This window comes from Paenibacillus sp. 1781tsa1, assembly GCF_024159265.1.
In the GTDB taxonomy this organism is placed as follows: domain Bacteria; phylum Bacillota; class Bacilli; order Paenibacillales; family Paenibacillaceae; genus Paenibacillus.
Genome location: NZ_JAMYWY010000001.1, coordinates 3748644 through 3806314, shown reverse-complemented (window position 1 = coordinate 3806314; position 57671 = coordinate 3748644). Strand labels below are relative to the sequence as shown.

Below are 57671 nucleotides of genomic sequence, written 5' to 3'. Positions count from 1 at the left end.
ATCCCGGCAACACGGGGTTGCGAAATGTTTTCACGTCAAGTTCTCCTTTATTCAAATGTTATGGATTATTAATCAGCGCTCTCTTGCACGAGTGAAAGTTCTGCGGCCGGATTCCAATTATCCGCTCCGGCAAAGAGCTGGGCAGGCAAATATTTCTCTGCCTCTTCCGTCGTCAACTGAGTCGTCCAGTTAAAACGTGCTTTGGGATTCGCTCCAGGCCCATAACTGGCGAATTCGGTAAAACGTGCTGTACGTTCATTATCCGGGTTACTCCAGTTATTCCATCCAGATGCACTAATGTGATTATCCATATAGCTGTTGATATAGACTACATTGGCATAAGGTCTCCACGGTCTGCCAAGAGGTATAGTTCCAGCAAGACTTGAATCGCCAGTAATGCGGCTATTCAGGAATACATAACCAGACTTCTCCTCCGCGGTGGATGCTGCAGTAACGTAACCATTGCTTAAACTGTGAATGACGCTGTTCTCAAACAATGCCGTTGCATTGCCAAAGATAAAGTCGACATCACCTTCAATATAACTGTCCACATAATATTGCCTTCCATCATTCACATAAAGCGTGTCCTGCCACCCCTTCAGGCTAACGTCCCGGAATACCAGACGATCACCACGAGCGAGCAGAGCAACCGCTTGACCTGCATTGTCGCCCGCATCATTTTGTATGGTCAGATGCTCAGCCGTAAAATCGTTTGTCTGCACCCGGAAGCTATAGCTACCTGAGGTACCGAGTGCATTGCCGGATGAATCCAATGTGCTGGCAGAATCACCAAAGATCAGCACAGTGCCCTCCCGGCTCTCTCCAATCACTCGCAGATGTTTTTTGGTGGACGGTACGTCCAGCTTCTCACGGTAAGTTCCATCTTTGATTCGTATGATGGTAGGAAGCGTGCTATTGTCCGGAACAGCATCTATAGCTTCCTGAACCTGTTCATATTGTGCACTTCCATAAGGTGACACGGTTAGAACTGGTGCAGGAATTTCAGATATTGGAGCGGACGACATACTCTCGCCAACTTCATTCAATGCCGTAATGACATAATAATAGGCAGTGCCATTGATTAACTGTGTATCAGAGAATGAAGTATCATTTGTATTGGAAGCTACAGTAACGAATGGCCCTTCGGGTGATTCACTTCGTTTCACTGAATATTCCTTAGCCCCCTCGGCTTCTTGCCAAGTAAGAGTGATTGTACTTTCACCTGGCTCAGCACGAATCTCTGACGGGGTCTGAGGTCTACCATCATCCACTGCTGGCCGTGTACCAACGGCTGCGGAGTCAAGGCTTCGTGTACCTTGAGCAATTGCGGATACCTTATAATAATATGGCTTACCGTTCACGAGTCCTGTATCCACATAGGAAGTTCCTGATTCTTGATCAGCAATGACATCATAAGTTCCAGTCACGGACATTGCACGCTTGATCACATAAGTCGAAGCGCCTTCTATCGCTTCCCACGTAATAGAAACGGATTTGGGAAGAGACTCTGCCGTGACTTGGGGAGTAGTTAGAGCCATGGTTGGTGTTATAGCAACCGGGGAAGAATCCGCTCCCTCTCCTCCAATACCAGTCGCAGATACGACGTAATAGTAGGTCGTTCCATTATCCAGTCCTCCATCCCGAAACGTAGGAACAGCTGCACGAGACGACACAGCTGTATACGGGCCTTCAGCCTGCAAACTACGTTTTAAAGTGTAGTAGTTAGCTGCTTCGACTTCATCCCACGTTAAATCTGCTTGTGCGTTTCTCGCAACAGCTTTCAGATTCTCAGGCATGTCTGGTCGTACAGCATCCTCCGAGGGTGTCACTGAAGACGTGTTGGAATTGCCGCTCTCGCCCAATGGACCAACGGCCGTGACGACATATGTGTAAGTCGTTCCATTGGTGACCTCTTCGTCAATGTAAGTTGTCTCAGTTAACTCAGAAGCAATCAACTCGTAGTCGTTCGCGGACTGAATACTACGCTTTACATTGTACGTAGAAGCCCCGTCCGCTTCCTCCCAATGTAATCTCACCATACCATTGCCTGGTTCGGTACGAAGCCCTTTAGGAGAACTAACCGGTTCAACATAAAGTTTGACATTGTCATAGAACAACGTGCCTTTACCCGTGCCTGGTGTTCTGGCAAACAAACGTCCAACACCATCGGCAGTCACATCGGCCTGGAACGGGACATCATCTGCGACGCGCACGTCATCAATGTATATGTCCGCTTTTTGCGAGGCTACATTGCCAACGATTTTGAAGTTGTACCATTGATTATTGACCGGTGCATTCATTAATTTGTGATCTTTGCCGTCTTTTTTGTATATTAGCGTATACTGATCCTCTGCTACCGGAGCAGAAGGTTTGCGTAGCTCAATGGAAAGTGCGGTGCGACTGCCGGTTCCATTTTGCAATTGCAGAACGGTTGAGGTGCCAGGCCAGCCTTGAGACATGATATCAGCCTCAAATACAAAACTTCCCCGTTGTGGTGGAAATGATCTTACGAATTGGGCGATCCCAGCCCCATTGTCATATAGCATGAGCGCTTTAGTAGACGCGTTTCCTGTTGTTCCTGTGGGGATCTGGTTAACAACAACTTTAAGATCGTTCGTCTGTGGGTCAGGTAGTCCAGTGTAACTTGCTGGTGTCGTATTGATCTCGGTATCCTCAAAGTCATCATTCATGTAAAAGATGGTCTCGGGCTCTCCTTCCGCTGCTGCACTAGCCTCATTGGAATAGAAGCTTGTGCCATGATCATTCGTAGCCTTCACTGCATAATAATAGGCTTTACCTACAGTAAGATTGGGATCTGTGTAGGTGATGGTCGTAATCCCCTCTTGCTGCAACGTGTATGGCCCACCAGGTATATCTGCTCTATACATTGAATAAGAGTCAGCGCTTTGCACTTCATCCCAATGTAAGTGAATGGACTTGAGGTCCGGCTCAGCTACAAGTTCAGTAGGTGCTGTCGGGAAATCAGCAGGCAACTCCTGAACGGATGCATTGGAGAAAACAGATGCATTGAGCTTATCAACTTCATCATCCGGTTTGGAAGCATCGGCTGCCAATCCGATGTAGACCGTTTCGTCTGCTGGGAATGATTGTGAATCGATAACAAACCAATTGTTACCGTCTTTGGATACAAGTGAAGTCACTTGATCCCCAAGTCGCACAAGCTTAACCCAATACGGGAGTGTGACCATGCTGCCTTTTTCCTGATGCACAACTTCGGTGCCCGCTCCATCACGAACAAGGCTAACGGCTTGTTGTCCACCCTTCACATAAGTGACCATGGCGGCAATAAACGGGGATGACGCATCCAGACTTTTACGAATCATGACACCTGCTTCGGCTCCATCGTCGGTAGCTGTCACCTGATCAACTCTAGCTACAATCTCACCATTTCCTTCTAAGATTTGGTAAGCATAGTGGAAATGATCCGTCTCTCCATGGATATCTCCAGCTGATTTTACCGTAACGTCAGTATCACTAGCTCCCAATTGGGCATGACCCGTAATGCCCGGTTCTCCAATATCGGTTGATGACCAAGGGGCAATACTGTTCTGCTTGTGAACATGTACCGTGACATTGTTGGACTGCGTTGAAGTACCTGAGTCATCAATCGCTCGGACGGTGAGATAATGAGTGCCATCCTGCACATCTTCCCATGTAAACGTGTAAGGCGCTGTCTCATCTTCCCCCAGTTTCACATCATTTTGATAAAATTCCACTTTGGCAATGCTGCCGTCTATATCTGACGCAGAAGCCGTGATCTCAACGGAAGACCCTTCAGTCTGAACGGTATGATTGGCTGGTGACTGAAGGGTAACCGTGGGATTCATAGATCCGTTGCCAGCAATGCTGTTCAGGTATGTCTCCAGATAGGTATAACCTGATTCATGTATCTCGTTACGGTCAGCAGGATCATTCGGATTGAGTCCCATACTGATCTCCCATTCGTCGGGCATACCGTCATGATCCGAGTCAACCAGAGCTGAAGCCATCTCCTCAAACTCAAGGTAACCGCCAACTTCCTTTTGTGAATTAATATGTTGTCCCGTGCGGTTTTTCACATCATTTACAATTCGAGCATCGATGGCGTCCCGTCTAGGCAGACTTGCACCTGCTTTTGCAAGAACTTGCTCATAGGCTGTTTCTGCATCGTCCATGGATGTGGGATTAGCCATCTGCACAGGAGCGAGTAGTTTGGAATCTGGATTCGCAAGTTCTCCCACACCTAACCAGTTGTCCGCTGTGACATCGGGATAACTGTCCACGACATTGCCACTCACATGTAATCGTGTATCAGGTGCAACATCAAGGAAAATCTGATCCCGGGCATTTCGATACGTATTCGGTCCGTATTTATAGTAGTTATTCATGAGGTTATAGTTGCCCTCCTCACCGCCATAAGCAGAGAAGAACCCCCAATTGTAGACAATATTGTTGTAAGACTCGGTATTAAAACCAGGAGCCCCTGCAAATCTCGGGTTACGGCTCACGTTATGAGCAATGATGTTGTGATGGAAGGAGGTGTTGTTCCCTCCCCAGATACCTGCATATCCATGCCGCCCCTTCTGATGCGTAGTCATCAGCATGCTCTCAGCAATGACAGACCACTGCACAGTTGTATTCTCGTTGGCGTACATACTCAGTACTTCGTCAACAGACCAGGTAAACGACGAGTGGTCGATCATAATGTTTTTGTGGTATCGTCCACCAAATACGTCATCCTCACTAGGATGCTTATCCCCAAGCCGGAAGCGCATATGCCTGACGATAATGTTGTCCGCTTGGAATGTGGTCCAATAATCGGATACAGTGATTCCTTCTCCTGGAGCTGTCTGTCCAGCAATCGTGATATTAGAACCGGTAATCGCCAGAGGGGATTCTAGATGGATCGTTCCTCCCACTCTGAATACTACGGTGGTATCACTCTGACTAACAGCATCTCGAAGGGATCCAGGGCCGGAATCGGCGAGGGTGGTCACTTCATACACTGACCCTCCCCTACCACCTGTCACGTACTTACCGCCGCCTTCAGCACCGGGAAATGCGGACAATAATGGAGTAGCTTCATCTTCTGCAGCAACCATACCTGGTAGCAAACTGAACAACATCGCAACGACCAATACGAATGATACCATTCTTTTCAACGAATCTTCCTCCTCCGGTTTACATGTAATTGTACAGAATGTTACCTCACTGAGAGCCAGATGCTCATGCGATAAACATTTCTCTGATCTGGCATCACCTCCACAATATAATGTAAGTGTTATCAGTAAAAGGATGCGAAAACCCGTTGTAATCTGAAACCTATCCGTACTCTTTCTGCGATCACGTTCTAGATTTCCTATCCAACGGGTCTCGTCATAGATTGTTAAACTTTGGCATGCAGCAAGTACTCGTATTCGGTACATGCGAGCAAGAAAGCTCCCATTCCTTTTTGATCATTCGTTATAATCGGTTCACTTATATAATACGCGTAACTTCCGTCACGCCTTGCATCTCCACCGAGCCCTGCAACCTGGCAGTTTTTGTAGAGATTCACCCAACCCTGATTGGTCTCCATTACGAATTCAGAGATTAATCCTGCATAAGCATGGTTCAATATCAGTTCCCATTCCCACGGTAACCATCCTAGCCGAATCCCTTTGGCCATGGCGTAGACAATCATGCTGGATGCTGAAGCCTCCAGATAATTTCCTTTGCGATCTCCCTCATTTACCACTTGATACCATACCCCGCTAGCTGTATCCTGATAGGTGCGCAGCGCAGTCATCGTATCTGTGAAAATATCAACCAACTTGCTATAATCGGGATGATGGCTTGGTAATAACTCCAGGACATCGACTAAAGCCATAACAAACCAGCCGATAGATCTGCCCCAGAAGTTTGGTGATTGTCCTGTTACCGGATGGCTCCAAGACTGATTGCGCTGTTCATCCCAAGCATGATATAGCAATCCTGTAGCATCGTCTCGGGTATGATGGGCACACAGTATAAATTGTCTAGTCACATCGTTCAACAAGCCCTCTTCGGGCTCCCAACGAAGCAAGTATTCCAGATAGAACGGCGCACCCATATAGAGACCGTCCAACCAGATCTGATAGGGATATACTTGCTTGTGCCAGAAAGCTCCCTCAGACGTGCGCGGGTGAGTCTCAAATTGTTCACGTAACAGACCTGCCGCAAGCTTATATTTTATTTTCCCTGTCCTGTCATACAGGCCGAACATCAGCTTGCCGTTATTCAAATGATCAATATTATGTTCTTCCATCCGGTATCCCCGAATCGATCCATCACCTTGAATAAAATAATCCATATTATCCTGGATGTATTGTGCATATTGCTCATATCCAGTCGCTTGCCATAACCGTTCAAATCCTTTTAACACCACGCCATAATCATAAGACCACTTGCCGTGATGCCCGTTCTCTTCATACAGCTTAGGGGTTCGCTCCATGATGGATGCGGCTGTTTTGGCTGCCCATAGATCTTTAGCAGATTTTGTTTCAAGCATCTGTAGATTTCCTCCTCCGCACGTATTTGCTGTTTATTTATTGTTTAAAACGGTTTGATGAGCTGCCTCATATTCGGAAATGATTTTGTCTCCACCTGATTTTCTCCAAGTATCAATAGCATTCTGGAAACCAGGCCGATCCATCTTGCCCAGGATATACTTGTATGTTGCATCCGTGATGATCTTCTGCAACTCAGAGCCTTGTTCTGAGAACGTTGGTGATTCCAGCGAATACACTGGGTTCAGCACGGCAAAGGTTGTATTTTCTTCAATTAATCGTGTCGATTCAATACGTAGTGGGTCAGCATCCACAATGGCATACCCGTTCTCGTTAGGGCGCGAGGAAGAAAATGGCTGTACCTCTTGCTCCCATAACTTGGTATTAATTATGGTGGCACCATTGTTCTCGTCGAGGCTATAGTGCACATCTTTGATTCCATATGTCATCAAGGTAAATACCTCTTCACTCATCAGATCATCCATAAACTTCAGAATACGTTTTAATTCAGCTTCGTCCTTAACCTCCGATTTAGGAAAAGCAAGCAACCCACCTACGCCATTGGATGTCGACCAGATTGCTCGATCACTTTCATTTCCTGTGGACGTAATATCATTGACCATGACAAGCTCCATATCATCTTGAACACCTTGGGCAAGATTAAACAGACCCTTGCTATCAAATAGAGCTCCCACATAGATCCCTGCCTTGCCCTGAGCGAAGCCTTCCTGCTGATCCTTCTTGGCTGTTACTGCAAAATCCTGATTAATGTATCCATTGGTATACAACTCTTTCATATAATCCATAGCTTGAATGTAACCTTCCGACTCAAACTCAGGTGTCACTTTGCCATCCTCACTAATCGCCCAACCACTTGGTGTACCAAAGTAAGATCCCAGGGTCTTAAAAGCACCAAACACCAAATCACTGCGATCAATGAATCCGGTTGTGTCTTTCACGCCATTGCCATCGGGATCTTGTTCTGTAAATGCCTTTGCCACTTCCATGAGTTCTGCCGTTGTTTTGGGAACAGGTAAACCAACCTTGTCGAGCCAGTCTTTACGTAAAATAACACCATTGCGCGCTACCTGCTTTTGCATCGGAATACCGTATAACTTTCCTTCAATGGATGCCGAATTGCGCATATCCTGAGATATGCCTTTCAGGTTCGGGAATTCGTCGAGATACGGCCCAACCTCCCAGAAGACGCCTGCTTTGAGCGCATTGCGAACCGAAGAATTCTCCAGAATCGTCAAGGATACGATGTCAGCGAGAGAACCGGAAGCAAGTGAAGTATTAAGCCGTTCTTCCTTAGAAGCATCCGGAATCCAGGAAAACTGTATATCCACATCCGTAATCTCTTCAATTTTGTTAAGCACGGTATCCGTAGGCGGTGAAGCGGTATGCATAATATTCAACCAACTAATCGTTGTTTTGCCATCAGCATTGGTTCCTGAGTCCCCACTTCCTCCCGCACAGGCAGATAACAGTAAGGCTCCACTTAACGTAAGCGCTAACAATTTGGAAGTTCTATATTTCATCGTTCAATCCCCTTTTCACCAATATTAGATTCTACCAGTACATCCTTGTTGTCATTCGGGATTGCTACTAGTATACGCCGTCTTCTCCTAATTTTTTGGCGAGACGATTAGCCATCATAACCAGCGCCAAACCTACCAGACCTTTGAACAACCCAACCGTTGTACTAAAGCTCAATTGTCCATTCTTCAAACCTGCCGTGAAGATATACGTATCAAATATCTCACCGACCTCCCGGTTAAGCGAATTCAGTAACAAGTACATATGTTCAAAGCCTAGTTCCAGCGTGTTTCCGATTTTGAGAATCAACAATGTAATAATGACCGGGCGAATTGCGGGTAAAGTTACGTGCCACATTTTGCGCAATCTAGACGCACCGTCCATCTCGGCAGCTTCATACAGCTGGGTATCTACAACGGTAATAGCTGCGAGGTAGATGATCGTTGACCAACCGGCTTCCTTCCATATAATCTGCAAAATATACATCGGACGAAGCCATTCAGGTGAGGTTAAGAAGCTGATCTTGCTACCACCCAATGCAGCTATAATTTCATTCACGACGCCCCCATCCACACTAAGAAACACGTACGTAATGGAGACGATAATCACCCATGACATGAAATGTGGGATATATACGATCGTTTGGATGGAGTTTCGGAATAATCTGTGTCGTACTTCATTCATCATGAGTGCAAGGATGATCGGAATCGGGAAGAAAATCACTAATTCAAGCGCGAACAAGATCAATGTATTACTAAGTAGCATGACGAAGGTTGGTTCCGTGAACAGACGGACAAAATGTTTGAAGCCCACCCATGGACTATCTCTAATTCCTAGATACGGCTGATAATCCTGAAATGAAATAATAAGTCCGCCCATCGGAAAATACTTGAAGATCACAAAGTAGATAAAACCGGGAAGAATCATTAAATAAAGAAGCTTGTTGGATGCAGCGTTTCTCAAATAGTGACCTAATCCTGTATTCCGATATGCTTTGTGTTGCAACGAAACGACTGATGGCTCAGATTCTCTCACTGCTTGCTGACCTCCTTGTTTGGGATGGTGTGTAGTTGAATGCTTCCTAAGCATATGAGATGTAAGCGATTCCGTACATAATCATTAGCTATTGTAGTTGAAGGATTCCACGTCCAGCGCGGCTTAAGGCCAGTTGAACAGGTGCAGATCGTAGATCATGATTATTATTGGTAATATGGATTATCATGGTATTTCAAAGCTTTTGCATCACTATAACGTTCCATTTCAAGTCAGTAGGTCAGGATTATGTACGTAATATTCTTCGCTTGTTATGGTAAGGGAGAATCACTACTTAACAAGGAGGAACATATCAGATGTCCAAACACAATGTTAAAAAGGAACAACTTGGTGGCGTCATATTCAATGTAATAAATTATACGTTCTTGCTTCTTTTCTCCCTGGCCTGCCTATTACCCTTCGTAAACGTCGTTGCCAGTTCCTTCGCTTCCACGCAGGAGATTGTACAGAAGAAGTTTATTCTGTTTCCGACATCCTTCTCGCTTGATGCCTATCGTTACATCTTCTCCACACCTACCATCTTCAAAGGACTCGGCGTATCCATCTTCATCACGCTGGCAGGAACCATTGTCAGTATGACGCTGACGGCACTTATGGCTTACGGGTTATCCAGAAGATATCTCTTAGGACGGAACTTTATCAATTTCTTGGTCGTCTTCTCGATGTTGTTCAGCGGGGGTATGATTCCTACCTTCCTAGTTGTGAAAGCGGTTGGATTAATCGACTCGTACTGGTCCATGATTATCCCTACTGCAATCAATGCATTCAATCTGATCATCATGCGCAATTTCTTCCAGGCCCTACCGGATAGTCTAGAGGAATCTGCCAAAATTGATGGTGCCAACGACTTTCGGATTCTGCTACAAATTATGATTCCACTGGCTCTTCCTTCCATTGCTACCTTATCCCTGTTCTATGGCGTATCCTATTGGAACACGTATATGAATGCGATCCTATATCTCAACGAGTCCACGATGTGGCCACTTCAAGTATTGCTACGCCAGATTGTAATTGTCTCCAGTGGCATGGATGGCAACAGCTCGGTTGTAGACATTGTCCCTCCATCACAGACCATTAAGATGAGTGTCATCGTTGTGGCTACTGTACCGATGCTGCTCGCGTATCCTTTCGTACAGAAGCACTTTACCAAAGGCGCTTTACTTGGTTCAGTGAAAGGTTGAGATGAGGCACATATGGAAAATAACAATCCCCTCGGGATCAACCTGAGGGGATTTACGCTTACATGGAGTGGAGTTGAATTTCGAAGGTGCTTACGGATTATCGGATACTGCTAACATATACTGGAATGCTCAGCTATCCATCCGCAACCTTCGATATGCACCAGGGGTGAGGTTCTCTTTTTTTCGAAAAGTACGTATAAAGTTCTGGGAATTCTGATATCCCAGTCGTTCGGCTATATCTTTAATGGGCATGTTCGTGTCCACCAACCATTTCCTTGCTACATCTAGTCTGATATTCATTAAGTACTCGCTAAAGGTCATATTGTACTCTTTACGGAAAATGCTACTTAGATAGTTCGGCGTATAATGCAATCGTTCACTTATGGATTCCAGTGACAAGTCCTGATCGTATTCTGTGCGTACAATAGAGGCCATACGATCTGCAAGTGTGCGAAACTGTTGGCTCGCTCTCTCCTGCATACTATCTACCATAGGATAGATGACTTCGTGAACAAGAATATGTTCAACTTCTTCCGGATTCAGCGTATGCAGCAGTCGATGATACAATGTGCCGTTACTCTGTGTAAGCAACACGTCCGTACCAATGAGCTGCTCCAACTGAATCAAATTGTTCACGAATCGAATCAATGTGATCTCCAGATTCATTGGATTAAGGTTGTGCTTCATCATATCTGCTAACAGCGGGTATAAAGTACGTGTCACCTCTTCTTTGTCACCAAGACGTATGGCATCGAACAGCCGACTCTCCAATTCTGTAGGGTAGTGAAGTAAGGTAGGTCCGCTGCTACCGCGTATGATATCCTCATAGAATATAACGGACTCTTTGCCTAGCTTAAGACGCTGGTACAATGCTTCAAGACTCATATCACAGGCTTCCCGGGTATTCATGAGGTCTTCATATTGACCACTGAAGCCCACACTGACTGAAGCGGACCAATACTCGCGAGACAATTGAATAACCCTTTTGGCATATTGCAACATCACTTCTCGATTGTCTGAAGAACTGCCAGCAAAGGATAATATCGTTGCTTGTGTCCGTTCATTTAAAACGACGGGTAACATCCGTTGGGACGGGGGAATGATCTCTTGCACTAACTGATTAACGGCCAACAGCAGTGTATCTTTATCAGCCAGCGCGCCTTTCCCGGGACGGTCAATCTGAATCAACATCGTTGCATACATCTCGTTGTGCATCTTCGTATACGCGAATCGTTCGAGATAGCTATGGATCTCTTCCCTGGTTAACCTATTCTGTAGTACATTTAGAACAAATTGTGTTTCAAGTTTGGGCTTTTCAAGATGGATAAGCTGTTCGAGATGTTGTTTCTCTGAAACAATAGAATGGATCGACTGAATGATCCAACCGACCTCGTCCCTGACCGTTCTCTCAGCACGTCCGCCAAGACTATGCTGAATTTGAAGAACGGGCTTGGCAAGCCGTAAAGCTATAATGTATGCAAGAATGATCATCAGAGCCATAATGACGGCACCCATTACAATTAAACCCAAACGGGTCGATGATAGGGCTTGGCTGACTTCTTTTTGATTCGGAAGTGTGATATAAGTCCATCCATTATAAGTAGAACGGGCGTACAAGCCCATAATTGAATCACCCGATGCAGCAGGAATTGTAATTTGTCCTGAAGGAGGCTCATTAACTATTTGTTTGCTGATTAAGTTCATTTGCTCAGCAGATATAGGGCTTTGTTCGGTTAAAGCTGCATAGAGCAATTCACCCTGTTTGTTCAAAATGTAGATAGGAGCATCGGATTGCGTCTGTAGGGATTGATTCAGTGTTCGCAAAGAGATGTCCGACATCGCAATGGCTTCTTTGTCCTTCGAATACATCGGTAACGCATGCAGCAATCGAAGACCTTCCTTAGTTTTGGTCCAATAGAGGTTATTGCCTTCCGGATCAGCGAATAAGGCTTGCATCTGTTGCTTCTCTTCATCTGTAATTCGTGATAACGATCCGTTAGACAGGCTCCAATTCTGCTTCAGACTCACAAGCGAATACTGCACGCCATCAAGCCCCATCGTTGCAATATAACCTAGCTGGGAATTCAGTTCGCGATATGCTTCATAATCTTGCCCGCTTAATGGACTGTTAATGACCTTACGAAACGATGGCGTCGTACTGTACGTGGCAAAAGCATATTCAATGGTTTGAATTTTTTGTTCCAATGTATTTCTCACCTGCAGAATTAAGCTTTGGTGCCCTTCGCTTACACGCTCTATTACAGATTTTGTAGTTGCAACATAGATATAACTCCCAAAACCTACAACGAGTCCAATGCTAAGGAGTAGGATCGAGACAAAGATATTCGTAAACGTTTTACTCTTTCGCATGTCCTGCTCCTCCATCTGTTTGAATTGGTACATCTTGAGTCCATTTGTCATGAAACCCTTCACGGCAGTCATGTAATCGCTTGCATTTTGCCATACTATAAAAATGTTGAGCCGTTGTAGATCTCGTCACACTAGAGTTTATCATGGCAATGAACAAGAATATAGACATAAAGAATATAAAACTAGCCAAAAATTGCACTGGAGGTTAAGACGGATGTTACCTTTTTATGAGATTCGTAAGGATGAATTATCGGTTATCCGGAATTTGAAGGAGATTTCTTTCCCTCCACATATGCATGGATATCTTGAAATTCTATATGTCATTTCAGGGTCTCAACGGATTGAAGTGAATGATCAAACGTATGATTTGCACGAAGGTGACGCAGCAATGATATTCCCTGATATGGTTCACCGTTACGAAACAACTGGGGATTCGTATACGAGGGAGGTGTTAATTATTATCCATCCCAAGCTCTTAGGTGGTCTGTTTCCAGATCTGACTCGCTTCCATCCTAAGAATCCAACTATCACTAAACCATATGTTCATGAAGACGTTGCAGTCGCATTTGAGAAAGTGAAACGGGATGATGATTATGCCATTAAGCTTGGTTGGATTCACATCATCATCGCGCATCTATTGCGCGAAATTGAATTTGAACAAGTACAGCAACTCCCCGTGCAGGATTTATCCAAGAAGCTGATGGAATACTTAGCAACACATTTCACCGAGCCCATCACCCTAGACACACTTGCCTCCGAGTTTAACGTAAGTAAATATTATATTTCTCGCATCTTCTCCAAGCGATTCAAGATGAATTTACGAAACTATCTATCGATGCTTCGGGTTGAGTATGCTTCCATGTTAATTCGTACCACAGATGCGTCTCTAACAACGGTGTGGATGAATGCAGGATTCGATAGCCAGCGTACGTTCAATCGGGTGTTCCAGGCTATTTACGGCATGACACCACGAGATTTTAAGAACAATGTGAGTAACTATCTAAAATGAATGAAGAACAACCAGAGTACCATTGATTAGAATGGCTCTCTGGCTTTAGGAGTGGAAATAAGTCAACTATCAATGACTCATCAATGATTAATATGGTTTACAATGTCGTCTATAACTTCCTGACAAGTCAGAATCTCGTCGATTCCTCCTGCTGATGGAGAAACGCTGATGGTTCCTTGGTCTAAGTTTCCTAATAGGAGCGCCTCTTTATATCCGTTTTTATGATAGTGTATAGCCTTTTCAGCTTTTCCTTCCTTAATGAGCTGGTATGCTTTTAGTCCTCCTGGTGTTGGAATGGTTCGCTCATGTACTCCCAGCCGCGATTACAGGTATACTAACAGCTGCGGTTACTTGAGGTAGTAAGGTAAACAGACTAACATTGTACTGACTAATATGCCCTCCTGCTTCGCTACCGGTGACAATAACAGCGTCAGCTCCATGTTTCTCCGCTTCCATGATGTTCTGAACTGTAGGTGTGATCGGTCGATACAGAACCGTTATGCTGTGCTTTTTTAACTTAACCATTTCGCTTGCAATCATCTGGTTTCCAATGGCTACTACATATTTCACCTTTTCTTCGATCAGAATGTTGAAAAGCATTGTAGAAAATGGCTGAACACCACTGTCATCAAACGAAAAGATATAAATTAGATTGATCAGTGAGAGGAAGAAATATATGACTCGGACGCTGGAAGTTTCTCATAATCTGGTTTTGAAAGATCAAGCACGACGATTTCATGAGATCAGATCATTTCTGAATGATATACCGCAAGGTTCCTTAACCAAACAATTGAGAGAGTTAGAAGAAAATGGACTTATAACAAGAGAAGTATTTCCGGAAGTTCCACCACGTGTAGAGTACGCTCTGTCAGAGATAGGGCGCGATTTCCTGCCTATCTTGGATATGATGGAGAAGTTTGGACTGAAGCATAGGGAGATTAAAGAGACGCATGCGACTGATCCGACTGAGAAGAAAATAATGATCATACGATGTAATGAGACTTAATTCGCTTTCAGTTCATAATAAGGTACAATTAACTTCAAGTTAACTTTAACTAGGAAAGGATCGTTTATTATGTATAGTATTAGTGAAATTGAGAAAATTACAGGTTTACGACCCTCCACCCTTCGCTATTATGAGCAAGAAGGAATCTTACCTCATGTTGAACGAAATGCTTCAGGTAGAAGAGAATACTCGAACGAGGTTCTAGAGTGGCTTGAATTGGTTATCGCTTTAAAAGATACGGGAATGTCCATTGAAGATATTAAGGCTTATACAGAGCTGATTCGACAAGGCGATTCTTCTCTGGATGCCAGAAAAGAATTTTTGCTTATGCATAAAACCAGAGTGGAACGTACCGTGGCTCAGACGCAGTTCCATCTGGAGAAGATTATTCGCAAGATAGCGATCTACGATGTTTTGATGTATAAGAAGATGAAATAGGCTACGGATAATCATTTTTTAAAGTTAGTGTTGACTTCAAGTTAACTTTAAGAATTAAAGTAAAGTTATTACCTTGAAGGAGTGATTACATTGTCAGAACCAAAAGTATGGCTTATCACAGGATGTTCAACAGGATTTGGGCGAAACATTGCGGAGCAAGCGATTGATGCAGGGTATAAGGTCGTAGTAACTGCCCGTAATGTTGATCAGATAACCGATCTTACAGCGGGGCATGAAGATCATGTGCTTGCTCTCCCACTCGACGTTACTAATGCGGAACAGATTCGTAGTGCGGTTGACCGTACAATAGAGAAGTTTAATCGTATTGATGTGCTCGTAAACAATGCAGGTATCGGTTATTTCAGCTCTGTTGAGGAAAGCGTAGAGGAAGAAACGCGTAAGATGTTCGAGATTAACTTCTGGGGGCTCATGCATATGACGAATGCGGTACTCCCTTACATGCGTTCTCAAAAAAGTGGTCACATTATAAACTTCTCATCCATTGGCGGCTTAACTTCCTTCCCAACTCTCGGGTATTATCATGCTACGAAATATGCTGTTGAGGGAATATCTGAGAGCCTCTCACAAGAATTAGCACCTTTTAATATTCACGTGACTTTAATGGAGCCAAGTAGCTTCCGCACGGATTGGGGTGGCCGTTCTTCTGCCAAAACAGAGACAAGCATCCCTGAGCTTAAAGAATCCATTGTTGGACAAATGCTGCAAGGTATTCAACTAGGTGCTGGTCAAGAAGCTGGAGATCCTGCAAAGGCTGCCGAATCCGTTATTAAAGTTGTAGAAACTACAGAACCACCTCTTCGTTTGTTGCTTGGTCAACAAGCCTATGATGCGGCAACTTATAAATTTAGCAACATGCTTGCCAGCATAGAACAATGGAAAGAAACAACGATAAACGCAGATTACAAATCATAAACTGGTTAAATTTCTAAGGGTGGCTGACGTATAATGTCTGCTGCCCTTTGTGATTTATAAGATGGCAGTATCTTGTTCAGATTGGAACATAATGCTACCATGCCTGATTTACATTTTGATAACTTCCCTTGTATCTCTTTCCATGTGACTGTATATTGCTTCTTTAACGCGTGATCACTAATATTTGCTGTCGATCCCTGTATATAACGATCTAATTCATCCAAAGAATGTCCGAGGACTCCCGGCCTCTCTTACTTGATAACGATCTTCAGACGTTGAACCTATTTACGTGATGTCCTATCAGGACTACTCCTCCCTCATTTAAAACTTCTTTGATTCTTTATTCACCGTCTCCTGTGTTCAAAGTGAGCTTATCACAAAAGAAAAAATAAATAAAGTTGAGTTACTTGACTTTATATTATTATCGTCTTATATTTGTCCTTGTAAGTATCTTGCGATGGAGGTTTTAACATGACTAGACTTAATGGTAAACGAGCACTTATTACGGGTGGCACCAGCGGAATTGGCTTGGAGACAGCCAAACAATTTCTGGCTGAAGGCGCTGAATTGATTGTCACCGGAGTAACTCCGGCAAATGTAGAAAAAACGCAAAAGGAACTTGGAAATCAAGTCCTTGTGCTTCAGGCAGATTCCCGAGACCTCAATGCTCAACGTCAACTGGCTGATCGAGTTGAACAACATTTTGGCAAACTGGATATTGCCTTTTTAAACGCAGGCGTATCTGACTGGCGTCCATTCGAGCAAATCGATGAAGAAGCCTTTGACCGCTTGTTTGCTATCAACGTAAAAGCTCCATTTTTCTTAATGCAGGCATTAACTCCAGTGATGGCGAACCCATCCTCTGTCGTTTTAATGGGATCGAGCAGCTCTCATGCCGGATATGCACATTCCAACGCTTATGCGGCTACTAAAGGTGCCATTTCCACCCTGACCAAAGCCTGGAATTCCGACTTATTATCGTCTCACGGAATTCGCTTCAATACGGTGAGTCCTGGACCGATTGATACCCCGCTTTACGATAAGAACAAGCTAGGCGTGTCTGACGAAATTCGTGAGATGGTTATTAACCGCATTCGTGACGGGATTCCGGCTGGACGCATGGGTACTGCCGAAGAGATTGCCAAAGCTGTTGTTTATCTGGCTTCGGATGAGTCACGCTTCACCATTGGCGTTGACTTGGTTCTGGATGGCGCTCAAACGATTCTCTAATATGTTAGCCCTATTGCTGCTTAAGCCCTCCGAGGGTGCTTAGGCAGCTTTTTCTTTTAGAACACGATCAACTGTTGTATAGTAGAGAAGAGGGTGCTATCCCTCTGATAAGACTTAAATCCAACTTTGGAGTGGAATTATGGGAACTAAATCAACTTACCATGAACGTATAAAGGAAGAAAAAAGGGCGTGCGCGATTGCCGCTGCACAAGAACTGTTTTTTGAAAAAGGGTATGCGCGGACTACTTTAGCTCAGATTTCAAAACTTGCTGGTCTCTCTACAGGTACACTTTTCAATCATTTCCCGACGAAGGAATTGATTTTTGAAACCATCGTCAAGCATTTTTGGGAGCTTGATCCCGAATGGGACTTTCCACCGGAGCTCGGCTCTCCCTTGCAAGGATTAATAAAGTTCGGACGAGACTACGCATGCGTGCTGACTCGTGATGGGATGGCTCCTTTATTCCGGGTCGTCATTGCAGAAGCCAAGCAATTCCCCGAGCTCAGTCTTTTTCATTATGAACTGGGCGAAGGCGCCGTGCATCAGAAATTGACGCAATATTTAGTAGATGAAGTTCAATTGGGTAATATTAATCTGCCGGATGCGTCAAAAACGGCCAATGAATTTATGAGTCTAATTGCCGGGCAGGTGCTATGGCCCAAAATGTTGCTGCTTGATTTCAGTATTTCACGAGAGCAGGCTTTTCAAATAGCGGATGAGGCTGCTCATACGATTATAAACAAGTATGCTGACTAAAAAGACGAATACGAGAGATCTCCCAATATGAAAATCCCTCGTATTCGTTTACGTTCTTTGGAGAAATGAAGAACCATCAGGGTTTATTGAGTATCACCGTATTTTTAGAGCGACTTTTGCTTCAGAGAACTCACCTCTATCTGTGATGCGGTTCTCCGCACTTTCTGTCATAATCCAACCTTTAGCATGGTAGCCACTCAATAGAGACTCACAATCTACTTAGATAATCATCTAATCGGCAATCGGACTATGTTCTTGTCCATTCCGGCAATCGGTACAAGTCCTTGCCTCGGGACAAGAACTTGTACCGATAAAATAAAAAAGCCGCTAAAATAGCGACTTTCAACTAGGCATATGTTCTTGTCCCCCGACAGCCGTAGTGCCATCGTCTCCCGCCTTTGCCCGCGAGCACCTTGCCATGGTAATGATCCATATTTGCCCCCGATTTCGCTGCGTCCAACCCCACTGAATAACTTGCTGCGCTCTTGTACGCCATCGAATGATTCATTGAGCTGCGTGTAACGTGCTGTCTGTTCTTCCAGTTGTTGCTGACCATATTGATTAATTCAGAAAAGGTGCAATGCTCTCCTCCAACGAAGTTATTGGTTTGCCCATCAATTGCTCAAGGTCCTTAGACGTAGATCCGGTATCAATACTGCTTAAAAAAGGATAGATCCAATGTTGTACCGACACATCCTCTATGTGCATGACAGGTCTATTCGCCAATGCTGTGAGCACTTCAGCCAGATCAGCAAAGTTCCAAGTCTTTGGCGCGGCCAACTCATATATCCTCTGCTCATGCCCTTTCTCTGCAAGCACGTTCGCAATGGCCCATGCAAGATCACTGCGTGTAACCGCATTAAACCGCCAATCTCCGGCTGAAGTTGTTAGCACGCCACTTTGTATCGCTTCCTGCAGTCCAAGGACATTCACAAAATCAATATACAGCCCATTGCGCAAAATTGTATACTTCATCCCCGAATCAAATATGACCTGCTCGGTAAGTCTATGCACGCTACTCGAACCTTTAAGACTCGTCTGTGGGAAAGCAAAACTGGTATAAAGGATATGTTCAACTCCAGCGTTCTTCGCCGTATTGATTACACTTGTATGTTGAGTTAGCCGGACTGTATCATCGGTATGTGAGCTGGAAATCAGCAGCAATTTACTCACACCGGCAAAGGCATTCTGTAGCGTTCCCGGCCTATCATAGTCAATACAGCGAACCTCTCCACCCTGATCCTTTAAAGTTTTTAAAGTTTCGGACATCCCCCCATTACGGACACCTGCGATAATTTCTGTAGCGGGGACCCGGACTAGAAGATTTGCAATAATCAGATTGCCTAATTGTCCTGTGGCTCCTGTAATCATGATCGTCATCCTGCTTTTCCCTCCTGTAAAAGAATTGCAACAAGTAGTTAAGTTATTAACTAAATGAACAGAGTGATTCACTGGACTACAACACATTCCTCGCTGAACCAATCCCATCCCTTTCCAAACATGTCCTGCCTCAGAATCGACTTGTATTAGTATCGTTTTAAAGTTTATTAAGGATCACGACCTATTCAGCTTCTGTAACAGAACAATCAACTGATGCTGCTCCTGTTCATCTAACTTGCCCATTTGTAAAGCCACAGTTTCACGGTTACCCGGCAGATGCTCCCTCAATAATGTCCGTCCTGCATCGGTAATGGAAATCACCGTCTTGCGACCATCTCGGGCATGTTCAGCCCTCGCAATGTATCCATCACGCTCCAGCGGAGTCAGAAGCAAGCTAATGTTGGCCTTGGTGACACCTATTTTTTCGGCAAGCACTGAAGGCAGCATCGTTCCCCCATCTTTTGCAATCTCTACAAGTATGCGAATTCTTGCTCCATTCAGCCCTTGGGATTGCCAGTATTTCTCCGACACGGCCACCAGATTGGCAGTCGCCTCAACCATCGTAAAAAAAGCTTCATTGGGCAGTGGCAGATTAAGCAAATATTCTTGTAGCGTATCTTGTTTATGATCAATTGGCGGTAAGTTCTCTTCTTGCAGATTATCCATGTGTTCTGTCATCTCCATTTAGTTAATAGCTTAACTATATAGGAGAAGATAACTTACCCAATAGAAAATGTCAAATCATTATTTCTTTTCTATGAAAATCAAAACGCTCGCATGCTGGACTTCGTCGATTAAAGGTAGCCGTTTCCTTAAAATGACCATAGTGCACGGCCTTTCGCTTTTTAAACATATTCATAATCAGTTCATCTACCTTCTTCGGTAAGGCATGGAATACTGTCAAAAAGAGATTGAATCCTGACTTCATCCAGATCTGCCTGTAAACGATCCACCTCAACCTGAAGCTCAAAAATATAGAATTCGAACTGAGTATTGTCTTCAATAATTTGACTCTTGTTGCCGAACATAATCGCTTTGGCCACTGTATCCGTCATGTAGATATAACCAGGAGCCGTATCCACCCCAAGAACAAAGTCTTCTGGTGTATAGATGAGATCCGCATCGATGAGCGTCAGCCCTCAAGACAAAATAGATTAAGCACGTTTGCTGGTAGTTCCGTGATAGAGGGTAATCTTTTGATTTGTTATGTTATCCATCAGGCTAAAACCTCTTAAACTCAGTCATTGCATGACTGAAATAGAGTACGATTTGAACGGAGCTGGGATGAGGAAATCGATGATTAATACACTGCTCAGTAAAATCAGAAAGCTCCCTTGTTGAAAATTGATTGATCAAATTAGAACTATCCAGATTTATGGCCATTATGTATTCGGATCCGGTATACTTCTTCACAAGCATTACTAGATGATGGGATTCATCGCCATGGTTTATTGAAACTTCAAGTGTTTAAATTTTTTGATCAACGGCATCAACAATCCATACAAACTGCCAGAAGCTCACCCTTTTCAACGAAATTAAACTGCCCGTTAGTTTAATGAATTGAAGGGCAAGTTGTCGATTAGATATATGTCTAATCGGCAATAGGAACATGTTCATGTCCAATACGGTAATCGGTACAAGTTCTTGTCCCTCGACACTTAGGTGACATTCTAATTTATTTAATCATCGCTGAGCAAATAAAAAAACGCCAGCAAAGCTGGCGGGAAAAGTAAGAAGTGAGCTATTACACTAAGAAAGCTTTAGAGATAATAACCAATAAAATAAAGAGTACGAGTATTGCACCAATGGACGTAAAACTACCATATCCTCCACTTACTCCTCCTACATTACCATTTCCATAACCTACTTCACTCATGCTCCCATCTCCTTCTTTGTGGTATGAGATAGATTATTCAGGTGCATCTATTTTGACAAGGCTTTATAAAAAAAAAGGCCCTCAACCATTCAGCTGAGGATGAGAATCCCCTTTATCATACCCGCAAGCACACAAAAATATTCTTCAAACCGACCCATCCCATCTAAACACACTATTGTTATATGACAGACAATTGCCTTTTTTCATAATGTTTACAGATTGCACGAAACTTTTGAACACCGATTCCACATCTACTCGCTTGTAAAAGATATTGACCCTTATTGCTTTATTTACTTACAAATTTAATACCGCACACCTTGCCGGCGTGAGTTTCAACACTCATACTGCGTAGAAGCTGCCGGGCTTTTTGGCGAGAAGCGGGGAAATTACAATTCTTCAGAATAAAAAGCTTTAGATACGGATTCCGTAGCTTTATCAATAAAAGCTGCAATTTTACTGGGGCTTTCCTTCAGACCACTACTCACCCACTTTTTAATAATAGCTATACTGCCATGAGCGGTGAACGTATACCAGGACTCAAATAATTGAGGATCAAAATATTTTAATTCCGTCTTCCATCGTTCAATAGTTAAATCGTGACTGATATAAAGGATTCGTTCCAATAATTCTTTATCGCCATGCTCTGAGAACAGAACCTCACATATCGTTTTATTCGCTTTTATATACTTACATAATTCATAAGATAGCGTTTGAGGGTTTGAAGAACTCACCCCAACTTGCTTAATGTCTTTGTAAAGATCATTTTCAATCGTGGAAAGAAGCTCAAACTGATTAGCATAGTGTGTATAAAAGGTGTTGCGATTAATCCCTGCTTCTCTGCAAATGTCGGTCACGGTAACTTTATTGATAGACCGTTCTGTCAAAAGCTTCAACAGGCTTTCTTTGATAACCATTTTTGTATATCTCACTCTGTGATCTGTTTTTTTCTCTGCCATAATATCCTCCCAATTTAAAATAATGAACAAATCTAAGGTGGTTTGTATGATAACTAACATATCTCAATCGAACAGACTGTTGTTTAAGTAACACAGTGAAATTATAATTTATTTGAACGTTCAATTCTATTTTTAAACTTAAATGGAGGTGAAATATGGGTGATATAACTGTAGTACCTGTATGGATAATTCAAGATATTATCGTCTTAATTGCTGCTGTTCTAATGGTTTTCTATATCCTTGATAAGGAAACACATCCCAAAACGGTTCTACTGCAGTTTATAGGTTTTGTGTTTTTTTACGCAGCCGTTTTTGAAATTACTGCTTCATCGCTTGGGGAAGGTTTTTACGCCTATGGGCGGAGTATTTTAATGTTATTTAATATACCGATTACTGTCCCTATTATTGAGTTTCTGATCATTTATTCCACTTTGCGTGTTCTAAAGTCTGTAAATATACCGTCCTGGACTAAACCATTTATTACGGGATTGAGTGCTATGGTTTTTGACTTTTCATTGGACCCGGTGGCTGTTAAACAGATATTTCAGACTACAGATGGACTCATGGCAAGATGGACTTATTATCCGCTAGCCGATGAGCCTCAAATCTATGGGGAACCTGTGATGAATTTTACAGGATGGATTTATATAGCGGGATATTGGACCATCTTTATCCTACTTGGTGAATGGTGGCATAAAAAGAAAGGCTACAGTAAATCAATTGGTTATATCTATCCGTTTCTGGCGGCCATTCTGTCATTAGCGTGTATGTTCTCACCTTTATCTAACTTCTTTAATTATATGGGGCCGTTCTTCGAAAGAACCTCTAATATGCAATGGGTGATGTTGATTACACTTTCTGTAATTACAATCGGAATTTTAGCATTAGCTTTTATAAAGTTTTGGGACCGGAAGGTTAATTATTCAATCACTCCCAAAAAAGATTTTCCTATCATGTTTACTTTCGTGGGGTTCCCCCTAGTCAATACGATATTTTGCATTATAGGAGGTTACACGGAAGTGTTGTGGCTGGTCGCTATGGCTCAGATCCTATTATTGCTAGGCTGGATTGGAATTTACATTATGGGTAAAAAAGCAAGTCCAATCACGAAATAACCATAATCCCAAGCATTGAGGCAAAGACACACTTTCATTAATATTCCTTTTCGGCATTTTTATTTTGGTGCTTCTTGCTTACATGAAAAGAAATAGACCGCCCACCCTAAGTAACAGTCTATTCCGACCACCACCTAGCGGCCGACTGCTCTTTATGTAGTTTCAATTGTATAATTTCTTGTTTCTACCACAATAAACGTATTAACAAGCTAAAGACCCGCCTGATCCGCAAGGATCCGGCAGGTCTTTTATTGGCCGAATGATATTTGAATATCTTTAAATCGCTTTGCGAGATTCGAGCTTCCGATTGCTTTGAAGACGGCCCAAAGGTCCTTAAGCTCACTTTGACATATTAATTGGACAAGCCGTACGCTTTTCGGATCAGCGAGAAATATTCGTCCGCCTTAACCACCTGGAACTCGACTCCAAGAGATTCCGTAATCGCCAGCACATCCGATGGGGTCATGCTCCATGCATTAATCCCAACTGAAATAAACGTTGGAGATTTGCCATCCCATTCGGTCTTGGTACGATTCAAAATATCTTTACCATCCTGCACCGTTGAGATGCCTCGCAAAATGGAAACCGGAAGGCTGCCATTCATGATTTGAACATTGGCTTTGTCCTCGCCTGCGAGGAACAGGCCTGGAAGTTTATAGTTCTTCTCGTACGCAGCTGCAATCGAATCACTCAGCGGAACGTCTTTTCCAAGTTCACGATTGAGTACAAAAGGGTACGACATGTTTGTTTTCTTCAGATAAGAGAAGGTTTGTTTCAGATACTCCGGGAATGTGTCTGTTGGCCAGACATTTGGATTGAAGTAACCCACTCCGGATGGGCCTGCAACAAGCTGATCATTTGGTGTCGCGGTTGAACGGTAATAGTTTAGGATGGCGGGAGCTGCATCATAGAGCAACGGACTGGAAGTCCAGTTGATAGGCACTTTACCCCGAGCGGGATCAGCCCACAGGTTGCGCATATGATTCTGATCGTATTGCAGGTTGTCACCTTCGCCAAAGGTATAGGTTACATAGATTTTGTTCTCCAGCTTGGATTTTACCGGTTTGGGAGCAGGCTGTTGTTTTACGTTTGTTCCTGAAAATACGGTCATGTTATGGAACCAGTCGGAAGGAACAACATAGACACCATGACGAGATGTGAGTTCTATGCCAGCAACTTCACCTTCAAAATCATTGTCGAACCAACCCAGATAAGGTGTCCCTGGCTTTACATCAGACAGAATCTTCTCAAATAGCGCCTTTTCCTCTGGCACACTGGTAGACAACCAGAACACCATGGCTTTGTTTGCTACAGCATAATCGCGGAGATAGCCATAAGGTTCCTTTTCTTCAGACGAGAGTGGTTGAACATTGCTCGCAGATACCTTGTATTGGTTCCACATCTCGATCGATACAGTTAGTTGCTTTGTGTCCGCTGCAGGCTTAAATTCGTATACAAAGTAGTTTCCATTATCTGCGAAGCGGTGATCGCTTCCAGGCAAAAATTTGGAGTTATGTCGGTCATAGAGAAACGCTTCTTCCTCAGAAGAACCCGTTTTGAAATCCGCAATAATCTGTCCATCTGCTTTCACCGTCACTTGATGAACGGCAGGTCCCCAGCCATCCTGAGGAAAGGCATCATTGAAGCGGAGGTAGACCGCTTCTTTTCCCAAATAGGATGACAAGTCATAGTCATAGGTCTTCCTGTTGCTTGCATCACGAATCTGTTCCTTCTCGACTCCAACCGTTTGGAATGAATCAAAATTTTCGGACGGAATCGGGATGGAGGTGTCTGGACTCAATCCGACCAACATTCGTTGAGTCGTCTGGCTCCAGAGATGCTCATACTGCCAGTTGTATGCATCCATACGATTCTTGAACTTGCCCTGCAAGTCTTCGATTACCGACAGGTGATACGGTGCAGCAGTCAATTGTTGAGCCAGTTCAGGACTGGCAACAACAGCATTTTTGAGTCCGGCAAGTGTCGTTGCCACATTAATGGAATCCGGCAGCTGCGGATCATATACGATAATGCCTTTGATCTCTTTCGCATATTTCTTGAGAACATCCATTACGTTGTCATGCTGCTTATAAGGGACGTTCAAGTCCTGCAGCCAAGGGTCTACTTTATTCTGTTGAATGTAGATTCGCGGCTTTTCTCGATTGATTACCCCTTCAAGCGTCGTCAAAAGCAATTTGATATCGCCAGATTCCTCATATACATTCGCCACATCCAAACGTTCTACTTTATTGAAAGTTGGAAGCGCTTGATTTTGAGGCCACTTCAAAGAGTTTGTATGCTTCAACTCATCTGTGGCAGCAAATGCACTAGCCGATAACACGGTTGTACAGACCAGGGCAACACACAAAACGGTTAATTTACGAATCATAAAGTTCATATCTCCTTTTAGAGGTAATTCAAAAAGTCAACTTTTGATCACGAGGTAACTCGAGAAGCAATTTCGACATCGAATCTTGAATTCAGCCGGGCCTTCCGTTGCTCACGTAGGTTTGCAAGCACATGCTTCTTAAGCCGTTTTCTCCAAAAACGTGTAGCTCCGCTACTCCGTCCCTAGCTTCATCCAACTCCAGCGTTTTGAAAAAACGCACTTCGGAAGCATAAGCTTCGGTGCTGAAAACCTGACTTTTTAAACACGCATTTTTAATGTTTTTTTTATGATTTGTTGTGATGTTGCGTCTGTGATGTTCTTCGCGTTCGTCGGATCAACCTCACCTGTCCATTAATTCCTGATGTCAGCGCTGACTTTCCATACAAATTCTCCAGTGTATTTGCGGCATGTAAGTTCATTTCATTCAATCCTTCTTGAATATATGGCGTTATGTTCCATTGGTAAGGCGGCCATAAACGGATACCTGCTTCAATATCATTCACATATAGGCTTGCTGTCTCCCTTATATCTTCGGCTACCAGCCATAGCTCCTCATTTGCAGCTAAGTTTACGTTAGACAGATCCACCTGCTGCGAGTAGACACCCGTACCTGAATAATAAGGATAGCCAGCAGTATTCCAACATCCACCCCATTGTTCCACATCGGTAGTTAACGTCGTATCGTTTTCTATCGCGAACGGACCAATCAGAAATGCTGGGAATGAAATAGCGGGCATTGGCTCCAATAACGAAACCGTCAGAATTTCCAACTCATTCTCGCAAGCCAACAAATGTGGAGTGATATCTACACTGTCATAATCACCATCCTGCCACGAAGAGCGTCTTAACGCTTCCTGACGTACCCCATTGACGAATATTTCCAGATTACGCCTACGCTGCAAAAATCCGATATGGGATGGAATGTTCTGATCTACATCATCCAGAAGCAATTCCATCCTGCCCCATGATTCTTCTCCCGCCTTACCGGAACGATCCGAACCACAGCGGTATTGAAGCCGTTCAATCAATTTTGGCGTCATGCCAAACGTCGTTCGATACGTATTTACTTGCCCGGGCATGATCGCGTTCATCCTGGAATGTCGGTCATTCAACGTGACATGCCATTGATCTAGCAGAAGAACGTTGGGGCCTGCGGTCCTGAACCCCCACTGCTCATCCAGAATGACCTCTACCACATTCGTGGAAAAAGATTTATCTCCCAGGCACGCTTGCTCTGTATACTCCGCATGATCCGTACGTTCTAGCGGAAAAGAGGAGCTCTCTTGAGGACTTACCGACAGCACACGCAGCTCTCCGGGTACGAATGAAAGGGACGATTCAGCGTCAATGCAGCATACTCTTCCACTCTCCAACTCCCACTCTTCCAAGCCACCTTTCTTTTCATCGCAAATGAACTTAATGGTCACGGAGTGCTCCGACCAATTCATCAGCCATACATACACCAGATTTCCAATTCTGCGTTCGACGCTAATCAAATCGTCAGACTGTCCTTCAATCCAATCCCATCGTATTACCGGTGGTTCTCTGATCAACTCCCCTAATCGAATACAAAACGCTTCGAGTTGATCCAGATGCTGACTCTGACCGCCTTGATGAACAGCGTCATCCATGGAATAAAAGAGGCTGTGCCCCTTGCCAACAGCACGTAATTTTCCGTGCGGCGGATCGGAACCAAACAGCTGCTGGATATCCTTCAACAACACCGAATCATGCCGCAAAAATTCACTATGCTGCGGAATCGTACCTATCGCAATTAACGTGCCGCCCTGGTTAACAAAGGATACAAGCCTGGCTGCAACATCTCTTGACATCACCTCTATTTCCGGCATAACGAGGATCGAATATCCATGGCCATCAAATTGCAAACCCTCTCCTTCAACAAGGAGCGCTTCGCGAAGCTGGCATTCATCCACATAGTCGTAGTCGATAGAGGATCGCAGCAAGCGATCTGACAAAAGCGAGAACAGCACATCTGATGAAGGATGCATATCCGCTTCGCCTGATGTGAACATGGTTTCATATACCGTATGGATAGGCGATAACAGCAGAACTTCCGGCGTTCGTTTTCCTTTTGCTCCAAGCAGACTCAATCGCCCTATATAATCGGCAAAAGCACGATAATGCAGCCAATGGGGTGCATGTTTGAATTCAGTCGGTGGAAAGTCGGTCTTCCGATACCCGGCAAACGAATAATAGAATGCATGCGGAATAAACAGATTAACTCCCAAGAAAGCCATAAAATTGGCATCAAGTCGCCGCTGGCGCATGGAATAACCATGACCACTTGCACCAAAGGCTTCACAGATCACCCGTTCCTTCCTGTTCAGCTGCGCGACAGAAGCCGCCGTCTTGACGGACACAATGCGATGCGGATTCGCCTTTGACCCGATGCCGGGAGTGAGATAATCCACGCCTGCATAGTGGAATTGCTGCAATACCCGGGTCTGATTGCCTTGAGATCGAGCCTGCCCCCAGACAGGCTCCTCCAGCGTATGACCGATATAGAGCAGACCGGATTGTCCACACCATGTACGAATCGCTGCATGATATCCATCCACGTACCAGCGGGTGATCGTATCATAATATTGCTGTCTTGCGGATCGGCTGCCGTTTGCCATGGGATACAACAATGCCCCCAACCGCGGGATTAAATCATACCCGTTCTCTTGCTGATATCGTTCGACCATCCCCTCAGTCCAAGCGAAGACGAGCCCAGGCAAAGTAGCCTCCACATCATGAACGGCGGTTCGGATGGCCTCCACCCCAAAGAAGCCATCGTGAATCATAAGACCCGGCTCGTCAGTAAACACCCCTTGAATGGTTGATCCGTAATAGGGCTTTAATGCCAGAAACGGTTCATAAGACATCCGAATGAAAGACTGAACCGCTTCCGGATTCAATGTATCCAGGTAATACCCTTTAGCGAAGGTGATTCCCTCGGCAATCTCACATGACCAGCAAGCGAGAACAATATAAGAATTATGGGCGTGACCCGGACTCCACTCCTCTCCCCAACAATGCGTGATATTTTCCGGTTCATCATAAAGCAACCACTCTCCATTGCGGTTAACCGCGCGATAGGCCAGGATGGCAATCAGCTCATTGTGATCATGGGAGGCAAAATCCAGCTTCAAGCTTTCCTGCGGCGCATCTCGCACATATCGCTTTTCCTCTATTCTCAAATAACGCATGCGATATTCCGGTTGTTCCCGTGTCAGTTTTCCACCCAATGTTCCGCTCGGCCAATTCTCCTCATCGTACAGCCAAACAACCATATTTCGTTTCTCGCATTCTGCTGTGCAGAACTCCAGCACATCCATAAATTCCGGCGAGAGATATGGGATTAGCATCCCATGCCGAGCATGCAGAACCACACCGCCGACACCCGCTTCATACATGGATTGAATCTGGCTCTCCAGTTCCGTCTTCTCCAGCTCATGATTCAGAAACCAAAAAGGCTGTGGACGATATGTTTCATCCGGATTCGCAAATTGTTGTTTGAGTTGTATGGAAGGGTTACAGATTTCTTCTGCGTCTGCCTTCATACTCACCACCTGCCTTCACACCCATTAGTCTGTAGACTGTTGCATGAGTAATTGGATAAAGAAGCCGCCGACCACAGAACGATTCTGAAAATTCATCTGCTTAGCGGTGATCGTGTCATACCAATCCGTTACGGGAACACGAGATGAGGTTTCGTTCATGAAATCCCACAGCGGTGAAATGAACGATTCAAACTGCGCTTTCGTTGTACTCATGGAGGCACACCAGACCAGCCAATCGGATTTGGTATACGTTTCACGGCTATCCAGCGGCAGGCCATAGCGGTTTTGTTTGTGCATGTAATATTCAAGTTCTTTGGCGGCGATCTCTTTCGGGAACAGGTGCAGGTCGAGCAGATGATCCCACACCAGATTGTACTTCATGCTCCATGACTCGGTTGGACTGTCAAACGTCAGCTTATAATGGTCCCCGGCATCTGCCATGGACACCCACTCCTGAGCCATGTTCCGAGCTTCCTCCAGGTACTTCGCCCCTTCCTGCAAACCGAGCTTTTCACACAGGTAGGAATACGCAGCGATACCCAATATGGCCTTGATCGATAAATTGGTATTGTGTGCCAAATGTCCCGCAAAGTCATCTGTGCACAGTTGGTTTACAGGATCGAGTCCATTGTGCAGCAAATAATCTGCCCATCGCGTAAGAGGTTTCCAATGCTGCCGAGCAAATTCGATATCTCCCTCGTATTTGCTGACCGCCGCAGCCATCAGCAGCATATTGCCGCATTCCTCAATCGGCATCTGGTATTCCAGCTTATTCTCTCCATATACCTGACCGTTGGCCCTAGGGTAGGTTCCTACATCATGAGGAGCAAAATCAAACGTCCAATCCGGGCTCATCGCATACTGGTAAATTGGACGCATCATGCCCTTGATCAGTTCAGGGTTGTATCTCAGGAATAATGGGATCGAAGGGTAACTGACATCCACCGTAGCGATACATCCGTTGCTGAAATTCTCTTTGGAGAAAAATAGAACATTCCCCTCCTCATCGGCAACCAGCTTATGCGCCGCAATCGCCTGTCTGTACGTTAGCGCCACCATATCCCGATATTTATCGCCGCCTGCGTCTTGGCTCTCTTCCAGGAGCTCCAGGTTAAAACGATCACAGCGCTGCTGAATCTCTTCGTATTGTTGAGCTGCCATCAACAGCATTTCATGAAATGTTAATCCACTTCGCTTCCAATATGCAGGCAGCGGTTGTTGAAAATATTCAATCGCATGGATATCGTCATACGCAAGCATGAGAAATTCGGATATCGGTTCGTCCCGGACAGCCCCCAGATCGATCTCGGCGGCCATAACCGGCATGTTGTCCGATACAGCTCGCGGCTGAGGATGATCATCTTCGATCGGCAATTGTCCAGTGCGTGCATACTGCTCACGGCCCGTTACTGAATGAATGGCCGTCTGGATATCGGAAGATTGGGGAACAGCCAGAACCATATATCCCCAATCGATTCGTGTATCATCACCGGCAAGCTGTAATACGGGCTGATCCACAGTGCCCATGGACATGACATTCCATTGCCCCTCAATCACATGGCGTTCCCATGTAATGTGTTGGTCGGATGTGTTTACACACCATTCACCTGTCACATCAAAATATATTTTGACTTGATGGGAGGCCCCATCGATGGATTTGGCCTGAAAAGTCAAATACGTCACCGGCCTGGATAACAGGTCCAGATCATCCAGCAATAAAGGTGTATTGAACTGAACATGAAGTTCAATTCCTTCCCCTTGAAACGTATATCGAGTCGTTACGGGCTGGACAGTCAGGCTGGTCTGCACAAGCACTTCAGGTTCCTGGACAGCTGTACGCTCCTGCGATCCCACTTTCCCCATAAATCGTCGTACCTTTCCATCGATCACCGCCAAGCCCACCATGCCATTCGTTTTGTTGGTCCAATGCCGGGTATGATCTTCATACAGATGGTCCGCGGCCGACCATACGCTAAAATAAGGGTCCACAGTAACCAGAGGTACGGAAGGCGGTCTGAACTCGGTCGTCATATGAATGCAACTCCTTCAAATTAAAAGTAAGAATATGGAGGTGATCAGTTCGGCATCTGAACGGTAACTACGTCTTTCCCTTTCAAGTTTTCGTTCGTAAACTGCATGGCTTGATCATATCCGGTCTTTCGAAGCTGCTCGCGAAGCTCGTTGATAATGCCCAACGCCGCTTCATCCGATTTCGCAAAGATTGCTTCCTTCCAGGCATCACCCATCCGGTCCATGGAAGGCTTCAGCATCTCCCATTCCGGTGCTTTGGTCATCACATCGCCCGGGTTATAGGCTGTAATGACATGAATGCCATTAGGACGCAGAATTTTTCTGGCTTGTTCCATGGCATCAAGCCGTTTCTGATCGGCCCAGATATCTCCGCCTGCGACCGAATTGATTCGATCAGGCCCCGTGATGGATTCCAGACCAATGGAAATGCCTTCGTTCTTGCGAACTTTACCCGATTGATCTGCCGTAAATTTATCGAACCACTCCTTATTGGCAACAGGTTTACCCTCCTTCATATCCCAATGAACGCCCTGCACTCCGTATCTTGCCAGCATAAATCCTTCATCGGAAGCCATGTAATCGAGGAACTTCAGCGCCGCATCTACACATGCGCCCTTGCAGTTTTTGGTGATCGCTGTTACGTTGTTGCCCTGAATGCCCAGATCCGCAGGCCGATTCGGTTCAACATCTGCACGCTCCAAAGGGCCGATCGGGATGTAATCGCTTCCAGGATGTGAAGTAACATATTCTTTGGAGGCATCCAGAATGGCCGGATAGTGTGCGGCCAGAATGGCGATGCGGCCCTGATTGATTTTCTCCTTGGCGATCGGGTCAGTCTGGGTGAATGCTTCCGGGTCCATTAACCCTTCTTCAACCAGTTTCCGATAGAACAGGGTGTATTCTTCATAACCTTTGGTGAAAAAGTTATGCTCTACCGTTCCGTCACCTTTGTCAACATAACTGCCACCCGAATTGAACATGGTATTGCCGATGCCGACGGACCAGCCGTTGCTGAAGCCACCCAGTGGAAAGACCGGCTGCCCGTTCTCTTGCAGATTGGCATCCTTGATTGCTTTGAGGAAGTTATAGAATTCCTCCTTTGTCACGACCGATTGAGGGTCTATACCCACCTTATCCGCGATATCCTTGCGAACATAGAAGCCGTACAGCCAATCCATGCCATCTTCATTCTGGGCAGGCTGGTTTTGCAGGAGTAGATATTTTTTGCCGTCATAGGCATTAATCGCTTTTTCGTAGAGCGCTGGCGGTACATTTTCTTCAGCAATGGATTTCGCGAGGTTAGGATAGTCCCCCAATTTGTCGGAAATATCGACGAGCTGCCCTTCTTTGGCCGCCTTGATAATGCCATCCAGCTCACCTCCCCATGCGGGTCCGGTATAGATATCCGGCAGATCCTGCGTGGCAAATATCTGGTTTACCTTCTCGGTCTCACTGCCTTTGGTATACTCCCAATCCAGCGTGACGCCAGTCTTCTCCTTGATGACTTCTTCCACAGGCGTTATTCCGTTATCCGAACCACCCGAACCGTTCCAGTTGTGCAATATTTTGAGCTTGTATGAACCATCAGCTGCTTCTCCGCTATTCCCGTTTCCTGATGAATCCGTGCATCCGCTCAACGATCCTCCAACCAGGATGGACACGAGTAATACGGATACGCCTTTCGACCAAATTCGGTTCAAACCAATCGCCTCCTGAAATATGATGATGAATGATCTGGGTCAAGCCTGGTAAAAACTCAGCTAATTCCGGGTCAGGATCACCTAACCTTTCACCGAACCGATCATCACTCCTTTTACGAAATATCGTTGCAGGAACGGGTAGATACACAGGATCGGGAAGACCGTAATGACAAGCAAAGCCATACGCAGGGATTCGGGTGTCGCACCCGCTCCGCCTGAACTGCCAATCGTCTGCCCGCCCTGTTGTGCTGCGCGCTGCATCGAATTGGACAGCGACTCCGCTTCGGTCAGCATCTCCTGCAAGAGGGTTTGCACCGGAATCAGATCCTTGTTGGATACATAGTAGGCACCCGAGAACCAGTCATTCCAGTGGGCGACCCCAATAAAAAGAGAGATCGTTGCCAGCACGGGTCCCGAGAGAGGCAGAATGATGCGAATGAAGATTTGAAAATCCCCATACCCGTCAATGTGGGCTGATTCCTCAAGCTCTTCCGGAATACCTTGCAGAAAGGTCCGGATAATGATGATATGCATGAAGTTGAATAACAGCGGTAAGACGTACACCCAGAAGGTATTGATCAGATGCAGCTTCTGAAGCGTAATGAAGAACGGGATGAATCCGGCACTGAAAATCGTAGGCAAAAAGATGTAAAAGGTGAAAAATGAACGGCCCGGCAATGATTTCTTCGAGAGCGCGTAAGCCATCAATGTACACAGAATCACATGAAGGAACGTACCCAGCACGGTTCGCATGATGGTGATCTGGTACGCCTTCCAGATGCGTGTGTTATCAAATACCTGGGCATAGTTCTCCAGTGTAAATTGTCGTGGAAGGAAATAGATCGCGCCCTGCATGGAATCCTTGCCGTCATTCAGCGAGTACGCCAGGATGTAAATAAACGGGTAGATCATGGAGAATCCGACCAAAGCGAGAATGGTATAGTTTATAACGGAAAATAAGGACCATTTACGTGTCATCACATCACCTCCTTAGAACAGGGATACATCACTGACTTTGCGGGCAATCCGGTTGACCGTTAGCACCAAAATCAGCCCAATTACACTCTGGAACAGCCCCACAGCTGCCGCGTAACTCAGACGCCCTTCCCGGATACCCGAGTTAATGGCGTGCACGTCGAGTACACTGCCCATGCCAGCGGTCGCAGGTCCATTCAGGAGAAGCAGTTGCTCATAACCCGCGCTCATCAAGTTACCCACGGCGAGAATAAATAATATAATGGCGACATTACGGATGCCCGGCAGGGTCACATGCCACATCTGTTGGAAACGCCCTGCACCATCGATCTTGGCAGCTTCATATTGCTGCTGGTCAATTCCGGCAATGGCAGCCATGAATATGATGGAGTTCCAGCCGATGTTCTTCCAAATATCCGATCCAACAATCATCTGATAGAACCAGGTGGGATTGTTCAGGAATTGGATTGGATCAGTTCCGAACGACCCCAACAAATCATTAACGGGCCCGCCGTATGGCGTGAGCAATCTCTGCATCAGGGTGACAACCACAATCCAGGATACAAAGTAGGGTAAATAGGAAAGTGTCTGAACGGTTTTCTTGAACCTAATCATGCGTATTTCGTTTAAAAGAATGGCAAGAATGATTGGCATCGGAAAGCCGATTAACAGCTTCATCAGACTGATAATCACCGTGTTGCGGATGATATCACCGGATTGATAATAGTTAAAGAACTGTTGAAAATACTTGAAGCCTGCCCAGGGACTTCCGGTAAAACCGCCAACAAAGGTATAGTCCCTGAAGGCAACCTGAATTCCATATAAGGGAACATAAGAGAATAGGAAGAACCAGATGATGCCAGGTAACATGAACAAGTAAAAGAGCTTATGCTTCCAGATTCGCTTCATTAACACACTGTTCTTAATCACATTCCCAACGCTCCTTTCCCTTAAACTACCCTTTCAATCGCAGCGAGATGATCTCGAATGGTGTGAAGGATACAACTACGTCAGATTGATTGTGCAGCTCCAGGGATGAAATGTTATTTTCCATGAGATCCACCTCCCAAACTTCAGCAGCATCCCATCCGATAGACAGCTTCGTTTTAACCTGGGTTCCCGAGGTCTCATACAGACGGACGATAATGTCATTGCTGTCCTCGGCTTTTTTGATTGACTCCACCATGATGTGCGGATGATCCGGCTGCAGGAATGCTTTCGTGTAAGGCAGCTTTTCCTCTTCTACATCCATTGAAGGTGCAGACAAGGAACTCAGGCGCAGCGGAATATTGAGCTCATTGCCTCTTCGATAGATTTCAGCCTGAACATGGTTCCCCTGATGCGGATATAACGAATAGGTGAATTGGTGCTCTGCACGATCCGCCACCGGATCCGGGTAGGAACTGCTGCGCAGCAAATGAAGGTCAAGTACATTGTTGATGGCTCGATGTCCGTATTTGCAATCGTTGAGTAAGGCGACTCCGTAATCCGGTTCTGATATATCCACCCATTGGTGAGCGCAAATCTCATCCTTGGCAAAGTCCCACATCGTATTGCGGTGAGTCGGCCTGCTCAGGCTGCCAAACTGGATTTCACAGTGAACCTGATCGGTACGAATCTGCACCGGGAACGAAGTGCGTAACATTTTACCGTATTCCTTCCAATCCACGACCGTTTCAAAATCAATACGCCGACTGCTCTCAGTTAAAATAACGGTTTGGGTTAGAGACGACTCGCCGTAGCTATAATCAAAAACCAACCCAACTCTTGGACCATCCCGAAACTCATGGATATCATTCAGAATTAATGGCATCCCCACTTGCGCTGAATAATCATGGCGGAAATCCCAGGCATCGCCTTCGTCATGATATACACGAAGGTCGTTCCCCCGCTGTCCTTGCAGGATAACTTCACGTGCCTCCAGCTTATCCAGGATCGAGGTGATGCCGCCATTGGGGTCAAATTTCACGATGAGAATGTCATTCTCCATACTGAACTCCTCGGCTGTGTCACGGAAATCTGTTTCCAGCGCAGCAACATCCGCTTCAATACCAGTTGCGATCTCCCCCATGACCTCCTGATCTTCATGATCAGATACCACGGTGTAGCCCATGGATGGAACTTGCACCTTATGCCATCGTCCATGGAGGTGCAGCCACTCCTGACGTTCCCACGGTAGTGAGTTGAATACCACAGTTGAATTGGAGCTTTCCTCTTGGGAAGAGATATAATCTGTAATATAGCTGTAGGTTTCGGTGATCATGCCTTCCGTCTGCTGGAGCAATGCTTCATACCGTATTAACGACTCATCATATACTCGCTTAATCGAAGATCCGGGGAGGATATCATGGAACTGGTACAGAAGCACCTCCTTCCAGATCGTCTCCAATGCTTCGGCCGGATAAGACTTGCCCATGCGGGCAGCCAGTACAGCAGCAAATTCCAGCTCGCGCAGAGCTTTCTCCATCTTGCGGTTATACCTCTTGCTCCGTGCCTGACTGGTCAGGGTTCCTTGGTGCTTTTCGAGATACAACTCCCCACGCCAGGTCTGGAATCGCTCTCGTTCTTCATTCAATCGTTCAAAAAATTTCCAGGAAGGTTCCTGCACAACAGGCGCCAGACCGAGCAAGTTCTTCTCCCGCTCCAACCGTTCCAAATGCTCTTCTCCCGGCCCGCCGCCGCCGTCTCCAATGCCGAAGAGCATCAATGCGTGGCTGGAAACATTTTTGTCCAGATACTCCCGCTCTGCTTTGGCAATGGAACGTGGAGCGGCCGGACTGTTGTACGTATCCTCAGGCGGCATATGTGTTAACACCGAGGAACCGTCGATCCCTTCCCACAGAAAGGAATGGTGAGGATGGCGGTTGTACTCGCTCCAGGAGAGCTTCTGGGTCATCATGTAATCCACACCGGATTTCTTCAACAACTGCGGCAAGCTTGCGGAGTAGCCAAATACATCTGGCATCCACAGCGACTTCATCTCCATTCCAAATTCCTGTTGGAAATAACGTTTGCCGTACAGAATCTGGCGTACAAGAGATTCACCGCCTGGCACATTGGTATCCGATTCCACCCACATGGCCCCTTGCGGTTCCCATCTGCCTTCCTGCACCCGTTCCTTGATCTGGTCATACAGCTTGGGAAAGTGCTGCTTCATCCAATCGTATAGCTGAGGCTGACTCGCTCCGAATACATAATCGGGATAACGCTCCATCATGCGAAGCACCGTGGAGAATGTTCTTGCGCCCTTACGGATCGTTTCGCGAATCGGCCATAACCAGGCCAAATCGATATGGGCATGCCCAACCGCACTTATGTTCAGCACAGGATCGCCGCCACGACGTGATAATTGTTCGTTCAATAATAGCTTGGCGCGATGTATGCGGTCAGGCGTTAATTCCGTCAATACTATGGAAGCGTCATACAGGGATTGAAGAATCCTTTCTCTGCGCGCCATGTTGACAGGAAGGTGTTCTGCCGTCTCCAGAAGCACTTCGGTGTCGTAATACAAGCTTCGTATATCTTCACGACAATGTGCCAAAATCGCTTCTTTTACCGTACCGCCCTGGTATTTCCCAAATAAGTCGTTATTGCCGGCGTCAGCCCACAGTTCGAATGCCCCGTCTGTCACTGTTATCGACGCATGGTCCAGTTCAACCACTCTTTTCCCGGGCAGACCCAATGTGAATTCAAACTCCGAGTTGATGGTTGTCAAACCCTGTACAGGTGTTCCTTCCTGATCTACCAGACAGAGTTCGCCGTTCACGTCCAGCAGAAGAACAGCCTTGGCGTCACTACCGGACGGTGGAATGCTCCCTGTAAAACAAAACCAGGCACAATCCCATAACTTCCCCCAACGCTCGCCCTGTGAAAGAGTGATTTGCTGACCTGACATTCTTTCCTCAAATGAAACGGGCTCCGGGGTAACCCATGCTGTCACATTCAACTTGGCAATCGGCTCATATATAGCTTCACGGAGTTTTGACAGCATATGATTCAAATGTCCGAGTCTAATCGGTTCATATGGCATAGTTGTTTGGTTCTCTCCTCTCGTTCATCAAGTTTTTGCTTTTGCATTCTCACGATCCCACCTTACTTGAATCTCCACCTTGTTCTTGCTGCCATGCTCATAGTTCAGCAGTACGGTTTTCGATTTTGAATCCCATTTCCATTCGGTAGGTACAGTTTGGTGTCGATCTATACTGCAAACGGATATGGGTTCAAATGGGCAATAGAATCTGGCGGTGGCCTGCATGTTGGTCGGACCCTTGGCTACACATTGAAAACCAGTATTCGTTATCGTCAGATCTTCAATTCTGGAAGAGGCAGAGATCAGGCTGACCTTGTCTTGCTGTGGCCTTCCGGCCGTAATGTCGTATAACAGTGCTTGCTCACCAGGAGCCAACCTTACTTCTTGCCGAACATGCAGGTTAGGATCGAACAAGTCCACCACCGGACCTGGGATAACCAGTAGTTCTTCGGATATGGACTCTTCCAGGACAGAGGCTATGATGTAGGGCCCACGTTTAATTTTAAAATAATGCTTGGCTTCCCAACGGAAGTTGGAATCCTGTAGTCTCTCCCATGTTTCTTTCACAGTCTGGCGAAATTGATCTGCACTCGCTTTACTTGACGTACATGCAGCCGGATGTACAGGAAGCCAATGCACCGCCCCTTTGCCCACAGGATGAATCCCTTCCTGTTCTACCTTAAGCCCTAGCTGTTCAAACAAGTGCTCGCGTGGTGAGGTATATATGGTATTTGTGCTTTCCCTGCGCTGGTCATCATTCCACCATGCCCGGATGTTGTGATAGGGGTCGCTGTCGTCTCCCACATAGATCAACGCACCACCGTCCTGTACCCATTGGGCCAGTGCATAATGGATATCGGAGTGCTCCGGCTTCATGTACTCATAACTCAACAGCAGGACACGATATGGAGCCAGGTAATGTGGATATCGCCTCACATTATCAAGCTGGACGGGTCTCACAGGTATTCCGTGTTTAAGCAATGGCAGAGCAAGACCATAGAATGAAGAGAAATCTAGCAGCTCCGTGTCGCCATCCGCTTGGAATCCTTCCGGATCTGTACCGTCATATTTTCCAGCATTCGGTGCCTCCGGCTCAGGCTTCATGCGTTGAAACATGGCCGAGTCGGCGATCAATACACCAATGCGGGGAGATTCACCATCCATTTCAATCCGGTCCTGATCCATGTTGCCAAGCGTGTGCATGACATGCAGCAATGTCGTTGCATAGTCAGGTGGAATCCGCACTTTATGGGTGCCTTCATCGGAAGGGTAAGTTCCTTTGAAAATTCTTCGCGGCCAAGGTGCGACCTCGTAATGGGAAACCCCGGGATGAAGCAGGGAAGCAGCAACGGTCTTCAGGTAGTTCTGTTTATAGTCGTCCCATGTATAATTCGGATTGTCCTCGATAGGGTCATGCAGAAACCACATTCGTCTGTCTGTACCCCGCACAAGCTCTTGCATGACACCATATTCCAAGTAAGCGGTTTCAAAAGTGCGTTCTTTGCGCACCCCTTCATACACGTTCGGTGTTCGTGATGTCCCGGTCCAGATTTGTGCAATATATCCATCTACGGAGGGAAGCTCTATCAATCGAGACTGCGGGCTAACAATTCGCCACTGCGTATAATTGATCAGGCTGTGGGTTGGGACGTAAAATCGCAGGATGCGATTGTAACGTTTCAGAGCGTAATCTTTCATCTCGGTACACAATCGGTCTAACACACGTGTGTATAAATAAGCTTTCAATTTGGAAGCCCGAAACTGTGCATCGGGTGAGTAGTGAGGTGGACTCCAGGGTTCTTTGTAATACAACTGCCATTCTCTCTTAAACGATTCCGAGTATCCCCCGTTTACCCAGAATTCAGGCTCCTCCAGATGGATCGCCTCCACGCCAGAATCAACAGCTGCACGTATGCGTTCAGCGATATATTTACCAAAGGAAACAGTTGGGACCATGTAAGGAATAATAGGTTCCTTCCCATGGACAATCATCTCGCCATCGCGATCCATCTGGGCTTCATCCCAGTGCGTTTCCCCGTCTACTTCCCCGTCCAGATAGTCGTTATAGGTCCCCCATGCTACTCCTGTCATTAAATGAACCACGTACCCTTTATCCTTCCATTCCTGAATACGTTGCGGCATCGTATCGTCCATTCCATAGACCATGACAAAATCCGTTTGCAGATCATAATCAGGATGATAGGGTGCTGATTCCTGGAATCCGGTTCGTTCTTCTTTCCGATCTCTAACCAAAGCTATGACCTCCCTGCCCCTGTTGGATTGGTTTTTCGTTGTAAATATTCTCCATTTCATAAAATATAATATACATTAAGAATATATTCAATATGTTTTTTTGAGAAAAATAAAAAAGCCCTTTCCGTACATCTACGGAAAAGACTTGAATTTAAGCATTGAAATGATGATTAGGGACAGCTTCCAGTCGTTTGACGAACGACAAGTTCAGGTTCAATCAGAATTTTGCTGAAGCCCGTAATCTCGCGGCTATTCCGAATGACTTCGAGTAGCTGGTTGGCTGCGCGGATTCCCATCTCTCTCTCAAATTGTTTTATATGCGTAAAAATACTGAATTCCTCCACGATGGAAGTGGGGTCATCAAAGCTTACAATCGATACATCTTCGGGAATGCGAAGACCGGCTTGCTTAGCCATTTGATAGATCTGAACCCCCAGCCTTCCGTTAAGCGATATATAAGCAGTCACCATCTTGTTGCTGATATATCGGTACAATGGATGGGCTTCTGCATCCTTCAGAACAGACAGCGGTTTGAAATCTGTAATCATATGTGCAGGGTTAATCAATGCTCCTTTATCCTTCAGTGCTTCAATATAACCATCAATCCGCTCTTGGACCGTGACGGTTTGCAATGGAGAATCCGAGCAGATTGCTATATCACGATGTCCAAGCTCCCATAGATGTTCAACGGCCAGCCTCACGCCCAACCTTCCATCAGCCGCAATGTAATGGGTTTCGACGCCAGGCAAATATCGGTCAATCAGCAAAAAAGGGAAGCCGGATAACTTCATGCCAAGAATCTCCTCGTTATAGTTACCTTCATCCACAGGAAAGATTAACAGCCCCTCAGTTCCAAGTGCCTTTAACTCCCTGATCGCATCTTTTTCTTTCTCGATGTTGCCATGCGTCAGCATGATCATGCTGCGATAGCCTTCCTGATTGAGTGACTGCTCGATCCCTTCAATGAGTCGAATCGCAAAGTAGTCGTGAATCGTAGGCATGATCACCCCAATCATCCCTGTACTCGATCTGCCTCCCCTTACTGCCGGAGATTCAGAAAATGCGGTATCAGCTGCATCTGTGCCTTCTGCGACAAAGCTGCCTTTGCCTGGGACACGTGCGATCAACTTCTCGTTAGCCAAGCCTGTCAGGGCGTTTACAACTGTAATTTTGCTAACGTTAAATCGATCCATGAGTTCCTTCTCTGTCGGTATTCGATCACCCGGCTTCATATTTTCCGAAGCAATAAATTTGCGGATATAGTCTTGAATTTGTTGGTACAACGGTATTCGATCATTCGTACTCATGATAATCACATCACCAATTCATTCATTATATTTTTATATATAAAATATATTTTTACACATATAAGTACAATAAACAACCGTAGAATGCCTGTCAATCCTTCATTCCTTGACTCACCTTCTTTATTTGGGAGACAAACCATTTTTCTGGGCGCAGGATCATCAGGTGTTGATCCCCTACTTTCGTGTGCGCCATAAACTAATCGTGCTTGGTGATCCCTTAGGAAGTAAAAGCACCGGAAATTCCGGTCAAGTAAACGTTATCAGCTGTTTCTAAATACCTCCTCAAGCATATGTAAATAATCACTCTTAATCGTCTTCTTATCTTTTAGTTTTAACAACAATTGATAAAAACCTGTTCTATAATCGGAATAGTGGGAGATGTTCGCTTTTTCCATCATTGTTGCAAATCGTTTTTCAAACTGTGGTGCATCACGTATCATATACTTGAAATTCATCAGCCAGAGCTTCATCAAATGAACCCATTGGTCATTTTCATACTGTGTTTTGTCATAGACCAAATTCTTATCACTGTTTAGGATACCGACATCATAAAATGCAAAGGGATTGTCTCCTCCAATAAATGTTGATACTAAAAATTTATCAGGCATCAGGCTGTTTGCAAAATCATACCACGCCGGTTGAAACTTAGCTTTTACACTTTCGGTCACTTCGAACAATGCGATATCTGGAGTAAGATCTTTAATTGTTAGCAATAAATCTACATCCGAGTAAGCGTCTGAGGTTTGTTTAACACGACTTCCAATTACATCTATTTGAGTAATAAAATCCAACCCATTTAAATATTCTATCAACTGTTGGGTCAAATCTTCACAAGTCGACGTTCCCACTATATCCCCTCCGCTAAACTCCTGTTTGTCTTGTCTACGTTACTATATAAATAATGCTATTATAACATACCAATCTTTGCTGGGAGTTGGATTAGTGATTATATCCGATCAGATTGGGGGACCCATATACAGTTAGCTTCTTTCGCACAAGTGAGGATGAAAATATGGATCTGCTGATATAACTACTATCAAACACTATTTCTTTTCTGATTGTGTGTACCATCATTTGTGATACGGTTCACCGCCAATAATCTTCAACTATCTTACCCGCTGTTGAATAAAAGCAGCCGATCACATTGATCAGCTGCTTTCTTAGCATTATTGAGCTATCGTTTTCATTGCCACTTAAAACTATGATCAATAACATATGCTTAGATTTGTGCCATTCCACCATCTACGAATAGTTCGATGCCGTTAACATAGCTGCTTTCCTCCGAGGCAAGGAACATCACTGCACTGGCGATCTCCTCTGCTTTACCAAGGCGGCTCAATGGAACGGTATCCTTAGCGGATTCAAGGACTTGATCCAACGCCTCTCCAAACAAATCGTCGTAAGCCGGCGTATGGATCATTCCTGGGCTCAGTACATTAATTCGTATTCCGGTCCCCTTTAAGTCCGTAACCCAGTTTCTCGCCATCTGGCGGAGCGCCGCTTTGGTTCCTCCGTACACGCTAAACCCTGCATCGCCGATCGTAGATGCCGTTGAACCCGTAAGAATGATGGAACCAGTCTGGTCCGGAAACAGCGGCAGGGCCTTCTGGATGGTGAACAGAGTACCCTTTACGTTTACATCGAATGTGATCTGGTATTGCTCTTCTGTAATATGGCCTAAGGGCAGGATGCTGCCAAGTCCGGCATTAGCGAAAAGAATGTCCAGATGCCCTTTCTCCTGCCTCACCGTTTCAAATAGTTTGTCCAGATCGTTTAGATTTGATATGTCACCTTGAACGCCAGTGACCCGTTCCCCAATCAATTTCACCGCTGTATCCAGCTCGTGTTGTCTGCGTCCAGTTATGAAGACATGCGCACCTTCCTCCACAAAACGCTGTGCCGTAGCAAGTCCGATACCGCTTGTCCCTCCAGTGACGACCACGACCTTACCATTGAAATTCCCCATGATTTCTGTCCTCTCCCTCTTGAGGCCGTATGGCCTATATTAGTACCGCTATAGTAACCAAACCATAACAACGCAGCGATTTTACTTGTGTAAGATGTAATTCCACCGTACAAGTGACATTATGTATCAAACATATCTAAAAAAGAAGTACTTACTTTTTTGTTATATAGTAACTAAAAGGAAACAATTGTAAGGTTGTTGGGCTAAATCTCTTCTATAGCCATTTATATAAACGAAAACCCCAAGCATGATATCCCTGGGGTTTTCGTTTTATACTATTTTTGATCCGTGTGCAAAATTTCGAACTCATCCTGTGCGAATGTTTCCTCTGCATATTTTCCACCCCAGTTGCAAAGATTCTTCAAAATAGATTCAAGAGATTGACCAAGTTCAGTAGTTGAATATTCGACTTTAGGGGGGACTTGATTATACACTTTTCTATGTATCAGTCCACTCGTTTCCAGGTCTCGAAGCGTTTGAATAAGCATTTTTTGAGTAATACTTGGTATGAGTCTCTTTAACTCGCTCGTGCGCTTTGGACCTTTAATCAAATAATACAAAACAAGCGCCTTCCACTTCCCTCCGATAATGTCCAACGTAACCTCAAGGTCACAATAATATGTTTTCATATTAGTAATAACAGCCCCCGGTTCTATTTATTACTTTATAGCTACTATATAATTAAAAAGCATGTACACTATTAATTAACACTACAATTCATGATAGCATTTGTTGGTGCTTAAGAACAGTTCTAAAAGAGTAATATATTCAGATCATACAGCAGCTGGTCATATCCTGAAGGATAACCTCGACAGCTTCCTTACGATGCGCCCTCATATCCTTTGCTCCAAAACACACAAGGTGCTGGGTCATTCAGGCAGGTTCTCAGCAACACAGACGCATTGTATTTGGACAAAAGCTAAAATGGCCTTAGCTTCTACCAATAAAATCTTCCACATGTTCGCCGCCTCCAGACGGGTATGGTTTGGAAATTAGCAGGGGCATGGAGAGTCTGCAAAGCTATTCACTCCTAGATCCTAGTACGGTTTTGAACTATCCTGCCCGTTAGTTTAATAGTACTTCAGTCCCCAATTGATGCTAATTAAAAGACTTAATAAAATTTTTCTGATCCTACGTAAATTGATAGCCTCTTTTTTGGTAGAGCCTATGTGCAATCTCGCGGCTCGGATGAGACAACAACTTTATGCCGGAATAACCCTCTCCCCGTGCCCAGTTCTCTAAGTAATCCATTAACTTGCTGCCTTTACTAAATAATGCAACACTAATACTCATACCGATAAAGTTGCATAGATTATAAACACCGATACTCAAACTCTTGGATTCTTTCAGTTCCAAATTTAAAAATGAGACCTCCTTCTTTTTGTTATAGTTCTAATAGAAATATGATTGAATTGCGGTCAGGATAATCATATTTAATTGGCAGATCCTCTTTATCAATCTCTTTAAATCCAACCTTTTTATAGAAACCGTGAGACCGAGTTGCTTTAGATGGGGTATCTAAAATGATCTTTGAAAAACCTTGTTGCTTAGCAAAATCAAGCAGAACTTCATAAAGCTTTTTTCCTATCCCAAATTCTTTGCCTCGATAGTCTTTATAAACAAAAAATTTCTTTAATACAGCAACCTCCTTATTTTTCTTTTGCAAACCAATTGAACCTACAACCTCTCCGTTATCATTTAAGGCTATCCAAAAATTACCCCCATCATCTATATAATTTGAATGAATGTCTAGAATGTCTGGTTGTTCTTTAACACTAATAGCCACTTCATATTCGACATTCTGTACATGCAATATTAATTTAATGACTTCTTCTTTATATCTATCATCGTAAACTGTAATCATTTATTTACTCCCCCAACCGTTTTATTAAAAGTTTGCTATTATAGTGACCGTATTTGCCAATTTTCTTCAAGATTAACCCGAAACTAATGATTAGTAAAATTGAATTTATAGAATTTATCCATTGATTTTTCTGATACTATAGAAGTGAAATTACATTGAAAGTTGGTGAACTGATGGAAATACGTCATTTTATTACATTTAGAAAAGTTATTCAATTGGGCAGCTTTACACAAGCAGCAGAACATTTAGGTTACACTCAATCCACTGTCACATCTCATATTCAAGCACTTGAAGAACATTTGGGTGCATCTCTATTCGATCGAATGGGTCGAAAGGTAAGATTGACTGATATAGGCAAGAAATTATTGCACTATACTCAAGAAATTCTGGATACTTACGAGAAAATTGAAAGCATTACAAATGATGGTGATGATATAAGAGGCGAGTTAAGGATTGCGGCTCCTGAATCGTTAACGGTTTATCGACTTGAACCTATATTAAGAGAATATAGAAATAAGTTTCTCTATGTGAGCATCATACTAAGTAACGCTACTTGCGGAGATAACAAGAGAGCAATACTTCATGGAAGTGCAGATATTGCATTCCTTATGATGCCAACGTTTCAGGATGCAGATTTCATCGTACATTCTTTAATGGACGAGCCTATTGTCCTTGTTGGAAGTCATGACAACCCGCTGAATGTTTTAGATCAAAGCTATGAAAACCAAAAATTAAACGAGTGTTTGATCACGAATGAGAAAGAATGCAGTTATCGAACCATGTTTGAAGGATATCTTCGAGAAAGAGGAATCGTACTTTCCAATACGATGGAACTTTGGAGTATTGAGGCGATTAAACGTTGCGTAATGAGTGGGCTGGGTATTGCTTGTTTACCATTAATAACTGTAAATAATGAAATCAAGGATGGAAGATTAAAGGTTATTCCTTGCGAAGGTGATCATAAACAGATCTCAGCCCAAATGGTTTATCATAAAAACAAGTGGGTTTCCCCCGCTCTATCAAAGTTTATTGAAATAACATTGAAACACACAAGAGACTGGTCATATGAGTAAATTATTTATTAAGGCAACTGGAGGGCTTAGTTCCATTTTCTCCTCTATACTAGCAGCAAATACTTATTTTTTGAGGACTTTACGCCATAATATCCAACTTGATGACTTTGTGAATATGCGGGCAAAATAGATTAGGTTTTCATCTAATCTGTAACACGGCCTCTCCTTTCTATGTTAAATGCTTATTGATAACATAAAAGGAAGAAATCCTTCAGCCATTTCCCAAGCATACATGTTGATGGCTGTACATTTCTTCCTTCTGATGTCTTATTGATGTTCAGGATGATAGGTTGATGGTTTCTCCGGGTTTAAGGACGACCCCTACTCCTTCCTTGAGGAGCGAGGCGAAGTACTGCGGGTCTTGTTGAATGAACGGGAACGTGTTGAAGTGGATCGGCACAACTTGTTTGGCTTGAAGCCAATCTGTGGCTATGGCGGCGTCTTCCGGTCCCATCGTATGGTTGTCTCCAATCGGGATAAAAGCCAGATCAATGTCGTTGCGTTCCCCAATCACTTTCATGTCGTAGAAAAGGCCCGTGTCACCTGCATGGTATATCGTTTTGCCTTCGGCTGCGAACAGAATTCCGGTAGGCATTCCCGTGTAGATGATGGTTCGGGTCTCCGGGTTAATATAACTAGAGCTATGGAAAGCCTGAGTCAGCTTCACTTTTCCAAAGTCGAAGGTGTACGCCCCGCCAATACTCATGGCATGGGTTCTCACCCCTTCCCATCCGAGCACATCTGCCAGCTCTGCCGAGGCAACGACCAATGCGTTGTTTCGTTTCGCGATGTCTACCGTATCTCCAACATGATCCCCGTGACCGTGAGTCAACAGGATTACGTCTGCTTGTATGCTGGTCGCGTCCAGATCGGTACTTGCGTTGCCTGTAATAAAGGGATCAATCAGGATGGTAGTGCCGTTTGTTTCGATTTTCACAACAGAATGTCCATGATAGGATACTTTCATTTGTATTCTCCTTCTGATCGAATTGCTGATGTCGGGTTTCTTCGTATTAATGTGAGGTAACAAATAACTGCGGTGGTCCGGCTGCCAATTGCCCGAACGAGAGTCCCAACATACATGCAGTCAAGCTAATCTGGGCCATGGAAGGTGATGTCTGCAAATCGTTGGCTAGTGTCAGCAGCGCGGGCAAATACATGTCTAGGGAGAACGGGGCGAGCGAAGCCAAGGCACCCAATATGATCGCCACCCCTGCTCTTTTACCTGCTTTCAGCCCTGCTTGTGGCTGAAGCTCTGTCATACTCTTTCCCTCCTTGAATTCACCAGGTATGCCTTCAATACGAAAGCACATCAACACTTCCATGAGCGCCCATCCAATGCTCGTATTTCGGAAGCTATGGATGGGCAGAATGTTGTGAAGCATATTCAGTGTGTTAGCTAAATGTAGTCTTAAAAGTTTTTGGCGGCTATGCGTGCTTTCTCAATCGCATCCGCTTTGATTTGTGCAGCGCGATCTCCTGCAGTGGATACACCTTCTATAAATAGATTATCAAAGTTGGTAATGCCTACGAAGTTCAGGACGGTTTTCAAATGACGGCTGCTGTTCTCCCGATCCGCCACAGGTCCTTCCGAGTAAATGCCGCCGGTAGCTTGAATATGGAAGGCTTTTTTGTTTTCAAGCAGGCCAACGGGGCCGTTCTCTGTGTATTTGAAGGTTTTAGCTCTGACGCAGAAGGAATCAATGTATGCCTTCATTACCGGAGGGTAGGAGAAGTTCCACATAGGTGTTACGAACACATACTTGTCTGCAGCAACGAATTCATCAAGTAATGTATTCAGCAGAGCCAATTTTTGTTGTTGTGCGGCAGTCAATTGATCGAACGAACCACCATTCTGAAGGATTCCCCATGCTTCCCATACGTCAACGTCAATGTGGGGAATATCGCGTTGATACAAGTCTACATGGACTACTTCATCTCCTGGATTACTCTCTTTGTAAGCTTGTACGAATTGCTCTCCGACGGAAAGGCTGTAAGATACTTTAAGGTTGCCGGGATGGGCAGTAATATAAAGTAAAGTTGCCATAATTAAAACTTCCCCTCTAACTAAGTATAGTTTGTGTATTACACGATGAACGGAGCGATGCCGTTACCGTAAGACCAGTTTTCTTTGGTGACCTCAACCAGATTGATGAACACATCTTCCATTCTAATGTCGCACTGCTGATGCAGCTGCTGGACTAAAGCCTCATAGAACTCTTTCTTTACTTCGGCTGACCGGCCGGCATTTAGAGTGATCTGTACGATTAGAAAACCGTCACTTCTATCAATGTCCAGGCAATTCGGATCAAAGCTGAAATTCTCACGGTCAAGTTCTTCTATAATCAGAAAGCGATCGTTCTGGGGGACGTGCATCTTGTCTACAATCGTCTGCAAGATGACCTCGCCAATAAGGGCTTTCTCTTCGCTGGAGCGACCTTTCAATGTGGTAATGCGAGTCAATGGCATGTGTGTTACCTCCTTGTTATTGTTACTGTTGTTGTTGATATGGCTAATTATATCTGTTAGAATCCAGAACACGAATGTACATGAGTTCGGGTTTGTTCGTGTGAAGCAGCGGAAACTATGGAATTCAGGTGATAGGATGGAAGACGGGAAATTGTCAAAAGATTGGCCTCATGAATGGATCAAAAAAATTCGTTCAAGACCTGCCAGGCACGGCTTATCCAAGCGGATGCGGCAAGTGGACTTGGCACGGCGGATCGGCGTTGATCCGCGAACCGTGCAGCAATGGGAGAATGGAGACCGGCTCCCAAGTGTGGGCAGTCTCAAAGGAATGATCCAAGCGTTTTGCGAAGAAGGACTTCTCTTGGAAGCAGATCCGCGTCAAGAGGCGGAGGATCTCTGGGATACTGTAAAGCGCTTCTCGGAAGCACGATCAGCGACCTCGCGGGAGTTTCCGGATTTCGACGCTGCCTGGTTCGACACATTGGTTACTCTGGAAGGGATAACACCGAAACCAACAATTATCACACCGCGTGCTTCAATCGCGGCAACACAACAACTGCCAAAGCTCCCTACACTCTTCGTTGGACGAAGTCTGGCCATGGCTGACTTGGAGGAACGGCTGAATACTCACTCCTTGGTCTCTGTCGTGGGTCCCGGGGGAATAGGCAAGACGTCTCTTGCTATTCAGGTGGCTTCAACGCTTGGGGGAATGTACCCGCAAGGGATATGGATGTTTGAATTCGGCTCTATCAAAGAACCGCAAGACTTGGGCCAGTTGCTACTGTCCACCCTAAGGCTGCAGAACCAAGCACAACGAACCGACCTTCAAACGATACTGGAGGCCTTGTCCGACCAGAAAATGCTCTTTATTTTTGATAACTGCGAACATGTCATTGACGCAAGTGCGTCTTTGGTTGAATCACTTCTTGCATTCGCGCCTGGGCTGACAATCCTCACCACCAGCCGGGAACCGCTCAATATCCCTGGGGAACTTGTCTACCGGCTTCCTCCGTTATCTTTTCCTGCGGATGAGCAAGTACTAGAGGAAATACCTGAACAAGAGATTATAGCCTTTGAATCCGTGCAGCTGTTTTTGGAGCGGGCGCATAGTACTGCGCCCCAGTTTCGGCCCACGTTGCCCAATCTTAGGCTTGTTGGCGCTATTTGCAAGAAGCTGGAGGGAATCCCGTTAGCCATTGAGTTAGCGGTTGCCCGAATGAACATGCTGACACTGGAACAAATCAAGGAACGTCTGGGAAATCTGTTGACTTTGCTGACAGCAGGCAAACGAACGGCTGCGACCCGGCAGCAAACGCTCAAATCCACAATAAATTGGAGTTATGAATTGCTGACTGGCAAGGAACGTCTGCTGTTGAGGCGTCTTAGCGTATTTGCGGGAGGGTTTACTTTGGAGGCGGTGGAAGAGATCTGCATCTGTGAGCCTGGAATGTCAGAGCAGCAAGATCGCATCGCCCGCGAAGACGTGCTCGACCTGTTATCCGGCCTGGTCAACAAGTCTCTCGTATCTATTGAGATCAGCGAGGATTACCGCTTCCTCCGCTATTTCATACTGGAAGCTATCAAGGAATACGCAGGCGAGAAGCTGCAGAACGAAACTGACAAACGTAAGAGCCACCAGCTTTCTGAACGCCATGTTCGTTATTACAGTCAATGTTTGGTCCGTGCGGAGCCCAAGTTCAGGACTCGTGAACGCGAAGCGTGTATTGATGAAGTACGGCGGGAATACGCGAATCTTCGTTCTGCCCTGGAATGGTCATACTCCAATCCGCATGCCCATTCATTCGGGCTTCACATGGTCTCGAACCTCTATTGGTTTTGGCTGCACGAAGGCAGGCTGAAGGAAGGAATGTTCTGGCTGGATCGCTTTCTGGATAAAGAAACACACGAAGGACAGCCTGGCACCGATTCCGCAAAGGCCTTACATGGAAGTGGTGTCATTCAATTTATCCGTGGAGATGTTGAAGGTGCCATGAATTCGGCGATCAGAAGCCTTGAACTCGCTCGCGATTTGGGAGAAAGCTCTCTCCTTGCCTCCTCCCTTCGGCTGCTCGCGTTTCTTCACATCAAACAGAAACGCCTTGAGGAGGCCGAGCCATTGGTACAGATGAGCGTTGATATTGCTAGAACCACGGGCGATTTGTGGAATTTAGCTTCCTCATTGCATGCTTACGGGAAGCTTCGATTAGGGCAGAATAATTATCTTGAAGCGTCTAAGCTCCTGAATGAGAGTGTACATTTCTTCGAAGCCGTCCAGGATCAATGGGAAGTATCGGGTCCGTACGAAAGTCTGGGGTATTCCGCCCTGAAGCTTGAGCAGATTGCGGCTTCTATTGAATATTTTAAAAAGTGCATCACCGCAAGCCAGATCTACAGAGGTTCTTGGGTTCTATCGCGCGGAATTGAAGGATTAGCCATTGCGTTGTGTGCTAAGAAAGCCTTCACCGAAGCTGCGATCCTTCTCGGAGCTGCTGAGAAAGGCCGCCAAAACTCTGGCGGGGAGGACATGCCCAATTTTCCCGCAGAGCATAAAGAGGTTATTTTTGATCTTCAGCATGTTTTTACTGAGCAGGAATTGCAGGAATTGTGGAGTAAAGGTAAATCCATGACACGATCACAAGTGCTTGCGTATTCACTGGAAATTTAGGCGATAAGCAATAATAAGTGACGACTGTTTTCTGAAGATCAAAATAAAACGGTCGTCCAGTTTTGCTATAGTTAAAGCAAGTATCTTTAGTAAATACAAAAATCATTATTCAAGCAAAATCTTATATTCTTACGCTTTTTTCTCGCCCAAAGATCACCATTTGCTACTATTTAGATAATTACCTAATTTGAAATGAAACAGTGTTCATGTCCTTGGACAAAATAAGCTCTATTCAATAAATTGATCTAAAGCATAATAAATATACGCTTGTTTTCCGCCATTTAATATCAATGAATGTTTTGGAGATTGCTTTCGTTGAGTTATGACGAAAAGAATAAACTGCCAAAGTCCTATAAGGTTTTTGGGCAGTTTATTGTTCTGTTTATTTCGTTTGGACTGCCTGTCTACACGCTGTTCTAAAATACGTTGTAATTGTTCTCAACAATGCTTTCATCATATTTCTATATTACCAGTGCTTATTTGCTTTACTTATTGAGATGCTTGGCTAAGAGCTTTTAAAAATACCTCTGTTGGTTGTGCGCCGGATATCGCGTATTTTCTATCAATGACAAAGAAAGGTGCTCCTGTAATCCCTAATTGTTTTGCTGTAGATTCATCTGAACGCACTTCGCTAGCATATTTGGAGGGATCATGGAGAATTGCCATTGACTCGTCTCTGTTCATTCCAACTGATTCTGCAATATCTACTAAAGTATTATGATCGCTAATTAGCGTAGTGTCCGTGTAATAAGAATAGAACAGCTTCTCTGCTAATTCCTGATCTTTACCCACAGATTTGGCAAACTGGGTTAAACGATGTGCATCAAACGTATTGGTGGGCTTTATTTGGTCGATATTATACACGAGACCCATCTTTGCTGCTTGTTGTTCAAGTTCAGCATGTGCCTTTTTCGCTTGCTCGATACTCATACCATGTTTTTCAGAAAGTATCTGATGCATACTTTTGCCTGAGTACATGGATGTTTGCGGATTAAGTTCAAAGCTTTTATATTCAATAACCACTTCATTCGAAGGAGCGAATTGCTCCAGTGCAGATTCTAATCGTCGTTTCCCAATATAACAAAATGGACAAACATAGTCCGACCATATCTCGATTTTCATTTTGAATCCTCCTTTACTAACCACCTTAATCAGTGAATACGATATTTTCATTGAGCTTATTTGTTATAAATAATAGGCATTTTTCTAATCAAATGGTTGTCACGAGTGGCAGAGTATATGAATTCGGCAACATTTTCTCTGGAAACAGATAATTTAGCCGATTTATCTCCGAATGAATAGTCATAAGACTGCCCTTTGTATTTAACATTGGGGTTAATAATTCGAACGACTGTCCAATCCAGATTCGATTCCTTAATCATTCCTTCCATTTTCTTCATTTCTGCATAACCGTTTGGAAGGAGAACTTTGGCTAATATACCTGGAAGTATCGTGGACATGTTTTTCTTATCGTCATCTGATTGCAAAGCTGGCGTCGCAAGTGTAATGAACCTTTTTTTGTTAAGTTTCTTCATAGCCCTAATCATCAGTTCGTGTCCGTCAGCAATCGGCGTGCCTTTAAGCTTTCGGGACATATCGGATGCTGGCCCCAATGTACTGATTACGACATCGGATTCGGCAATGGCCTTCTCGATGGTTGAAGTATTCGAAAGCTCCCCTTGTACAAGGCTCAAATTTGGATGTTTGAGGCTCATTTTTTTGGGGGTTCTAACGTATGCTGTAACGAAATCTCCGTAATCTAAAGCTAATTGTGTTACAAGCTGTCCGATTGTGCCACTTGCACCAAAAATGGTGATATTCATATTCTTTTCTTGTATCTCCTTCAAAATAAATTATTCAACTCACACTTTATCTTCAGTTATAAACTCTTCTACTCTGTCTCTTTTGGTGTACATGTCGTACCAAATATCAGCGATTTTATCCTGAACTCCTGAATTCGGCTGCATCCAGATTCCGATCGAAAGGTGACCTGCATAAACTCCTTTGTCAGCAAGTTCGCTGTTCAAGTTAAAAATATAATTGCGAAGTCCTGAGATTGCAATTCCGACATTGCCCATCTTCGGTACCGGGTGAATTGCAGCGCCTCCAGTCGTAAATAATAGGGCACCACTCTGCTTATCCAACATATCCGGAAGCACTTGTTTAACACTCGATAAAGCACCTAAAACATTATATTGAAATTGGTATAACGCGTTTTCTTCAGTTACCTCTAATGCTGGTGCTACTGTGTCAATGCTCGGCGTTGGACTATATTCAAGAACATCAATAAATCCGTACTTCTCTTTAACAGCAGCAAATGCCATCTCAATTTGTTCTTTGTTTAATATGTCCGCTTGAAATGAAGCAGCTTCGATTCCCAATTGTTCTAATTCAATAACCAGTTGGTTCAACTTTTCTTCATTTCGTGCAATAAGTGCTACGCGAAAGCCATTTTGTCCGAATTTCTTTGCAATGGACATCCCTAATCCTGCTCCTGCTCCAACAACCGCTATCGTTTTCATTTAAAATCTCCCCTTTAATTAGAGTTAATGATCAGTGAGATAAATAATGGTCAACGTGTTGTATATTTATCTTTTGTTTATTATGATTAATAGAAGGTCAGCCTTCAATGTTTAATAATTTTGATTTTGAGAGATAACATACAGTTTGAGTCGAAATGTCGTATATCTAACAAAAAAAAGTTAAGGGAACGAGTTATAATGAACAAAAAAACCGATTTGCGTATCCTTCGCTCCAAACTTTCGATAAAAAAAGCGTTTATAGAACTTCTTAATGAAAAGGGATATGAAGGGATTACGATCCAAGATATAGCTGATAAAGCGATGATTAACCGAAATACATTTTACCTTCATTATCAGAACAAACCCGATTTGTTAAATGTATCTATGGACGAATTATTAGAGGAATTAAATAATACACTCAAGCTTTGTTCAAGCAGCAAGTCTCCTATAAGTGGCACTATGCTTGAACAACTCATGCAAACCATACTGGTGAAAATTAAGGACAATATTCCCTTTTACAAAGCATTGTTACTTGATGAGAATAGAATCTATGGTTTTCAATCAAAAATGGAGGAGATTATAAAAAACACAGTGGAAGATGGCTTGGATGATATTCCCCTGAAGATTTCAAAGGAATTATTACTTCAATATATCGCATCTACTTTTATGGGCATTGTAATATGGTGGGTTAAAAATGATTTTTCGTATACTCCAAATGAACTCGCTTCTCAATTCGGAAAAATCCTAACTCATGGACACTTAAAAGCCGCAGGTATTTCAATCGATGATTAAAGTGATCAATGCTGACGAACAGTAAAAAAGCCGCTATAATAGCGACTTTAATGGCAACATGTTCTTGTCTCTCGATAAAAGTTCCTTCGTCATAAATTTACTGTTCAGAGCATTTTCCGCGTTGGCTTCGAATTGATTTATTCCCTTTTCAAGTCAGCTAACACAAGATTAACGTAAAATTTCGGAAAATGCTGTTCTCCAGGTGGGATACTGAAGTTCCCAACCACAGTCGGTTTTGGCTTTGCTGTTCGAAGCACCTCTCTCCCAGGGACTCGAACCGGATTGAATTTCTGGTATGGATGCGTGTAATGCATCTGCATATACGGGTAGCCACTCTGTACCTTTTGAAGGTTCATCATCTACGATATTATACGTACCTGTCGGCCAATCCAGTGCCAGCAAAGCAGCATTCGCGGCATCTTGCACATGGACAAAAGAAGAAACGCCGTCTGTTGCCTTTATCTCCTGATTTCTTACTTTTTCAGCCGTAGCCCCAGCCTTATCATACCAAGTTGCTGGTCCATACAAAGTACCGTATCGCAAAACTACATATTCTGAAATTTCTTTTACTGCTTCTTCCAGGGCGACTACCCCGTTAATTGTCGTATTTCTAGGCATAGGAGCGTATATGTCCAATGGAGTTTCTTCCGTCGCAGGAGTTGTGCCAGGTTCATAGGCCCATGAAATACTCTGGGCGATTATTTTTTGTACCCCTGCCTGTTTTGCTGCATCTACCAGGTTCCGGGTTCCTTCAATGCGTATGCGTGCATTTTCTGCTGAGCTGCCTTGACTTAATGAGGTTAATTGATGAATCACAACATCAGGTTTAATTTTCGTTAGAATATCCACCATCTGCTCTCGATCAAACACATCTGCAAGAATGGCCTTTGCTCCTATTTGTTCAATGGCCTGTCTCTGCTCTTCTTTCCGAGTCATGCCAATGACTTCGTGTCCAGCCTGTACGAGTTGCGGAAGCAACAATCTCCCAATAACACCACTTGCACCAGCAATGAAAATTCTCATAAATGTAGACCTCCAGGTTCATTTTTTCCTTCTATTCATTTTTACGTTTCCTTTTTAGATCCCATAGTTAGGGATAGAATTCCCATTGCTACAGAGATGAATACCATGACCAATATTCCTTCATTAAAATGACCCATACGATCATGCAGATAACCCATCAACAATGGCCCAGACGCTCCAATCAGAAATCCTATGCATTGCGTCATAGCCGCCCAAGAGGTAGCTTCTTCAGAAGAAGAAGTCATCTCAACTGGAAGCAAATTGAGCAGTGCAAACAACATACCCGACCCTAAACCGCAAATGAATACAGCAAACCATAGATAAGTGGAAAAGAAGATAAGTAACAGACCGGCAGCTTGCATCATGGATGATATAATGAGCCAGTTTCGTCTTGAACGATGCTTTTTAAGAAGCTGCTGCACAACGATACCACTCGGAACCTGTATCAATGCGAACATGGTAACCATAAGCCCAGCGTGAAGTTTGGTTGCCCCTGCCCCAAGAAGAATTAAGGGAAGCCAAGCTAAAAGTGAATAGAATACAATGGATAACATTCCGAATTGTACAGACAAAATCCATGCTTTTCTCTTATGCCAAGGTCGTTCAACCGATTTTCCGAAGGAAACGGTCGAACTTAACTTAGATCTCGAAGGTAACTGTTTCAGCATATTCAACCATAGTGGCAAAGCCAGAACGACAGGTATTGCCCAGAATGATAATGACATTTGCCATGAATGAAACCTTCCGTACAGGGGTGAAGTAAGGCTTGAACCAAGGGCCGCTCCCAATGCTAAAGCCATAGAGTAGATTGCAATCATGGAAGGCGCTCGATCAGCCATGTGCTTTTTAATAAAACCGGATAACAAAGGTCCCATCATCGCAATGCCTATACCAGATAATAATGTAGTGAAAACTAACCATGAGGCGGAATGGATAAACACGTGTAAAAGTGAACTCCCTCCGATTAGGATCAAGGATAAGGTGATCACTCGCTCAATCCCCAATCTTTCACTCGATTTTACAGAGAACGGAGCAAGTATTCCCATACATAACACCGGAATAGAAACGAGCAAGCTGGATACAGCACCACTTAGGCCAAGGTCATGTTGAATGCTTCCCAAGACAGGTGCAATAGATGAAACAACAGGTCTAAGATTGAGTGATGCCATAAAAAGTGCTGTAACACACAGCCAACGATTCAATTCATAACCTTTGTCCATGGGTAGGATTGCGATCGAAGATACACTCTCGGGTGCTGAGTTCTTTGTGGGTGCTCTAAGGCTTTTGGTTCTCAGATTTCTCATGCAGGTGGCTTCTTTCTATAGGAATTGGATTTGGCATGATTTATATTAACATGATATATTGGTCTTCATTAGATCCATTTTTCGTACATTTTGACCATACCACTTTAGAGTGAAAGGAGATCCTTCATGCAGTCCGAACGGAATGAAACGAAAACCAGACAGGTATACTCGTGGATTAGAGATCGAATTATGCAAGGCATTTACAAAGCAGGAACCTCCCTCCCCTCCACTAGGGAATTGGCCAAAGAACTTGGGGTTTCACGCGCCCTTATTATAGAGGTGTATGAACAGCTAACTGCTGAAGGATTTCTGGAAGGTAAACAAGGTTCAGGGACCTATGTAAGAGATATTGGATCAAGCGCAACGTTGCAT

General features: G+C 44.5%; 46 protein-coding genes and 2 pseudogenes (2 of these 48 cut by a window edge). 13 read left to right on the top strand and 35 right to left on the bottom strand.

The annotated features are described in order from the left end of the window. From NKT06_RS16685 to NKT06_RS16665, 5 genes are all read right to left on the bottom strand, one after another. Positions 1–34, bottom strand: the beginning of a protein-coding gene (locus NKT06_RS16685) for a glycoside hydrolase family 43 protein (RefSeq protein WP_253436711.1). The gene continues 1565 nt to the left of window position 1, outside the view; 34 of the gene's 1599 nt are visible here — the first part of the coding sequence; it begins with the start codon at positions 32–34; the stop codon falls past the left edge of the window. Between the two features lie 34 nt (positions 35–68). Further along, positions 69–5153 carry a pectinesterase family protein gene (locus tag NKT06_RS16680; protein WP_253442615.1) on the bottom strand — a complete coding sequence of 1695 codons (5085 nt, stop codon included), beginning with the start codon at positions 5151–5153 and terminating at the stop codon, positions 69–71. 233 nt (positions 5154–5386) lie between these two features. Next, positions 5387–6529 (bottom strand): glycoside hydrolase family 88/105 protein, encoded by a 1143-nt coding sequence (locus NKT06_RS16675; protein WP_253436708.1) that lies wholly within the window; start codon positions 6527–6529, stop codon positions 5387–5389. Positions 6530–6562: 33 nt separating this feature from the next. Next, complete coding sequence (locus NKT06_RS16670; protein WP_253436705.1) at positions 6563–8068, bottom strand: extracellular solute-binding protein; 1506 nt, start codon at positions 8066–8068, stop codon at positions 6563–6565. 67 nt (positions 8069–8135) lie between these two features. Beyond that, the gene (locus NKT06_RS16665) at positions 8136–8993 is read right to left on the bottom strand and encodes an ABC transporter permease (RefSeq protein ID WP_253442613.1); all 858 of its coding nucleotides are present in this window, start codon (positions 8991–8993) and stop codon (positions 8136–8138) included. A gap of 422 nt (positions 8994–9415) precedes the next feature. Between NKT06_RS16665 and NKT06_RS16660 the strand changes: the two genes are divergently transcribed. After that, a complete protein-coding gene (locus tag NKT06_RS16660) occupies positions 9416–10300 on the top strand; it encodes a carbohydrate ABC transporter permease (RefSeq protein ID WP_062329851.1) in 885 nt (294 codons plus the stop codon). 129 nt (positions 10301–10429) lie between these two features. On the opposite strand, the gene NKT06_RS16655 is transcribed toward NKT06_RS16660, so the two are convergent. Continuing rightward, positions 10430–12670, bottom strand: coding sequence for a helix-turn-helix domain-containing protein (locus NKT06_RS16655; protein WP_253436702.1), 2241 nt, complete (start codon positions 12668–12670; stop codon positions 10430–10432). Between the two features lie 214 nt (positions 12671–12884). Here NKT06_RS16655 and NKT06_RS16650 point away from each other — a divergent pair, with 214 nt between their 5' ends. Then, on the top strand, positions 12885–13679 hold the full coding sequence (locus NKT06_RS16650; protein WP_253436699.1) for a helix-turn-helix transcriptional regulator: 795 nt from the start codon (positions 12885–12887) through the stop codon (positions 13677–13679). A 303-nt stretch (positions 13680–13982) separates the two neighbouring features. On the opposite strand, the gene NKT06_RS16645 is transcribed toward NKT06_RS16650, so the two are convergent. Next, positions 13983–14249, bottom strand: a complete 267-nt coding sequence (locus NKT06_RS16645; protein WP_253436696.1) for a nitronate monooxygenase — start codon at positions 14247–14249, stop codon at positions 13983–13985. Between the two features lie 106 nt (positions 14250–14355). On the opposite strand from NKT06_RS16645, the gene NKT06_RS16640 reads away from it, so the two are divergent. The 5 genes from NKT06_RS16640 (at position 14356) to NKT06_RS16620 (ending at position 18043) form a co-directional block, all read left to right on the top strand. Next, positions 14356–14685 carry a winged helix-turn-helix transcriptional regulator gene (locus tag NKT06_RS16640; protein ID WP_253436694.1) on the top strand — a complete coding sequence of 110 codons (330 nt, stop codon included), beginning with the start codon at positions 14356–14358 and terminating at the stop codon, positions 14683–14685. A gap of 69 nt (positions 14686–14754) precedes the next feature. Then, on the top strand, positions 14755–15123 hold the full coding sequence (locus NKT06_RS16635; protein ID WP_253436691.1) for a MerR family transcriptional regulator: 369 nt from the start codon (positions 14755–14757) through the stop codon (positions 15121–15123). A 90-nt stretch (positions 15124–15213) separates the two neighbouring features. Continuing rightward, positions 15214–16056 carry an oxidoreductase gene (locus tag NKT06_RS16630; RefSeq protein WP_253436688.1) on the top strand — a complete coding sequence of 281 codons (843 nt, stop codon included), beginning with the start codon at positions 15214–15216 and terminating at the stop codon, positions 16054–16056. Between the two features lie 471 nt (positions 16057–16527). Beyond that, positions 16528–17286: an SDR family oxidoreductase gene (locus tag NKT06_RS16625; protein ID WP_253436685.1), complete on the top strand. Its 759-nt coding sequence runs from the start codon at positions 16528–16530 to the stop codon at positions 17284–17286. A 139-nt stretch (positions 17287–17425) separates the two neighbouring features. Then, complete coding sequence (locus NKT06_RS16620; protein ID WP_091029717.1) at positions 17426–18043, top strand: TetR/AcrR family transcriptional regulator; 618 nt, start codon at positions 17426–17428, stop codon at positions 18041–18043. 561 nt (positions 18044–18604) lie between these two features. Here the strand turns inward: NKT06_RS16620 and NKT06_RS16615 are convergent. From NKT06_RS16615 to NKT06_RS16595, 5 genes are all read right to left on the bottom strand, one after another. Next, positions 18605–19423, bottom strand: a complete 819-nt coding sequence (locus NKT06_RS16615; protein WP_253436682.1) for an NAD(P)H-binding protein — start codon at positions 19421–19423, stop codon at positions 18605–18607. 174 nt (positions 19424–19597) lie between these two features. Then, the gene (locus tag NKT06_RS16610; protein WP_253436679.1) at positions 19598–20089 is read right to left on the bottom strand and encodes a MarR family winged helix-turn-helix transcriptional regulator; all 492 of its coding nucleotides are present in this window, start codon (positions 20087–20089) and stop codon (positions 19598–19600) included. Between the two features lie 200 nt (positions 20090–20289). Beyond that, complete coding sequence (locus tag NKT06_RS16605; RefSeq protein WP_253436676.1) at positions 20290–20478, bottom strand: hypothetical protein; 189 nt, start codon at positions 20476–20478, stop codon at positions 20290–20292. A gap of 689 nt (positions 20479–21167) precedes the next feature. Next, positions 21168–21299, bottom strand: coding sequence for a YjcZ family sporulation protein (locus NKT06_RS16600; RefSeq protein WP_253436673.1), 132 nt, complete (start codon positions 21297–21299; stop codon positions 21168–21170). Between the two features lie 386 nt (positions 21300–21685). Beyond that, positions 21686–22255: a TetR/AcrR family transcriptional regulator gene (locus NKT06_RS16595; RefSeq protein WP_253436670.1), complete on the bottom strand. Its 570-nt coding sequence runs from the start codon at positions 22253–22255 to the stop codon at positions 21686–21688. 155 nt (positions 22256–22410) lie between these two features. Here NKT06_RS16595 and NKT06_RS16590 point away from each other — a divergent pair, with 155 nt between their 5' ends. Together NKT06_RS16590 and NKT06_RS31915 are read left to right on the top strand one after the other, a co-directional pair. Continuing rightward, positions 22411–23370 carry a carotenoid biosynthesis protein gene (locus NKT06_RS16590; RefSeq protein WP_253436667.1) on the top strand — a complete coding sequence of 320 codons (960 nt, stop codon included), beginning with the start codon at positions 22411–22413 and terminating at the stop codon, positions 23368–23370. Between the two features lie 25 nt (positions 23371–23395). After that, positions 23396–23530, top strand: a pseudogene (locus tag NKT06_RS31915) (putative holin-like toxin); the annotation flags it as partial. A gap of 192 nt (positions 23531–23722) precedes the next feature. Here the strand turns inward: NKT06_RS31915 and NKT06_RS16585 are convergent. The 14 genes from NKT06_RS16585 to NKT06_RS16520 form a co-directional block, all read right to left on the bottom strand. Then, positions 23723–25759 (bottom strand): GxGYxYP domain-containing protein, encoded by a 2037-nt coding sequence (locus tag NKT06_RS16585; protein WP_253436662.1) that lies wholly within the window; start codon positions 25757–25759, stop codon positions 23723–23725. A gap of 284 nt (positions 25760–26043) precedes the next feature. After that, positions 26044–29325: a glycosyl hydrolase gene (locus NKT06_RS16580; protein WP_253436659.1), complete on the bottom strand. Its 3282-nt coding sequence runs from the start codon at positions 29323–29325 to the stop codon at positions 26044–26046. 24 nt (positions 29326–29349) lie between these two features. Beyond that, entirely contained in the window at positions 29350–31356 is a 2007-nt protein-coding gene (locus NKT06_RS16575; RefSeq protein WP_253436655.1) for a glutaminase family protein, read from the bottom strand. Positions 31357–31400: 44 nt separating this feature from the next. After that, positions 31401–33056, bottom strand: coding sequence for an extracellular solute-binding protein (locus NKT06_RS16570; protein ID WP_253436652.1), 1656 nt, complete (start codon positions 33054–33056; stop codon positions 31401–31403). A gap of 81 nt (positions 33057–33137) precedes the next feature. Then, positions 33138–34034, bottom strand: a complete 897-nt coding sequence (locus NKT06_RS16565; protein ID WP_253436648.1) for a carbohydrate ABC transporter permease — start codon at positions 34032–34034, stop codon at positions 33138–33140. A gap of 12 nt (positions 34035–34046) precedes the next feature. Beyond that, the gene (locus NKT06_RS16560) at positions 34047–34961 is read right to left on the bottom strand and encodes an ABC transporter permease (protein ID WP_240661880.1); all 915 of its coding nucleotides are present in this window, start codon (positions 34959–34961) and stop codon (positions 34047–34049) included. Positions 34962–34986: 25 nt separating this feature from the next. Beyond that, a complete protein-coding gene (locus tag NKT06_RS16555; RefSeq protein WP_253436645.1) occupies positions 34987–38061 on the bottom strand; it encodes an alpha-mannosidase in 3075 nt (1024 codons plus the stop codon). A gap of 27 nt (positions 38062–38088) precedes the next feature. Beyond that, on the bottom strand, positions 38089–40314 hold the full coding sequence (locus NKT06_RS16550) for a hypothetical protein (RefSeq protein WP_253436642.1): 2226 nt from the start codon (positions 40312–40314) through the stop codon (positions 38089–38091). Between the two features lie 170 nt (positions 40315–40484). Further along, positions 40485–41621 (bottom strand): GntR family transcriptional regulator, encoded by a 1137-nt coding sequence (locus NKT06_RS16545; protein WP_253436639.1) that lies wholly within the window; start codon positions 41619–41621, stop codon positions 40485–40487. 260 nt (positions 41622–41881) lie between these two features. Beyond that, positions 41882–42469 carry a hypothetical protein gene (locus NKT06_RS16540; RefSeq protein WP_253436636.1) on the bottom strand — a complete coding sequence of 196 codons (588 nt, stop codon included), beginning with the start codon at positions 42467–42469 and terminating at the stop codon, positions 41882–41884. Positions 42470–42840: 371 nt separating this feature from the next. Then, on the bottom strand, positions 42841–43587 hold the full coding sequence (locus tag NKT06_RS16535; RefSeq protein ID WP_253436633.1) for an SDR family NAD(P)-dependent oxidoreductase: 747 nt from the start codon (positions 43585–43587) through the stop codon (positions 42841–42843). A 275-nt stretch (positions 43588–43862) separates the two neighbouring features. Beyond that, positions 43863–44216 (bottom strand): winged helix-turn-helix transcriptional regulator, encoded by a 354-nt coding sequence (locus NKT06_RS16530; protein WP_253436630.1) that lies wholly within the window; start codon positions 44214–44216, stop codon positions 43863–43865. 502 nt (positions 44217–44718) lie between these two features. Beyond that, positions 44719–44943 carry a GNAT family N-acetyltransferase gene (locus NKT06_RS16525; protein WP_253436627.1) on the bottom strand — a complete coding sequence of 75 codons (225 nt, stop codon included), beginning with the start codon at positions 44941–44943 and terminating at the stop codon, positions 44719–44721. Positions 44944–44971: 28 nt separating this feature from the next. Next, positions 44972–45451, bottom strand: a complete 480-nt coding sequence (locus NKT06_RS16520) for a GNAT family N-acetyltransferase (RefSeq protein WP_253436624.1) — start codon at positions 45449–45451, stop codon at positions 44972–44974. Positions 45452–45606: 155 nt separating this feature from the next. On the opposite strand from NKT06_RS16520, the gene NKT06_RS16515 reads away from it, so the two are divergent. After that, positions 45607–46524: a LysR family transcriptional regulator gene (locus tag NKT06_RS16515; protein WP_253436620.1), complete on the top strand. Its 918-nt coding sequence runs from the start codon at positions 45607–45609 to the stop codon at positions 46522–46524. 277 nt (positions 46525–46801) lie between these two features. On the opposite strand, the gene NKT06_RS16510 is transcribed toward NKT06_RS16515, so the two are convergent. The 4 genes and pseudogenes from NKT06_RS16510 to NKT06_RS16495 form a co-directional block, all read right to left on the bottom strand. Further along, positions 46802–47491 carry a metal-dependent hydrolase gene (locus NKT06_RS16510; protein WP_253436617.1) on the bottom strand — a complete coding sequence of 230 codons (690 nt, stop codon included), beginning with the start codon at positions 47489–47491 and terminating at the stop codon, positions 46802–46804. A gap of 73 nt (positions 47492–47564) precedes the next feature. Continuing rightward, positions 47565–47786 (bottom strand): annotated as a pseudogene (locus NKT06_RS16505) (MFS transporter); the annotation flags it as partial. Positions 47787–47935: 149 nt separating this feature from the next. Continuing rightward, a complete protein-coding gene (locus tag NKT06_RS16500) occupies positions 47936–48571 on the bottom strand; it encodes an FMN-dependent NADH-azoreductase (RefSeq protein WP_253436615.1) in 636 nt (211 codons plus the stop codon). Between the two features lie 38 nt (positions 48572–48609). Next, a complete protein-coding gene (locus tag NKT06_RS16495; protein WP_253436612.1) occupies positions 48610–48993 on the bottom strand; it encodes a tautomerase family protein in 384 nt (127 codons plus the stop codon). 151 nt (positions 48994–49144) lie between these two features. Between NKT06_RS16495 and NKT06_RS16490 the strand changes: the two genes are divergently transcribed. Next, the gene (locus NKT06_RS16490; protein ID WP_253436609.1) at positions 49145–51658 is read left to right on the top strand and encodes a tetratricopeptide repeat protein; all 2514 of its coding nucleotides are present in this window, start codon (positions 49145–49147) and stop codon (positions 51656–51658) included. Between the two features lie 489 nt (positions 51659–52147). Here NKT06_RS16490 and NKT06_RS16485 read toward each other — a convergent pair whose 3' ends face one another. The 3 genes from NKT06_RS16485 to NKT06_RS16475 are packed head-to-tail and all read right to left on the bottom strand — an operon-like array spanning position 52148 to position 54180. After that, positions 52148–52780, bottom strand: a complete 633-nt coding sequence (locus NKT06_RS16485) for a DsbA family oxidoreductase (protein ID WP_253436606.1) — start codon at positions 52778–52780, stop codon at positions 52148–52150. 56 nt (positions 52781–52836) lie between these two features. Further along, on the bottom strand, positions 52837–53481 hold the full coding sequence (locus tag NKT06_RS16480) for an NAD(P)H-binding protein (protein WP_253436603.1): 645 nt from the start codon (positions 53479–53481) through the stop codon (positions 52837–52839). Positions 53482–53520: 39 nt separating this feature from the next. Next, positions 53521–54180 carry an SDR family NAD(P)-dependent oxidoreductase gene (locus NKT06_RS16475; protein ID WP_253436600.1) on the bottom strand — a complete coding sequence of 220 codons (660 nt, stop codon included), beginning with the start codon at positions 54178–54180 and terminating at the stop codon, positions 53521–53523. Positions 54181–54378: 198 nt separating this feature from the next. Here NKT06_RS16475 and NKT06_RS16470 point away from each other — a divergent pair, with 198 nt between their 5' ends. After that, complete coding sequence (locus tag NKT06_RS16470; RefSeq protein WP_253436597.1) at positions 54379–54972, top strand: TetR/AcrR family transcriptional regulator; 594 nt, start codon at positions 54379–54381, stop codon at positions 54970–54972. Positions 54973–55140: 168 nt separating this feature from the next. On the opposite strand, the gene NKT06_RS16465 is transcribed toward NKT06_RS16470, so the two are convergent. Together NKT06_RS16465 and NKT06_RS16460 are read right to left on the bottom strand one after the other, a co-directional pair. Next, complete coding sequence (locus NKT06_RS16465) at positions 55141–55995, bottom strand: NAD-dependent epimerase/dehydratase family protein (protein ID WP_253436594.1); 855 nt, start codon at positions 55993–55995, stop codon at positions 55141–55143. Positions 55996–56036: 41 nt separating this feature from the next. Further along, positions 56037–57215 carry an MFS transporter gene (locus NKT06_RS16460; protein WP_253436590.1) on the bottom strand — a complete coding sequence of 393 codons (1179 nt, stop codon included), beginning with the start codon at positions 57213–57215 and terminating at the stop codon, positions 56037–56039. 210 nt (positions 57216–57425) lie between these two features. Here NKT06_RS16460 and pdxR point away from each other — a divergent pair, with 210 nt between their 5' ends. Then, positions 57426–57671, top strand: the 5' end (the start) of a protein-coding gene (gene pdxR / locus NKT06_RS16455; RefSeq protein WP_253436587.1) for a MocR-like pyridoxine biosynthesis transcription factor PdxR. 1146 nt of this gene lie beyond the right edge of the window; the window shows 246 of its 1392 coding nt (coding positions 1–246); it begins with the start codon at positions 57426–57428; the stop codon falls past the right edge of the window.

Excerpts from the sequence above, each read along its gene's own strand:
- NKT06_RS16520 (WP_253436624.1), bottom strand. The coding sequence starts at position 45,451 with ATGATTACAGTTTACGATGATAGATATAAAGAAGAAGTCATTAAATTA.
- NKT06_RS16640 (WP_253436694.1), top strand. The coding sequence starts at position 14,356 with ATGACTCGGACGCTGGAAGTTTCTCATAATCTGGTTTTGAAAGATCAA.
- NKT06_RS16510 (WP_253436617.1), bottom strand. The coding sequence starts at position 47,491 with ATGAAAGTATCCTATCATGGACATTCTGTTGTGAAAATCGAAACAAAC.
- NKT06_RS16610 (WP_253436679.1), bottom strand. The coding sequence starts at position 20,089 with ATGGATAATCTGCAAGAAGAGAACTTACCGCCAATTGATCATAAACAA.
- NKT06_RS16575 (WP_253436655.1), bottom strand. The coding sequence starts at position 31,356 with ATGACGACCGAGTTCAGACCGCCTTCCGTACCTCTGGTTACTGTGGAC.
- NKT06_RS16470 (WP_253436597.1), top strand. The coding sequence starts at position 54,379 with ATGAACAAAAAAACCGATTTGCGTATCCTTCGCTCCAAACTTTCGATA.
- NKT06_RS16460 (WP_253436590.1), bottom strand. The coding sequence starts at position 57,215 with ATGGACAAAGGTTATGAATTGAATCGTTGGCTGTGTGTTACAGCACTT.
- NKT06_RS16585 (WP_253436662.1), bottom strand. The coding sequence starts at position 25,759 with ATGATTCGTAAATTAACCGTTTTGTGTGTTGCCCTGGTCTGTACAACC.
- NKT06_RS16680 (WP_253442615.1), bottom strand. The coding sequence starts at position 5,153 with ATGGTATCATTCGTATTGGTCGTTGCGATGTTGTTCAGTTTGCTACCA.
- NKT06_RS16655 (WP_253436702.1), bottom strand. The coding sequence starts at position 12,670 with ATGCGAAAGAGTAAAACGTTTACGAATATCTTTGTCTCGATCCTACTC.
- NKT06_RS16500 (WP_253436615.1), bottom strand. The coding sequence starts at position 48,571 with ATGGCAACTTTACTTTATATTACTGCCCATCCCGGCAACCTTAAAGTA.
- NKT06_RS16555 (WP_253436645.1), bottom strand. The coding sequence starts at position 38,061 with ATGCCATATGAACCGATTAGACTCGGACATTTGAATCATATGCTGTCA.
- NKT06_RS16480 (WP_253436603.1), bottom strand. The coding sequence starts at position 53,481 with ATGAATATCACCATTTTTGGTGCAAGTGGCACAATCGGACAGCTTGTA.
- NKT06_RS16660 (WP_062329851.1), top strand. The coding sequence starts at position 9,416 with ATGTCCAAACACAATGTTAAAAAGGAACAACTTGGTGGCGTCATATTC.
- NKT06_RS16675 (WP_253436708.1), bottom strand. The coding sequence starts at position 6,529 with ATGCTTGAAACAAAATCTGCTAAAGATCTATGGGCAGCCAAAACAGCC.
- NKT06_RS16565 (WP_253436648.1), bottom strand. The coding sequence starts at position 34,034 with ATGACACGTAAATGGTCCTTATTTTCCGTTATAAACTATACCATTCTC.
- NKT06_RS16545 (WP_253436639.1), bottom strand. The coding sequence starts at position 41,621 with ATGAGTACGAATGATCGAATACCGTTGTACCAACAAATTCAAGACTAT.
- NKT06_RS16535 (WP_253436633.1), bottom strand. The coding sequence starts at position 43,587 with ATGGGGAATTTCAATGGTAAGGTCGTGGTCGTCACTGGAGGGACAAGC.
- NKT06_RS16465 (WP_253436594.1), bottom strand. The coding sequence starts at position 55,995 with ATGAGAATTTTCATTGCTGGTGCAAGTGGTGTTATTGGGAGATTGTTG.
- NKT06_RS16625 (WP_253436685.1), top strand. The coding sequence starts at position 16,528 with ATGACTAGACTTAATGGTAAACGAGCACTTATTACGGGTGGCACCAGC.
- NKT06_RS16635 (WP_253436691.1), top strand. The coding sequence starts at position 14,755 with ATGTATAGTATTAGTGAAATTGAGAAAATTACAGGTTTACGACCCTCC.
- NKT06_RS16580 (WP_253436659.1), bottom strand. The coding sequence starts at position 29,325 with ATGAAGGCAGACGCAGAAGAAATCTGTAACCCTTCCATACAACTCAAA.
- NKT06_RS16595 (WP_253436670.1), bottom strand. The coding sequence starts at position 22,255 with ATGGCAGAGAAAAAAACAGATCACAGAGTGAGATATACAAAAATGGTT.
- NKT06_RS16475 (WP_253436600.1), bottom strand. The coding sequence starts at position 54,180 with ATGAAAACGATAGCGGTTGTTGGAGCAGGAGCAGGATTAGGGATGTCC.
- NKT06_RS16495 (WP_253436612.1), bottom strand. The coding sequence starts at position 48,993 with ATGCCATTGACTCGCATTACCACATTGAAAGGTCGCTCCAGCGAAGAG.
- NKT06_RS16665 (WP_253442613.1), bottom strand. The coding sequence starts at position 8,993 with ATGATTCTTCCCGGTTTTATCTACTTTGTGATCTTCAAGTATTTTCCG.
- NKT06_RS16615 (WP_253436682.1), bottom strand. The coding sequence starts at position 19,423 with ATGACGATCATGATTACAGGAGCCACAGGACAATTAGGCAATCTGATT.
- NKT06_RS16620 (WP_091029717.1), top strand. The coding sequence starts at position 17,426 with ATGGGAACTAAATCAACTTACCATGAACGTATAAAGGAAGAAAAAAGG.
- NKT06_RS16590 (WP_253436667.1), top strand. The coding sequence starts at position 22,411 with ATGGGTGATATAACTGTAGTACCTGTATGGATAATTCAAGATATTATC.
- NKT06_RS16530 (WP_253436630.1), bottom strand. The coding sequence starts at position 44,216 with ATGAAAACATATTATTGTGACCTTGAGGTTACGTTGGACATTATCGGA.
- NKT06_RS16485 (WP_253436606.1), bottom strand. The coding sequence starts at position 52,780 with ATGAAAATCGAGATATGGTCGGACTATGTTTGTCCATTTTGTTATATT.
- NKT06_RS16670 (WP_253436705.1), bottom strand. The coding sequence starts at position 8,068 with ATGAAATATAGAACTTCCAAATTGTTAGCGCTTACGTTAAGTGGAGCC.
- NKT06_RS16605 (WP_253436676.1), bottom strand. The coding sequence starts at position 20,478 with ATGACGGATACAGTGGCCAAAGCGATTATGTTCGGCAACAAGAGTCAA.
- NKT06_RS16650 (WP_253436699.1), top strand. The coding sequence starts at position 12,885 with ATGTTACCTTTTTATGAGATTCGTAAGGATGAATTATCGGTTATCCGG.
- NKT06_RS16600 (WP_253436673.1), bottom strand. The coding sequence starts at position 21,299 with ATGAGTGAAGTAGGTTATGGAAATGGTAATGTAGGAGGAGTAAGTGGA.